This is a genomic window from Shewanella sp. JNE2 (genome assembly GCF_023159115.1).
Taxonomy (GTDB): Bacteria; Pseudomonadota; Gammaproteobacteria; order Enterobacterales; family Shewanellaceae; genus Shewanella; species Shewanella putrefaciens.
Genome location: NZ_CP096169.1, coordinates 403,700 through 461,370, shown reverse-complemented (window position 1 = coordinate 461,370; position 57,671 = coordinate 403,700). Strand labels below are relative to the sequence as shown.

Annotated in this window: 42 protein-coding genes, 2 tRNA genes and 3 rRNA genes (2 of these 47 running past the window's edge); 16 read left to right on the top strand and 31 right to left on the bottom strand. The window is 46.8% G+C overall.

From position 1 onward, the window contains the following. The 5 genes from rrf to MZ182_RS02120 form a co-directional block, all read right to left on the bottom strand. Window positions 1–46, bottom strand: a 5S ribosomal RNA gene (gene rrf / locus MZ182_RS02140); it reaches 70 nt to the left of the window's first position. Window positions 47–267: 221 nt separating this feature from the next. Beyond that, window positions 268–3,160, bottom strand: a 23S ribosomal RNA gene (locus MZ182_RS02135). A 441-nt stretch (window positions 3,161–3,601) separates the two neighbouring features. Then, window positions 3,602–3,677: transfer RNA gene (locus MZ182_RS02130), tRNA-Ala, on the bottom strand. Between the two features lie 137 nt (window positions 3,678–3,814). Further along, window positions 3,815–3,891 (bottom strand) — tRNA-Ile (locus MZ182_RS02125). Window positions 3,892–4,148: 257 nt separating this feature from the next. Then, window positions 4,149–5,691 (bottom strand): 16S ribosomal RNA (locus MZ182_RS02120). The 16S, 23S and 5S rRNA genes sit together here with 2 tRNA genes alongside, the layout of an rRNA operon. A gap of 663 nt (window positions 5,692–6,354) precedes the next feature. On the opposite strand from MZ182_RS02120, the gene MZ182_RS02115 reads away from it, so the two are divergent. Further along, the gene (locus tag MZ182_RS02115; RefSeq protein WP_011790915.1) at window positions 6,355–6,816 is read left to right on the top strand and encodes an RNA-binding protein; all 462 of its coding nucleotides are present in this window, start codon (window positions 6,355–6,357) and stop codon (window positions 6,814–6,816) included. 21 nt (window positions 6,817–6,837) lie between these two features. Here MZ182_RS02115 and murI read toward each other — a convergent pair whose 3' ends face one another. Further along, on the bottom strand, window positions 6,838–7,644 hold the full coding sequence (gene murI / locus MZ182_RS02110; protein ID WP_248068883.1) for a glutamate racemase: 807 nt from the start codon (window positions 7,642–7,644) through the stop codon (window positions 6,838–6,840). Window positions 7,645–7,878: 234 nt separating this feature from the next. Here murI and trmA point away from each other — a divergent pair, with 234 nt between their 5' ends. Next, window positions 7,879–8,976 (top strand): tRNA (uridine(54)-C5)-methyltransferase TrmA, encoded by a 1,098-nt coding sequence (gene trmA / locus MZ182_RS02105; RefSeq protein WP_248068885.1) that lies wholly within the window; start codon window positions 7,879–7,881, stop codon window positions 8,974–8,976. Between the two features lie 67 nt (window positions 8,977–9,043). Here the strand turns inward: trmA and fabR are convergent, their stop codons facing one another. Beyond that, entirely contained in the window at window positions 9,044–9,658 is a 615-nt protein-coding gene (fabR, locus tag MZ182_RS02100; RefSeq protein WP_011790918.1) for an HTH-type transcriptional repressor FabR, read from the bottom strand. 144 nt (window positions 9,659–9,802) lie between these two features. On the opposite strand from fabR, the gene MZ182_RS02095 reads away from it, so the two are divergent. The 3 genes from MZ182_RS02095 to mnmH all read left to right on the top strand — a co-directional run bounded on the left by MZ182_RS02095 (window position 9,803) and on the right by mnmH (window position 13,169). Then, a complete protein-coding gene (locus tag MZ182_RS02095) occupies window positions 9,803–10,909 on the top strand; it encodes an acyl-CoA desaturase (protein ID WP_014609720.1) in 1,107 nt (368 codons plus the stop codon). Between the two features lie 95 nt (window positions 10,910–11,004). After that, on the top strand, window positions 11,005–12,063 hold the full coding sequence (gene selD / locus MZ182_RS02090; protein WP_248068901.1) for a selenide, water dikinase SelD: 1,059 nt from the start codon (window positions 11,005–11,007) through the stop codon (window positions 12,061–12,063). Further along, a complete protein-coding gene (gene mnmH, locus MZ182_RS02085) occupies window positions 12,063–13,169 on the top strand; it encodes a tRNA 2-selenouridine(34) synthase MnmH (RefSeq protein ID WP_248068903.1) in 1,107 nt (368 codons plus the stop codon). The genes selD and mnmH overlap by 1 nt, the downstream gene beginning before the upstream one ends. 74 nt (window positions 13,170–13,243) lie before the next feature. On the opposite strand, the gene MZ182_RS02080 is transcribed toward mnmH, so the two are convergent. The 8 genes from MZ182_RS02080 to MZ182_RS02045 form a co-directional block, all read right to left on the bottom strand. Further along, window positions 13,244–15,106 carry an MFS transporter gene (locus tag MZ182_RS02080; protein WP_248068916.1) on the bottom strand — a complete coding sequence of 621 codons (1,863 nt, stop codon included), beginning with the start codon at window positions 15,104–15,106 and terminating at the stop codon, window positions 13,244–13,246. Next, window positions 15,097–15,708, bottom strand: coding sequence for a TetR/AcrR family transcriptional regulator (locus MZ182_RS02075; RefSeq protein WP_248068919.1), 612 nt, complete (start codon window positions 15,706–15,708; stop codon window positions 15,097–15,099). Before MZ182_RS02075 ends, MZ182_RS02080 begins: the two co-directional genes overlap by 10 nt. Before the next feature lie 316 nt (window positions 15,709–16,024). Further along, window positions 16,025–16,468: a GNAT family N-acetyltransferase gene (locus tag MZ182_RS02070; RefSeq protein WP_248068933.1), complete on the bottom strand. Its 444-nt coding sequence runs from the start codon at window positions 16,466–16,468 to the stop codon at window positions 16,025–16,027. Window positions 16,469–16,475: 7 nt separating this feature from the next. Further along, window positions 16,476–17,288, bottom strand: coding sequence for a 3'(2'),5'-bisphosphate nucleotidase CysQ (gene cysQ / locus MZ182_RS02065; RefSeq protein ID WP_011790925.1), 813 nt, complete (start codon window positions 17,286–17,288; stop codon window positions 16,476–16,478). Between the two features lie 71 nt (window positions 17,289–17,359). Next, the gene (nudE, locus tag MZ182_RS02060; protein WP_011790926.1) at window positions 17,360–17,911 is read right to left on the bottom strand and encodes an ADP compounds hydrolase NudE; all 552 of its coding nucleotides are present in this window, start codon (window positions 17,909–17,911) and stop codon (window positions 17,360–17,362) included. Between the two features lie 237 nt (window positions 17,912–18,148). After that, complete coding sequence (locus tag MZ182_RS02055; RefSeq protein WP_248068936.1) at window positions 18,149–28,315, bottom strand: putative Ig domain-containing protein; 10,167 nt, start codon at window positions 28,313–28,315, stop codon at window positions 18,149–18,151. A 142-nt stretch (window positions 28,316–28,457) separates the two neighbouring features. Further along, complete coding sequence (locus tag MZ182_RS02050; protein ID WP_317246818.1) at window positions 28,458–29,213, bottom strand: hypothetical protein; 756 nt, start codon at window positions 29,211–29,213, stop codon at window positions 28,458–28,460. Continuing rightward, window positions 29,191–29,778, bottom strand: coding sequence for an aspartyl/asparaginyl beta-hydroxylase domain-containing protein (locus tag MZ182_RS02045; RefSeq protein WP_248068939.1), 588 nt, complete (start codon window positions 29,776–29,778; stop codon window positions 29,191–29,193). The genes MZ182_RS02050 and MZ182_RS02045 overlap by 23 nt, the downstream gene beginning before the upstream one ends. Before the next feature lie 106 nt (window positions 29,779–29,884). Between MZ182_RS02045 and yrfG the strand changes: the two genes are divergently transcribed. Further along, window positions 29,885–30,574: a GMP/IMP nucleotidase gene (gene yrfG, locus MZ182_RS02040; RefSeq protein ID WP_014609711.1), complete on the top strand. Its 690-nt coding sequence runs from the start codon at window positions 29,885–29,887 to the stop codon at window positions 30,572–30,574. Window positions 30,575–30,607: 33 nt separating this feature from the next. On the opposite strand, the gene MZ182_RS02035 is transcribed toward yrfG, so the two are convergent. The 12 genes from MZ182_RS02035 to gspC all read right to left on the bottom strand — a co-directional run bounded on the left by MZ182_RS02035 (window position 30,608) and on the right by gspC (window position 42,110). Next, on the bottom strand, window positions 30,608–31,369 hold the full coding sequence (locus MZ182_RS02035; RefSeq protein ID WP_011790934.1) for a type II secretion system protein N: 762 nt from the start codon (window positions 31,367–31,369) through the stop codon (window positions 30,608–30,610). Window positions 31,370–31,379: 10 nt separating this feature from the next. Further along, window positions 31,380–31,856: a type II secretion system protein M gene (locus tag MZ182_RS02030; RefSeq protein WP_011920106.1), complete on the bottom strand. Its 477-nt coding sequence runs from the start codon at window positions 31,854–31,856 to the stop codon at window positions 31,380–31,382. Window position 31,857: 1 nt separating this feature from the next. Beyond that, the gene (gene gspL / locus MZ182_RS02025; RefSeq protein ID WP_248068941.1) at window positions 31,858–33,045 is read right to left on the bottom strand and encodes a type II secretion system protein GspL; all 1,188 of its coding nucleotides are present in this window, start codon (window positions 33,043–33,045) and stop codon (window positions 31,858–31,860) included. A 50-nt stretch (window positions 33,046–33,095) separates the two neighbouring features. After that, on the bottom strand, window positions 33,096–34,100 hold the full coding sequence (gene gspK, locus MZ182_RS02020; protein WP_011790937.1) for a type II secretion system minor pseudopilin GspK: 1,005 nt from the start codon (window positions 34,098–34,100) through the stop codon (window positions 33,096–33,098). Further along, complete coding sequence (gene gspJ / locus MZ182_RS02015) at window positions 34,097–34,855, bottom strand: type II secretion system minor pseudopilin GspJ (protein ID WP_011790938.1); 759 nt, start codon at window positions 34,853–34,855, stop codon at window positions 34,097–34,099. The genes gspK and gspJ overlap by 4 nt, the downstream gene beginning before the upstream one ends. Beyond that, the gene (gspI, locus tag MZ182_RS02010) at window positions 34,836–35,204 is read right to left on the bottom strand and encodes a type II secretion system minor pseudopilin GspI (RefSeq protein ID WP_011790939.1); all 369 of its coding nucleotides are present in this window, start codon (window positions 35,202–35,204) and stop codon (window positions 34,836–34,838) included. Before gspI ends, gspJ begins: the two co-directional genes overlap by 20 nt. Further along, window positions 35,191–35,763: a type II secretion system minor pseudopilin GspH gene (gspH, locus tag MZ182_RS02005; protein WP_011920109.1), complete on the bottom strand. Its 573-nt coding sequence runs from the start codon at window positions 35,761–35,763 to the stop codon at window positions 35,191–35,193. The genes gspI and gspH overlap by 14 nt, the downstream gene beginning before the upstream one ends. Before the next feature lies 1 nt (window position 35,764). After that, on the bottom strand, window positions 35,765–36,199 hold the full coding sequence (gene gspG, locus MZ182_RS02000) for a type II secretion system major pseudopilin GspG (protein ID WP_011790941.1): 435 nt from the start codon (window positions 36,197–36,199) through the stop codon (window positions 35,765–35,767). 63 nt (window positions 36,200–36,262) lie between these two features. Continuing rightward, the gene (gspF, locus tag MZ182_RS01995) at window positions 36,263–37,486 is read right to left on the bottom strand and encodes a type II secretion system inner membrane protein GspF (protein WP_011790942.1); all 1,224 of its coding nucleotides are present in this window, start codon (window positions 37,484–37,486) and stop codon (window positions 36,263–36,265) included. Between the two features lie 3 nt (window positions 37,487–37,489). After that, window positions 37,490–39,055 (bottom strand): type II secretion system ATPase GspE, encoded by a 1,566-nt coding sequence (gspE, locus tag MZ182_RS01990; RefSeq protein WP_011790943.1) that lies wholly within the window; start codon window positions 39,053–39,055, stop codon window positions 37,490–37,492. Further along, window positions 39,048–41,159: a type II secretion system secretin GspD gene (gene gspD, locus MZ182_RS01985; protein ID WP_011920111.1), complete on the bottom strand. Its 2,112-nt coding sequence runs from the start codon at window positions 41,157–41,159 to the stop codon at window positions 39,048–39,050. Before gspD ends, gspE begins: the two co-directional genes overlap by 8 nt. 24 nt (window positions 41,160–41,183) lie before the next feature. Then, window positions 41,184–42,110: a type II secretion system protein GspC gene (gene gspC / locus MZ182_RS01980; RefSeq protein ID WP_011920112.1), complete on the bottom strand. Its 927-nt coding sequence runs from the start codon at window positions 42,108–42,110 to the stop codon at window positions 41,184–41,186. Window positions 42,111–42,362: 252 nt separating this feature from the next. Here gspC and hslR point away from each other — a divergent pair, with 252 nt between their 5' ends. From hslR to MZ182_RS01935, 9 genes are all read left to right on the top strand, one after another. Further along, window positions 42,363–42,761: a ribosome-associated heat shock protein Hsp15 gene (hslR, locus tag MZ182_RS01975; protein WP_248068944.1), complete on the top strand. Its 399-nt coding sequence runs from the start codon at window positions 42,363–42,365 to the stop codon at window positions 42,759–42,761. A gap of 15 nt (window positions 42,762–42,776) precedes the next feature. Beyond that, window positions 42,777–43,637, top strand: a complete 861-nt coding sequence (gene hslO / locus MZ182_RS01970) for an Hsp33 family molecular chaperone HslO (RefSeq protein WP_248068947.1) — start codon at window positions 42,777–42,779, stop codon at window positions 43,635–43,637. Window positions 43,638–43,821: 184 nt separating this feature from the next. After that, on the top strand, window positions 43,822–45,381 hold the full coding sequence (locus tag MZ182_RS01965) for a phosphoenolpyruvate carboxykinase (RefSeq protein ID WP_255211617.1): 1,560 nt from the start codon (window positions 43,822–43,824) through the stop codon (window positions 45,379–45,381). 200 nt (window positions 45,382–45,581) lie between these two features. Continuing rightward, window positions 45,582–46,133, top strand: coding sequence for an SMI1/KNR4 family protein (locus MZ182_RS01960; RefSeq protein WP_011790949.1), 552 nt, complete (start codon window positions 45,582–45,584; stop codon window positions 46,131–46,133). A gap of 11 nt (window positions 46,134–46,144) precedes the next feature. Next, window positions 46,145–46,597, top strand: a complete 453-nt coding sequence (locus MZ182_RS01955; RefSeq protein WP_011790950.1) for a DUF6985 domain-containing protein — start codon at window positions 46,145–46,147, stop codon at window positions 46,595–46,597. Between the two features lie 164 nt (window positions 46,598–46,761). Next, entirely contained in the window at window positions 46,762–47,649 is an 888-nt protein-coding gene (locus tag MZ182_RS01950) for a hypothetical protein (protein WP_248068950.1), read from the top strand. A 252-nt stretch (window positions 47,650–47,901) separates the two neighbouring features. Then, on the top strand, window positions 47,902–49,299 hold the full coding sequence (locus MZ182_RS01945) for an amidohydrolase (RefSeq protein WP_248068953.1): 1,398 nt from the start codon (window positions 47,902–47,904) through the stop codon (window positions 49,297–49,299). A gap of 137 nt (window positions 49,300–49,436) precedes the next feature. After that, window positions 49,437–50,768: a M16 family metallopeptidase gene (locus MZ182_RS01940; RefSeq protein WP_248068956.1), complete on the top strand. Its 1,332-nt coding sequence runs from the start codon at window positions 49,437–49,439 to the stop codon at window positions 50,766–50,768. Further along, window positions 50,765–52,198, top strand: a complete 1,434-nt coding sequence (locus tag MZ182_RS01935) for a M16 family metallopeptidase (protein WP_011787836.1) — start codon at window positions 50,765–50,767, stop codon at window positions 52,196–52,198. Before MZ182_RS01940 ends, MZ182_RS01935 begins: the two co-directional genes overlap by 4 nt. Before the next feature lie 82 nt (window positions 52,199–52,280). On the opposite strand, the gene MZ182_RS01930 is transcribed toward MZ182_RS01935, so the two are convergent. Beyond that, the gene (locus MZ182_RS01930) at window positions 52,281–54,308 is read right to left on the bottom strand and encodes an alpha/beta hydrolase family protein (RefSeq protein ID WP_248068960.1); all 2,028 of its coding nucleotides are present in this window, start codon (window positions 54,306–54,308) and stop codon (window positions 52,281–52,283) included. Between the two features lie 330 nt (window positions 54,309–54,638). Here MZ182_RS01930 and MZ182_RS01925 point away from each other — a divergent pair, with 330 nt between their 5' ends. Continuing rightward, window positions 54,639–55,190 carry a hypothetical protein gene (locus tag MZ182_RS01925; RefSeq protein WP_248068963.1) on the top strand — a complete coding sequence of 184 codons (552 nt, stop codon included), beginning with the start codon at window positions 54,639–54,641 and terminating at the stop codon, window positions 55,188–55,190. A gap of 730 nt (window positions 55,191–55,920) precedes the next feature. On the opposite strand, the gene MZ182_RS01920 is transcribed toward MZ182_RS01925, so the two are convergent. From MZ182_RS01920 to trmL, 3 genes are all read right to left on the bottom strand, one after another. Further along, entirely contained in the window at window positions 55,921–56,352 is a 432-nt protein-coding gene (locus tag MZ182_RS01920) for a hypothetical protein (RefSeq protein ID WP_011787833.1), read from the bottom strand. A 137-nt stretch (window positions 56,353–56,489) separates the two neighbouring features. Then, entirely contained in the window at window positions 56,490–56,987 is a 498-nt protein-coding gene (locus MZ182_RS01915) for an SMI1/KNR4 family protein (protein ID WP_248068965.1), read from the bottom strand. 663 nt (window positions 56,988–57,650) lie between these two features. Continuing rightward, on the bottom strand, window positions 57,651–57,671 hold the 3' end of the coding sequence (gene trmL, locus MZ182_RS01910) for a tRNA (uridine(34)/cytosine(34)/5-carboxymethylaminomethyluridine(34)-2'-O)-methyltransferase TrmL (protein WP_011787831.1). 444 nt of this gene lie beyond the right edge of the window; 21 of the gene's 465 nt are visible here — the last part of the coding sequence; the start codon falls outside the window, past its right edge — the gene reads right to left on this strand; the stop codon is at window positions 57,651–57,653.

The window sequence follows — 57,671 nt, the reverse complement described above, 5'->3', positions numbered from 1 at the left end:
AGTTCGGGATGGGATCAGGTGGTTCCACAATGCTATTGTCACCAAGCATATTCGGTTTAAACAAGGTATCAGGGCGCGCTTTGCGCTTCTAGGAACTAGAACCTAGGACCTGCTGTACCTTATTTAATAATTCGGAAAGCTGATTGTTTTTTGAGTTCAAGTACACGGATGTACTGTGTGTCATAAATGCAGGAGCATTTTATGACCACACTTTATTAAGTGTTTATATTCTGTCTAAGGCTTCTTTGTAAAACCCATCTGGGTTGTATGGTTAAGCCTCTCGAGTCATTAGTACATGTTAGCTCAACGCCTCACAACGCTTACACACCATGCCTATCAACGTCCTAGTCTCGAACGGCTCTTTAGTGGACTTATAGTCCAAGGGATGACTCATCTTGGGGCTCGCTTCCCGCTTAGATGCTTTCAGCGGTTATCGATTCCGAACGTAGCTACCGGGCAATGCCATTGGCATGACAACCCGAACACCAGCGGTTCGTTCACTCCGGTCCTCTCGTACTAGGAGCAACTCCCCTCAATCATCCAACGCCCACGGCAGATAGGGACCGAACTGTCTCACGACGTTCTGAACCCAGCTCGCGTACCACTTTAAATGGCGAACAGCCATACCCTTGGGACCGACTTCAGCCCCAGGATGTGATGAGCCGACATCGAGGTGCCAAACACCGCCGTCGATATGAACTCTTGGGCGGTATCAGCCTGTTATCCCCGGAGTACCTTTTATCCGTTGAGCGATGGCCCTTCCATTCAGAACCACCGGATCACTATGACCTACTTTCGTACCTGCTCGACGTGTATGTCTCGCAGTTAAGCTGGCTTATGCCATTGCACTAACCGTACGATGTCCGACCGTACTTAGCCAACCTTCGTGCTCCTCCGTTACTCTTTGGGAGGAGACCGCCCCAGTCAAACTACCCACCAGGCACTGTCCCTAACCCCGATTAGGGGTCTAGGTTAGAACATCAAAACTACAAGGGTGGTATTTCAAGGACGACTCCATCAGGACTAGCGTCCCAACTTCATAGTCTCCCACCTATCCTACACATGTAGGTTCAATGTTCAGTGCCAAGCTATAGTAAAGGTTCACGGGGTCTTTCCGTCTAGCCGCGGGTATACGGCATCTTCACCGCAATTTCAACTTCACTGAGTCTCGGCTGGAGACAGCGTGGCCATCATTACGCCATTCGTGCAGGTCGGAACTTACCCGACAAGGAATTTCGCTACCTTAGGACCGTTATAGTTACGGCCGCCGTTTACCGGGGCTTCGATCATGAGCTTCTCTTGCGATAACCCAATCAATTAACCTTCCGGCACCGGGCAGGCGTCACACCGTATACTTCCTCTTGCGAGTTTGCACAGTGCTGTGTTTTTGATAAACAGTTGCAGCCACCTGGTATCTGCGACTCCCGTCAGCTTAGAGAGCAAGTCTCATCACCAACAGGAGCGTACCTTCTCCCGAAGTTACGGTACCATTTTGCCTAGTTCCTTCAGCCGAGTTCTCTCAAGCGCCTTGGTATTCTCTACCCGACCACCTGTGTCGGTTTGGGGTACGATTCCCGCTAACCTGAAGCTTAGAAGATTTTCCTGGAAGCATGGCATCAACTACTTCAGTCCCTTAGGACCTCGTCATCAGCTCTCAGTGTATAGCAACCCGGATTTGCCTAAGTCACCCACCTACCACCTTAAACGCGGACTACCAACGCCGCGCTAGCCTAGCCTTCTCCGTCTCTCCATCGCAGTTAGCGGAAGTACAGAAATATTAATCTGTTTCCCATCGATTACGCCTTTCGGCCTCACCTTAGGGGTCGACTCACCCTGCCCCGATTAACGTTGGACAGGAACCCTTGGTCTTTCGGCGAGGGGGTTTTTCACCCCCTTTATCGTTACTCATGTCAGCATTCGCACTTCTGATACCTCCAGCGTGGGTTACCCCTTCACCTTCAACGGCTTACAGAACGCTCCTCTACCGCGCAACCCTAATGGGCTGCACCCGTAGCTTCGGTGGTATGTTTAGCCCCGTTACATCTTCCGCGCAGGCCGACTCGACTAGTGAGCTATTACGCTTTCTTTAAATGATGGCTGCTTCTAAGCCAACATCCTAGCTGTCTAAGCCTTCCCACATCGTTTCCCACTTAACATACACTTTGGGACCTTAGCTGACGGTCTGGGTTGTTTCCCTTTTGACGACGGACGTTAGCACCCGCCGTCTGTCTCCCGAGTAGTACTCATTGGTATTCGGAGTTTGCAAAGGGTTGGTAAGTCGGGATGACCCCCTAGCCTTAACAGTGCTCTACCCCCAATGGTATTCGCTCGAGGCGCTACCTAAATAGCTTTCGAGGAGAACCAGATATCTCCCGGTTTGATTGGCCTTTCACCCCCAGCCACAAGTCATCCGCTAATTTTTCAACATTAGTCGGTTCGGTCCTCCAGTTGATGTTACTCAACCTTCAACCTGCCCATGGCTAGATCACCGGGTTTCGGGTCTACACCTTGCAACTAAACGCGCAGTTAACACTCGGTTTCCCTACGGCTCCGCTATTCGCTTAACCTCGCTACAAAATGTAAGTCGCTGACCCATTATACAAAAGGTACGCAGTCACGGTCTCAAGGACCGCTCCCACTGCTTGTACGTATACGGTTTCAGGTTCTATTTCACTCCCCTCACAGGGGTTCTTTTCGCCTTTCCCTCACGGTACTGGTTCACTATCGGTCAGTCAGGAGTATTTAGCCTTGGAGGATGGTCCCCCCATATTCAAACAGGATGTCACGTGTCCCGCCTTACTCGTTTTCATCTACGGTTAGTTTTCGTGTACGGGGCTATCACCCTGTGCCGCTGGACTTTCCAGACCATTCCACTAACACCCCATAGACTTAAGGGCTAATCCCCGTTCGCTCGCCGCTACTAGGGGAATCTCGGTTGATTTCTTTTCCTAAGGGTACTTAGATGTTTCAGTTCCCCTCGTTCGCCTCATGTAGCTATGTATTCACTACATGATGACCGCTTATGCGGCCGGGTTCCCCCATTCGGACATCGTTAGCTCAAATGCTTGTTACTAGCTCGCCAACGCTTTTCGCAAGTTACTACGTCCTTCATCGCCTCTGACTGCCAAGGCATCCACCGTATACGCTTAGTCGCTTAACCATACAACCCAGATAGGTTTCTTTTTCGCTTGCCACTCCTCTTGTTATGCGGCGTTGCAAGTCTCATTCCTCAATCATGTAGCGCTGCTACACTCATTCGTCATTCAACTTACGGCCTTGCCTAACAAGCGATTGGCTGCGCTTATCTTATCGAAATAAGAAAAAACACATCTCGAATTGTATTGCGACCAGCTTGGTTTTACTTGTCTCACTTCTGACCAAAGAAGTGGACGCGCCTTAGACTTGAATATTCAAGACACTTAATAAAGTGTTTGAGAACTCAATGTTCAATGCTTTCGCATTAAACTTTTTGTAATTAATCACATGACAGACTCATGCCATTAATTACTATCAGCTTTCCAAATTGTTAAAGAGCGGGCTTAAAAAAGCCAAAGATAATTTTTAAGTTTATCTTTGGCATCTCTAACCATAATGCAGTAAATGGTGGAGCTATGCGGGATCGAACCGCAGACCTCCTGCGTGCAAGGCAGGCGCTCTCCCAGCTGAGCTATAGCCCCATTTACATGCAGTGCGAGTAAATAAGATGTTCCAAACCTCTTAAAGGATTGGTTTGCCAATCATTTCTTATCAAGGCGGACAGTGGCGACGTTTAGTTCACTAAACGAGTCACTTTCCAACGCTGAGAAGGAAGGATTGGTGGGTCAGAGTGGACTTGAACCACCGACCTCACCCTTATCAGGGGTGCGCTCTAACCAGCTGAGCTACAGACCCATCTTATTGATAAATCTACAACCATCCAGAACCACCGACCTCACCCTACTCTTTATGAGGGGATTGGGGTGCTAACCAGTTAAGCTACAGACCCATCTTATTGATAAATCTACAACCATCTAGAACCACCGACCTCACCCTACTCTTTATGAGGGGATTGGGGTGCTAACCAGCTGAGCTACAGACCCATCTTTTACTCTTTCTTCTATCAAGCAAATCTGTGTGAACACTCAAAAGCATCGAGTTAGTCGTATAGGTAAGGAGGTGATCCAGCCCCAGGTTCCCCTAGGGCTACCTTGTTACGACTTCACCCCAGTCATGAACCACAAAGTGGTGAGCGCCCCCCCGAAGGTTAAGCTACCCACTTCTTTTGCAGCCCACTCCCATGGTGTGACGGGCGGTGTGTACAAGGCCCGGGAACGTATTCACCGTGGCATTCTGATCCACGATTACTAGCGATTCCGACTTCATGGAGTCGAGTTGCAGACTCCAATCCGGACTACGACGAGCTTTGTGAGATTAGCTCCACCTCGCGGCTTTGCAACCCTCTGTACTCGCCATTGTAGCACGTGTGTAGCCCTACTCGTAAGGGCCATGATGACTTGACGTCGTCCCCACCTTCCTCCGGTTTATCACCGGCAGTCTCCCTAGAGTTCCCACCATTACGTGCTGGCAAATAAGGATAGGGGTTGCGCTCGTTGCGGGACTTAACCCAACATTTCACAACACGAGCTGACGACAGCCATGCAGCACCTGTCTCACGGTTCCCGAAGGCACTAAGCTATCTCTAGCCAATTCCGTGGATGTCAAGAGTAGGTAAGGTTCTTCGCGTTGCATCGAATTAAACCACATGCTCCACCGCTTGTGCGGGCCCCCGTCAATTCATTTGAGTTTTAACCTTGCGGCCGTACTCCCCAGGCGGTCTACTTAATGCGTTAGCTTGAGAGCCCAGTGTTCAAGACACCAAACTCCGAGTAGACATCGTTTACGGCGTGGACTACCAGGGTATCTAATCCTGTTTGCTCCCCACGCTTTCGTGCATGAGCGTCAGTCTTTGTCCAGGGGGCCGCCTTCGCCACCGGTATTCCTCCAGATCTCTACGCATTTCACCGCTACACCTGGAATTCTACCCCCCTCTACAAGACTCTAGTTCGCCAGTTCGAAATGCTATTCCTAGGTTGAGCCCAGGGCTTTCACATCTCGCTTAACAAACCGCCTGCGCACGCTTTACGCCCAGTAATTCCGATTAACGCTCGGACCCTCCGTATTACCGCGGCTGCTGGCACGGAGTTAGCCGGTCCTTCTTCTGTAGGTAACGTCACAGATGAGCCGTATTAAGACTCACCCTTTCCTCCCTACTGAAAGTGCTTTACAACCCGAAGGCCTTCTTCACACACGCGGCATGGCTGCATCAGGGTTTCCCCCATTGTGCAATATTCCCCACTGCTGCCTCCCGTAGGAGTCTGGGCCGTGTCTCAGTCCCAGTGTGGCTGATCATCCTCTCAGAACAGCTAGGGATCGTCGCCTTGGTGAGCCATTACCTCACCAACTAGCTAATCCCACCTAGGTTCATCCAATCGCGGAAGGCCCGAAGGTCCCCTCCTTTCCCCCGTAGGGCGTATGCGGTATTAGCAGTCGTTTCCAACTGTTATCCCCCTCGACTGGGCAGATCCCTAGGCATTACTCACCCGTCCGCCGCTCGCCACCTCAGAAGTAAACTCCCTTGTGCTGCCGCTCGACTTGCATGTGTTAGGCCTGCCGCCAGCGTTCAATCTGAGCCATGATCAAACTCTTCAATTAAAGTTTTGTTGCTTCCGTCTTTCGACTTCAGCGGCTCAATGAATTCTGATTTTTTGTTTCCGCTTTTAAAAAGCGAAATCAAAATTATGTACATATTGCTATGAACACTCATTGTTACATTGATTAATTCTTTGACTGCCAACCCGAAGGCTAAGCAGTTTCGATTAACTCAACACCTGTGAGTGTCCACACAGATTTGCTTGATATATTGTTAAAGAGCGTTGACCATTCGCTTACACACTTCAGTGTTTTCAGCGGGTCAGGGCTGCGTATTCTACGCATTCCCGTTAGTGCGTCAAGTAGTTTTTTCAACTTTCTCAACACTCATCGTTTAGCTTGCTAACCGATGAACTGCATGGCTTTCTTTGCTTAACTTGCGTTTCGCTGTCTGCCCTGTCAGTGGATGCGCATTATAGGCAGCGAAACTTTTTGTGCAAGGGCTTTTTCATGCCAGCTGAACTGTACGTCGATATTTTAGACATCATGTTTAATTTTTGACTATTAATGATTATTCATAAAATTTTAAAATCGCTATTTATCTAATAAATGATAAATCACGCTCAATTTTTCGGCAGAACTCTAGTGTAAAAGTAAATAATTCATTACCATATACTTGCTGTTAACAGTTATTTATCAATTTCCCATTCATCAGAGAGCATTCTTATGCAAAAGTCATTTCTTATTGTCTTGATTGTCGCCATTATTGGCGCAGTAGCACTATCTCAGTTCGCAACGCCATTATCAGCTATTGCTTTTGTCGCTGGCGCTATCATTGCAAGTCTTGTTTTTAAATTTGTTCCAGAGACTTCATCATCTCATGCTTCAGAAGAACAATATGTTGGCCCTACTATGACCTTATATGTAGGTAACCTGCCTTATCGTGTTCATGAGGGTGAAGTAAAAGTATTATTTGGCGAATTTGGTCCAGTTAACTCTGTACGTTTAGTCAGAGATCGTAAGACAGGTCGTCGTAAAGGTTTTGGTTTTGTGGAGATGTCAGAGTCTGGCGCACAAAAGGCCATGGTCAAATTGAACGACTATAATTTCCAAGAAAGAACCTTGAAGGTAAGAGAAGCTAAAACACAGGATTCCGAAGGTACAGAGCGAACTGGTACCGACGAGTAGTCCTAGATATGTAAATTGAACTTAGTTGATTGTGGCAATTCGCTCAATAGCTGAAAAACCACAATCGGCTAATGTTGATGATAATCCTTCGCTTATTTCCGCTTTAGTATAATACGCCGACATACTTGCTTTACTTCCCATCGTTTTATTATCCAGCACCCCGCTTTCCTGTGCTAAGAGTGCTACTACTCGCTTTGCAATCGCTTCACAAGAATCTAATAAGGTGACACCAGCACCAAGCACAAGTTGTAATTCATTACGGATCATGGGGAAATGTGTACAGCCCAAAACAAGTACATCAAGATCGGCTGCAACAACTGGTGCTAATATGCGTGCTAGCCTTTCTATATTTAGAATGCCAGTTGCAACTTTTTGCTCTGCCATCATAACTAATTCTGAGCAACCAAAAAGTTCAACATGGCACCCATCTGCAAACTGGCTGATCAGTTTATGGGTGTAGTGCCGCCTCACGGTACCTGGTGTAGCCAAGAGACCAATACGTTTACTCTTAGACATTAGGGCCGCAGGTTTAATAGCGGGAACAACGCCCACTATTGGTATTGAGAGTTTTTCGCGTAATGCGGGCAATACAAGGGTACTTGCAGTATTACAGGCAACGACGACAATTGCAGCATCAATACGAATCGCGAGTTCTTCAATTAATGTTACACAGCCAGAAATTAATACCTGCTCCTCAAGCTCACCATAGGGTAATCTCGCATTATCGAAAAGATAACAGTACTCTTTTTGGGGAAGAAGTTTACGAATTTCCGCTAGTACAGATAGACCACCAATCCCAGAATCAAACACTAATATAGGTCGCGACAATTGAGTCTCCAGTCCTGGTTACTATGAATAAACTACAAAAAGAGAGTGAAATGTGAGCTTAGTGATCCAATCCGTGTATTCAATCGCAACGACAAACTCAATGCACGGTAAAACATCTCACTAGCGGAGCGGATTTTCCCACAGCTTTGTCCAAACCGCAAAAGCAAGATACTGGACATTCGTGTCACCTAGTATAATATTTGCGCCCCAATTTAAAGCTACGGTGAATCGACAATGAATTTAGCAGCAATGGATCCCCAGACTTATGATGCGCAGTTGGAAGCAAAGCGTATCAAGCTAGAACAAGCCTTTGCCCAATTTGAAACACCGAGTGTTGAAGTTTTTGCCTCAGAGCCAGCTAACTACCGTATGCGCGCGGAATTCCGCATGTGGCATGATGGTGACGACTTATACTATTACATGTTCGATAAAGTATTGAATGAGAAAGTACGTTGCGATCAATACTTACCAGCTAGCGTGCTCATCAATCAAATGATGTCGGCATTGATTGCAGAGTTAAAACCGAATCAGAGTCTAAGGCACAAACTGTTCCAAGTGGATTTTTTGTCGACTCTTAACGGTGAGATATTAGTTTCTCTGCTTTACCATAGACAACTCGATGACCAATGGCTTGCAGAAGCCAACATGCTAAAAACTAAGTTAGGTCATCAATTTAAGGTCAATATTATCGGGCGCGCCCGTAAGCAAAAAATCGACTTAGATAAGGACTTTGTGGTTGAGTCATTACAAGTCAATGATAAAACCTTCTTATATAAGCAGATAGAGAATAGCTTTACCCAACCGAACGCTAAAGTAGCAGTCAAAATGTTGGAGTGGGCAATCGATGTCACTCAAGATAGCCAAGGCGATTTGCTTGAGCTTTACTGTGGCAATGGTAACTTTTCAATTGCATTGGCCCAAAACTTTAATCGCGTACTTGCGACTGAACTTGCGAAACCCTCGGTAGAGGCCGCGCAATACAATATTGAGGCTAATGGCATTAAAAATCTGCAGATTATCCGTATGTCGGCTGAAGACTTTAGTGATGCTATGGCAAAAAAACGCAGTTTTAGGCGTTTAGAAGGGATCGATCTTGATAGCTATGTTTGTAATACTATTTTTGTCGACCCACCACGCGCTGGAATCGATCCTGATACTTTGGCCTTAGTGCAAGGTTACGAGCGGATTTTATATATTTCCTGTAATCCTGACACCTTAAAAGACAATCTGGAACAACTGTACAAAACCCATAGAGTCACACGATTTGCCCTATTTGATCAGTTCCCCTACACCGATCATATGGAAACAGGTGTTTTGCTGGAACGTCGTTAACCATTAACCTCGAACCAATAAAAGCAAAAGGAGCCCGAGGCTCCTTTTGCTTTTAACAAATATCAAACTAACGATGCTCTACCTTGTGTTGTAATGCTTCAGCCCCTTTGGCGACCATGCGCAATTGCATCACAAGTTGGTCGGCGAGTATCTTACGGTCTGCACGTTTCATATCGAGTGCCGATGCACCTGCATTAAATACTAAGGTGACTAAAGCTTCGGCTTGCGCTCTGGCCAATATCGGAGTCCGACCTGCAGTAGCCTCGGTGTAATGTGCTAGTTCTGAAATAAAATGTTCAATTTCACGGGCAACCGCAGCCCGAAAAGCCGCTGACGTACCAGAGCGTTCATGCAGCAGAATGCGGAATACGTTTGGATTAGAATCAAGCACTTCCATAAAAGTATCGACAGAAATACGGATAACGCTGCCACCCGCTTCTGCGCGCTGACGTCCTTTACGCATCATTTGTCTTAACGTTAACCCGCCCTCGTCCACCATAGTGAGGCCGAGTTCGTTCATATCCTTAAAATGACGATAGAAAGATGTCGGGGCGATATTAGCCTCGCGTGCCACTTCCCGTAAACTCAAGCTCGAGAAACTGCGCTCGGCACTTAGCTGATTAAAGGCCGCATCGACTAAGGCTCGACGAGTTTTCTCTTTTTGTTGCGCTCGAATACCCATTCTTAAATCCGCTAACTGAATGTAATAACGCGATAATACCGCTTTTAGACATTAAACACAGCCCTATCGACCTTGACCAAACAATATCGCTACGTTAAATTAGCTTACAGATGTACGCTCAAATGCGAATTTTGGAAACCCATAATGAAAAAACCCCCTATTATCTGGCTTAATGTTAGTTTGTTTGCTGTGACCTTTCTCTGCGCGGTCATTCTTGTTCCATGGCGAGGCATAGTTCACGGCTATGGTGCCAGTGAGTGGATAGCTTTTATTGTCCTCGCCTTTGCAAGCGGGCTGTCAATTACGGCGGGGTATCACAGACTATGGTCCCATAAAGCCTATAAAGCACATCCTACTGTGCGCTTTATTTATGCACTTGGCGGCGCCTTAGCTTTACAAAACAGTGCATTACATTGGGCATCGGATCACCGAGTTCACCATAAGCATGTTGATGATAACGATAAAGACCCCTATTCCGCGAAAATGGGATTCTGGTACAGCCATATCGGTTGGATGCTGCGTGAATACCAAGCACAGCGTTATCACGATTATCAAAATGTGCGCGATTTGCAGAATGACCGTATCGTTATGTGGCAACACAAACACTATTTGGCACTTGTACTGTTAATGAACATTGGTCTGCCTGCATTTTTAGGTTGGCTCAATGGAGATGTTATCTCAATGCTATTAATGGCTGGTTTGCTGCGTTTAGTGGTGGTGCATCACTGCACTTTCTTTATCAACTCTTTGGCCCATGTATGGGGCAGCCAGCCCTATACGGATAAAAATACCGCACGAGATAATGGCTTTCTGGCTATGTTGACCTACGGCGAGGGTTACCATAATTTCCATCATATCTTTGAAAATGACTATCGTAATGGCATTAAATGGTGGCACTACGATCCAACCAAATGGTTGATTAGATCATTGTCTTGGTTTGGATTAGCGAAAGATTTACGCACTAGCCCACAAGAACGTATCGAGAGTGCGCGTTTGCAGATGCAACTGCTACAGACCAAAAATAAAGTAACCCATCTGCCAAATGCCGATGAAATTATTGAAAAAATCCAAGCGGAGTATGAGTTATTAAAGCTGCACTTAATGGATTACTATCAAGCACAAAAAACCTTGCTTGAGGCCAAGCGTAAGCAACTTGTCGATCAGCAACTATTGCAACAAGTTGAAGAGCTAAAGGCACGTTTCTTAGTCCAGCAAAAACATTGGCGCAGCCTGACCGCAACTTATAGCTAAGCCACAATTCTACCCGAAAGTCATACGGCCACCTTGCATGGTGGCCGTATCTGATTATGATGATGCCCTAATCACTTAAATAGGCTGTTGAGATCATGTCAGATTCCCCAGTTACACTCCCAGAATCAATCAAGCTAACAGAATATAGTCATGGCGCAGGTTGTGGCTGCAAAATATCCCCTAAAGTGCTCAGCACTATCTTAGCCTCGCAATTACCTGTATTTACCGATCCAAATCTGCTGGTTGGCAATCAGAGCCGCGACGATGCTGCAGTGTACAAACTCAATGATGACATAGGCATCATTAGCACTACCGATTTTTTTATGCCAATTGTTGACGATCCATTCACCTTCGGTCGTATCGCAGCGACCAATGCGATCAGCGATATTTATGCCATGGGCGGCACGCCTATTATGGCGATTGCAATTTTAGGTTGGCCAATCAATAAACTACCCGCAGAAATCGCACAGCAAGTGGTCGATGGCGGCAGACAAGCCTGCATGGAAGCGGGGATCATGCTAGCCGGTGGTCATAGCATAGACGCACCCGAACCTATTTTTGGTCTCGCGGTTACCGGGCAAATTACCTTAAGTGATTTAAAACAGAATGATACCGCTAAAGCCGGCGATCGTTTATATCTCACTAAACCTATCGGCATTGGTATTTTAACCACAGCGCAAAAACAGAAAAAACTCCGCGATGAAGATAGTCTCATTGCGGTCAATGCCATGTGCCAACTCAATACTATAGGCGCGACCATTGCAAAAATTAGCGGTGTAAATGCCCTGACCGATGTCACAGGTTTTGGACTGGCGGGACACTTACTCGAAATGTGCCAAGGCGCCAACCTCACTGCGAAGCTTAAATTTGATGCAGTGCCATTGTTACCACGCGCCTTAGATTATTTGGCCTTAGGTTGTGTTCCTGGCGGAACTCACCGTAATTACGACAGTTATGGCGAACATCTCCCTGAACTCAGCGAGCATCAAAAAGCGATACTGTGCGATCCGCAAACCAGTGGTGGTCTGTTAGTTGCTGTCTCGGCAGAAGCTGAAGCGGAATTAATCGCCCTACTCGATGCGAACCACATAGCCCCAATCTGCATTGGGTCACTGGAAACACCGACCACTCAAGCGAATGTGGTGTTGTGCTGATGCCAAGCGCTATTATAGCCGCAGAGCAATATCGAGAAATTTTCCTCAACCAACATCCCATAATGGATGTGCGAGCGCCCATAGAGTTTACTCGAGGTGCGTTTCCCAACTCGACCAACTTGCCCTTGATGCTGGATAGTGAAAGGGAAAAGGTCGGGACTTGTTATAAGCAATTTGGTCAGCAAGCCGCGATTGCACTAGGCCACTCACTGGTGAATGGTCCCATCAAGCAACAGAGAATCGAGGCTTGGGCTAGCTATGTTAAAGCCAATCCTAATGCTTACCTTTATTGCTTTCGCGGCGGCCTGCGCTCGCAACTCACTCAGCAATGGCTCAAAGAAGCGGGTATCGAAGTCCCCTATATTCAGGGTGGCTATAAGGCCATGCGCCAATATCTGATTGGCGTGATTGAAGCGGCACCGACTCAACAGCCGTTATTGAGTTTGAGCGGGATGACGGGCTGCGGTAAAACCGATTTTCTACTACAGCGTAAAGAAGCGGTTGATCTTGAAGGAATCGCTAATCACAGAGGCTCTAGTTTTGGAAAGAATATCGACCCACAGCCAACGCAGATTAACTTTGAAAATCAACTCGCCATTGCCTTGCTACAGCACCAAACAAGTGGCACGGCGTGTTTACTGCTCGAAGATGAAAGCTTCCTGATTGGGCGTTCGGCGCTGCCACAGACATTTTACAATGCCATGCAAGCCGCTAATGTTTTAGTGCTAGAAGAGTCGGATGATGCGAGGCTCGAACGCTTACGCTATGAATATGTGCATAAAATGTATAGCGGCTTCTGTGAGCGCCTAGGGCCGGAAGCAGGTTTTGCGGCTTTCAGTGAATATCTATTACAGAGTTTAGTGAGCATTCGCAAACGTCTAGGCGGAAAACAACATCAAGAACTGCAAGATTTGATGCAACAAGCCCTCGATCAGCAAATTAACCAGAATGACACTTCGCTGCACTTAGTCTGGATAAACCTGTTATTGCACAAGTATTACGATCCTATGTATCAATACCAATTACAGAAAAAATCCGAACGTGTTCTTTTTAAAGGCTCACATCAAGCGATGCATGAATGGTTGGATAGTTATCAAACTCGATAAATTACCCACGCATAAATGAGATAACCGCGAACATTAGATCCGCGGCTATCACTTTATTTCATGCCTTAACGAATTTAAGACTTGCCCAGCAGGCTCGCCACTTGGACTCTCAAAGATTCCTTATTCGCAAGCTTACCATCGACGGCATCCGTTAAATCCACCGACACCCTTGACCAAAAACGCTTGGGCATTTTAGCCAAGGCATGTCCGCCCTTGTGGCTAAAGTAAGATCCCCATAATCCGTGCAGCGCCATAGGAATGACTGGCACTGGATCTCTGGCCAAAATCTTATCAATTCCAGGACGAAAATCGCCAAGTTCACCGTCAGGTGTGAGTCGACCCTCAGGGAAAATACATACCAACTCGTCATTGGCGAGCGCTTCATGAATCGCCTCGAAGGCACGATTATAGGTCTCTTCACTTTGCTTAGGTGAACAGATAGGGATCACTCCAGCGTGGCGGAACAAATACTTCAACAGAGGGATTTCACTGATCGATTTATCCATTACAAAGCGAATAGGCCGTGTCGATGCCCCCATAATAATCAATGCATCCACATAACTCACATGGTTACAGACTATGATGCCAGCCCCTTCCTTCGGAATTTTATCGCGACCTGTCACTGTCACTCGATACATCACATGACTGAGTAAGTAACTGATAAATCGTTGTGTAAATTCTGGTACTTGTGAATAAACATAGAGTGCGACCACAGCATTCATCACAGCGAGTAGCAGGAATAACTGTGGAATAGTCCAACCTACAACGCCCAGCAATAGCATAGACAACAGTGCCGAAACTACCATAAACAATGAATTCATAATGTTATTGGCGGCAATCGCCTGAGCACATTCGCCCTTAGCTGACCGAGATTGAATAAACGCATACAGAGGGACGATAAACAAGCCACCGCTAACGCCAATCATAAAGAAATCTAGCATGACCCGATAATGCTGTGACTGAGCGATAAAGGTTTTAAATCCATAAACAACACTTACATCAATCGGTGCAGGAGGAATTGCCCAAAGCAAGTCCACACCAAATACTGTCAGTCCCAAAACCCCAAATGGCAGTAAACCCAACTCAACATGACCAAAGGAAAAGCGCTCACAGATAAAAGAACCAACAGCAATACCGATGGAAAACATTCCCAATAATAGCGAAACAACCGTCGCGCCCGAGTGCAAATATAATTTGGCAAAGTTTGGAAATTGAGTCAGATAGGTCGCGCCTAAAAACCAAAACCAACTGATAGCGAGGATAGCCATCCAGATTGAAGGCGTTTGACGGGCTTTTTTGATGCTACGCCAAGTGCCCGATAACGGCCTGAAACGTATTTTTTCGATGACGCCCTGCGGGGGTAATGCAGGAATCGCTCGGCTCGATAAATATCCTGCAAAGGCTAATACAGCAACAGTAATCGCCGACCAAAGCGTACCGTTTTCATCAGAAACCAAGATCCCCGCACTCAAAGTGCCCACCAGAATCGAGAGAAAAGTGCCCATCTCAACCCAAGCGTTGCCTGTGACTAACTCGTCCTCTTTCAACGCTTGGGGTAACAAGGAATATTTAACCGGACCGAAGTATGCTGACTGGCTACCCGTTAAAAATAACAGTAATAACATCATCATGTAGCTCTCACTCAGAATCGCAATCGCGGCGCTAAACATGATGATGACTTCGAGTAGTTTCAATCGGCGAATGAGTTTAGCCTTATCCATATTATCGGCGACAACACCCGCATGGGCCGAAAAGAGGAAAAATGGCAAAATAAACACCCCAGCCGCCAAGTTCACAAACATATCGACGCTTATGGGTAGGTCTTTCACTTGGCTAAAGGTCACTAATAACAGCAACACATTTTTATAGATGTTGTCATTCAATGCGCCTAAGCACTGAGTCGCAAAATAGGGTAAAAAACGTTTTGTTAGCAGCATGATAGTTCCTTCTGGTAACCCATTCCTTGTAAATAAGCTTGTACGTGACTCTCAAGTAAATCCCGCAGTGATAAGGACGCAGCGAAGAGCTTATTATCGAGAGACAGAGAGGTCAGCCCATGAATTCCCCCCCATAATACCCGGCTCATACTGAGATGCTGCGCCTGCGTAACCTCGGGAAATAGTTGCGCCAATTCACACTCAATCAGAGTAAATAGTCCCGCAATCAATTGCCCTTGCGATTCAGGCAAGGGTTCAGAATCGAGTAATTGCAATTCAAAAACTAATTTGAAAGCCTGACGCTGCTCATGGGCAAATTGACTATACTCCCACGCCATTGCAATGATTTTACCTAAACTATCGGCAGCGCAAACCTCCGCTAATCGAAGGTGTAATGCCCGCAGAGTTGCCTCTGAAACGGCCAGTAATAAATAGTTGTAGCTGCCGAAAATATTGATCAAGGTACTAGGGACATAACCAATTTGGCTGGCCACTTTGCGTAAGCTAAGCCCCGCAACACCTTGATCTATCAGTAACTCAGTTGCCGCTTGTATTGCCATAGCGCGAATTTCATCATGGCTGTGTTCTTTTCGTCTGGCCATAGGTCTCATCCCCTGTTGAATAGCAAGAGACTAACAGCAGTCAAAATAAAAAACAACGTTCAAAATAAGTTTGTTTTACGTACAGAAGAGGGTAAATAATGAAGGATACTATTGAGGATGATAGATAAAGATAGGTACTCGAATTAGATTCCCTCAGCAAGCCGAACGGGATCCGTGGGATTACATCGTCTAAAAGAGCATAAAAAACGGCGCGCTCTGTCAGCATACCGTCCATTATTTTGATTTAAAAATCACTCTTAATTCAAAGGTGATTTTTATTTGAGGATCATCTTTGGTTCAAAGATAAGCGCGCAATTTAAGGCCTGCGATAAGTCATCACCACTCTATCTGCACCAGCGCCAAAATAATCGGCCTCAAAAGTTGAATCAATGAAACCTAAATGCTGATATAAGCCATGGGCAGGGTTACTCGGATCAACGGTTAAACACACCCGCTCAACATGGGCTGGCAACTTAGCTAAACATTGTTGCATCAAACGTTTACCTAAACCCTTACCACGAGCACTTGCACTCACTGCGACAGATAATATCCACATGCAGTTAGGATCGCTACTCTGGGCACAGAGCAAATAGCCTTGTAGCTGATTATCTGCATCCACGGCCACTAAAAATTGCTCTGGCCAGCAATCAAATCCCTGACGGAAGAAAAAATCGGGATAGCTGTGCTCGCCAAAAATGGCCTGTTCGAGCTGATAAACCGCGAATAACTCTGACTTTAATACCGGACGTATAGACTGCATTTAAAAATTATTCACCAATTAAAATTTTATCCCACTCTAAGTTGGGTGCACCAACGACGATGAAGTTAGGGTTTTCTAAGCTCTCACGCTCATTGTAGGTTAACGGTTGCAACTCAGTATCCATCAGCTGACCGCCCGCTTCCTCGACAATAATTTGCGCCGCGCCCGTGTCCCACTCTCCCGTAGGTCCGACGCGTACATAACAATCGGCTCGACCTTCGGCAACAAGACAGCTCTTTAGCGCAGCGCCCCCCATCACCACAAGTTCACAATATTTAGGGTGATTGAACAGTGTCAGTACTGACTGCGGATCCTGGCGGCGGCTCACCGCCAATCGTAAGGATACCTTTTCACGGTGCTCGATTTGGCGGCTACTTATGCGAACTTCCTGTTTATCAGTACGTTTATAAGCCCCTAAACCTGCAATGGCGTAATAACAGACTTGCGTCATAGGTACATAAACCACACCCATCACGGGACGATTGTGTTCCACCAATGCAATAATTACCGAAAAATCACCACTGCCGGCGATAAACTCCCCCGTACCATCGAGTGGATCAACTAACCAATAGCGCTTCCAAGACTCACGCACACTCAACGCAATATCGGCCGCCTCTTCAGATAACACAGGAATATCAGGCGTTAAGGCGGTTAATCGGTCACAAATGATCTTGTTCGCCGCTAAATCTGCGGAAGTGACAGGGGTATTGTCAGACTTCATTTCTCGCTCAAAATTACCTTTGAGATAAATGTCACGGATAGTTATCCCTGCATCGGTCGCAATCGCAATAACTTCGTCGATCAACTCTTCTGGCTTCATAACAACTCCAATCGCAAACCTCGCGAATGTTTTGCAAGCGATCATATTCTGAGCGCTTAAAAGGAAAAAGATTATTTAAGTTGTAGATGTTTCTGCACTAAAAACAACGCGCTTACGCTACGGGATTCGGAGAAATTCACATCATCGAGCAAGGTTTCCCAATCTGTAAGCGTCCAAGGTATAACATCAATTGGCTCAGGCTCATCACCTTCAAGGCGACTCTCATACAGATCTTCTGCAAGAAAAATTTGCATTTTACTGGAGAAATAACCCGGTGCGAGGCTGAGTTCTTTCAATAACGTGAGCTTATTTGCACCATAACCAATTTCTTCTTGTAATTCACGGTTAGCGGCTTCTATGGCTGATTCACCCGGATCTATCAAACCTTTAGGAAAACCTAACTCGTAATTATCTGTCCCGGCAGCATATTCACGTGCCAATAGCATTTTCCCTTGATGAATAGGCACTATCATCACAGCGCCACGATTGCCGCCCTTCATCCGCTCATATTGGCGCTCAACACCATTAGAGAATTTCAGATGCACTTGTTCAATTTGAAATAATCGACTTCTGGCGACAACTTCGGTATGTAATATTTCCGGCTTTTTCTGCCGCTGCGACATAACTGCCTCTGGATAAAGATAGCGATAAACAAATCAAGGTAAGTGACAATCTTACTATCCTATCTTTAATCTACAACCTGAATTTATAACAATACCAAAAGACAAGTCGTCATTTTTTGCCATCCACATCACGAATGACTTATACCCTCTAGTGAACTCCTTCAAAAAAACATTCAATACATCGCGAATTGTGAATAACAAAAAAGGGGCTAAGCCCCTTTTCAATGTTGTTGAAACTTAAAATTGATATCGTAGATTCAGTTGGTAACTAAGGAAGTCATTAGGCTCGATATCTACATATTGATACCCCAAGCCTACAGACCATGACTCAGTAAATTGATAGCTAAAACGCACACCCGCATACCAATCTGTACCATCAAGCGCTGTCGTTAAACGGCTATTACCCATAGTGCTGCTGATATCGGCTTGCCACCTAAACAAGCCTATGGGGACTTCAAATCGCCACGCTTCATGTTGGAGTAAAGTGAAACGTAATCCCAGCGTAACACCGTCGGCCAGTACGGGCGTCACCGCCTTGACCTGCTCATGATATTGCTCAGGGGTGAGACTTGCGCCTTCAATCCGCGCGCTGCCATTACCAAAGTCGGCATAACCTAACTCCACGGCCACCAATGGCGTCCATTGATAACCCACACTGACACCAATCGCCGTATCTGTGGTATCAACGGAAGTCACCGCGCCCGCTCCTGCTTGGGGTTGTAACACTCGCTTGCCGTTATCCACCTGAGCTTGCCCGATAAATCCTTCTGCGTACCAATATCCCTCATTCGCTGCATTCACCGGATTCACCATACCAACAAGCAGTAACACCACACTCAACAGATGCCATGCCCTGCGGCGTATCAAACCACCTGCAAGAAGCAATATTAATGCCCCTAGAGACACACTCCCTCCACCCGATTTATTGTCAATAACCACATCTTGATAGGCCTTAACGGTGACGAATACTTGCCCTGTTGCTTCGCCCCCAAAACCGTCACTAATCCGATAACTCACAGTATCTACTCCATCAAACCCTGTTTTAGGTATATAACGTAGCTTGTTCGATTCGACCGAAACCACGCCTTGCTGTGCTGTCGCACTGATTAAGGTCAGGCTATTACCATCGGGATCACTATCGTTACTTAATACATCGATTAATAAGCTTGTTCGGTCATCAGTCGTAGCACTGTCATTGACTGCAATCGGTACCACATTGCCGTTCACTATCACCGTTAACTCACTGCTTGCGGTGCCGCCCTTACCATCAGTGATGCTATAGATAAGCACATCAGTACCGACAAAATCAGTCGCAGCGGTATAACTCACATGCTGATTGGCTAAGATTGCCACGGTACCAAACTCACTGACGACCTGTGTAACGGTTAACGTATCGCCATCACTATCGGTATCGTTTGCAAGCACATCGACATCAATACTCTGATTCCAAAACAGTGAGACGGAGTCAGGATTTGCAACGGGTAAATGGTTGCCATTAAGCACGACCGCCACACCACCTGGATCGACAATCGTGCGATTAGCCACACCATCATCATCGTTCGGCCCACCATCCTCTATGGTTAACTGCACACACCAATGGCCTTCAGTTAAGCCCGGAGTCCAACGACTATCACCAGGAGGCGGGCAGAAACCTCGCTCACCTTCACTACTGGCGATACTGTTACGCGCATCCATCACAAAATCCTTCCAGCCATGTTGTGCTTGATACTTACGGTATACCGCATTAGCGGGTATAGGTGAGCGCTGTGGTAACACTAGGCTGTAACTCTGCCCTTGTTGTGGCAATCCAGTGGCGATAAAGTCGAAAATACCACCTACATTGGCCGCAATGCTGTCTGTAGCCACTTGATTAGGTTGCAGTTGTACACCACTCAGTCCTTCGATAAGGGCTGTATTCCCTAAGCGTAAACACACGCCTGCTTGCCCTTCTGCCAAGAAATACACGGGTTGTAATTCAGATTCAGGGATCACATTACAATCGCTAATGGCGTCTAAATAATCAGGGATACCATCACGATCTGCGTCACCAAAGCCTTCTTGGTCGTCAGGAATTAAGTCCCCATCAGTGTCAGCCCCCGTGAGAACAGGCAAGGTTGGCCGGACCACAAGATAGACTTTTTCCGTTGTAGAGAGTGCGGGGGAGCCATCATCAGTGACCGTCAAACTCACAGGGTAAATCCCTGGTAATACCGCAGCTGGTGAGAAGAACATGCCCTGGTTATCAGATTGCAAGTCCAATGCCCCACTTTCCCATACCGAGGTTAAACTGTCCTGCATATTGGCATCACTAATGTGCGCATCAATACGTACGTCACCGCCGTTCTGCGCAACAATCAGTTGACGCTCACCCGCTTGGGTGACCTCTAAACTCACTTTAGGTGCAATATTCGCTTCAGTTATCAGGACTTGTGTTTGATTTTTACTGCCCAGATTCAAACTAGGATCTAAGCTAATCAGCACATCTTCGTTCCCTTCAACCTCACCATCTTCTACTGTTCTAAAGGTGATCTGAGCCTCCTGACCGGAAGTCACCTCCACCACACCGCTCACTAAGTCATGGTCACTGCTGCTAGCAGAGCCTGAAACGGTATAGGGTATGGATAGAGGATAATCTGGGGCGACACCGTTCAGGTGCACAGTGACAATGACCTCATTTCCTTCACCCACAATCTGATCTTTACTTAACGAGATTAAGGGATGCACTTTGACTTTCTGGGCCTTAATCGCTTTGTTACCCTCGCTATCGACGGCTTGCCAGTAGGCCAAATAGTTACCCGGCGCAAAAAATAAACTCTGATTGACTAAGGAAACCGGCAATGCCTTACCATTGCGATCGACCGCTTTAGCAAACCCGAGTTTGACGCGGGTAAATAAGCCTGTTGCATTGACCTCAACATCATCGGGTAAGGTGATAACAGGCTGATTATCTGACTCGGCGCCATCAATAAGCACATTGACTTTGGCTGTGGAGCGTCCCTTGTTGCCATCACTGATGGTATAGCGCAGCGCCACTGGGCCGACGTATGCCTCTGGCGCGGTAAAGGTCAGCCCATCGGAAGTGATTTGCACACTGCCGATATCTGCTGCGGCGCCATCAATCGTTAAGGTATCGCCATCCACATCGGTATCGTTCTCGAGCACCGCCAGAGTATAGATATCGTTGACTGAACGTGTCAGCGTGTAAGCATCATCGACGGCTTGTGGATCATCATTCACGGGGGTGACATTAATCGTGATAATCGCAGGCTCTGAGCTCAACTCAGCATCTTTTGCAATAAAACTGAGCTGATCTGCGCCGTTGAAATCTTTCTCCGGTGTGTATAACCATACTGTCCCATGTTGCGCCAATGTACCCGACTCAGGCTGACTGACAACTTCATAGGTCAGGGGATCATTATCCACATCCTCACCCATGAGGGTGATCATCACTGAGCTATCTTCCTCCAGCGTCACGGTTGAACTTATTGCAACCGGTGCATCATTCACATTCGTCACTGTGATGGTAAAACTTTGCTCTGCCGTTAACCCATCGGTGTCCGTAACCCGTAACATCACCGGGTGCATACCCACATCAGCATTGCTCGGTGTGCCACTTAGCACACCAGAGGCAGCATTGAAGCTTAACCAGCTGGGTTTCGTCACCGCGCTCAAGCTAATGACATCACCCGTGTCTGCGTCGCTGGCAACGAAGGTGTAACTGTAGGCCACATCCTGAGTGGCTGTCGTGATAGCAACAGAGCTGATACTCGGTGCATCATTCACATTCGTCACTGTGATGGTAAAACTTTGCTCTGCCGTTAACCCATCGGTGTCCGTAACCCGTAACATCACCGGGTGCATACCCACATCAGCATTGCTCGGTGTGCCACTTAACACACCAGAGGCAGCATTGAAGCTTAACCAGCTGGGTTTCGTCACCGCGCTCAGGGTAATGACATCACCCGTGTCTGCATCGCTGGCAACGAAGGTGTAACTGTAGGCCACATCCTGAGTGGCTGTCGTGATAGCAACAGAGGTGATACTCGGTGCATCATTCACATTCGTCACTGTGATGGTAAAACTTTGCTCTGCCGTTAACCCATCGGTGTCCGTAACCCGTAACATCACCGGGTGCATACCCACATCAGCATTGCTCGGTGTGCCACTTAGCACACCAGAGGCAGCATTGAAGCTTAACCAGCTGGGTTTCGTCACCGCGCTCAAGCTAATGACATCACCCGTGTCTGCGTCGCTGGCAACGAAGGTGTAACTGTAGGCCACATCCTGAGTGGCTGTCGTGATAGCAACAGAGCTGATACTCGGTGCATCGTTGACATTCGTCACTGTGATGGTAAAACTTTGCTCTGCCGTTAACCCATCGGTGTCCGTAACCCGTAACATCACCGGGTGCATACCCACATCAGCATTGCTCGGTGTGCCACTTAACACACCAGAGGCAGCATTGAAGCTTAACCAACTGGGTTTCGTCACCGCGCTCAGGGTAATGACATCGCCCGTGTCTGCATCGCTGGCAACTAAGGTGTAACTGTAGGCCACATCCTGAGTGGCTGTCGTGATAGCAACAGAGCTGATACTCGGTGCATCGTTGACATTCGTCACTGTGATGGTAAAACTTTGCTCTGCCGTTAACCCATCGGTGTCCGTAACCCGTAACATCACCGGGTGCATACCCACATCAGCATTGCTCGGTGTGCCACTTAGCACACCAGAGGCAGCATTGAAGGTTAGCCAACTGGGTTTCGTCACCGCGCTCAAGCTAATGACATCACCCGTGTCTGCGTCGCTGGCAACTAAGGTGTAACTGTAGGCCACATCCTGAGTGGCTGTCGTGATAGCAACAGAGCTGATACTCGGTGCATCGTTGACGTTAACCACCGTTATGCTAAACGCGGGTAGACTCGCACTCAGAGTACCGTCACTGACACTGATAACAATACCATTCGTTATCCCAATATCCGCATTGGTTGGCGTGCCCGTTAACGCGCCAGTTGCTGGCTCAAACGTGGCCCATGTCGGTTTGTTGGTAATACTGAAGGTTAATGTATCGCCAGCCGTGTCCGTTGCCGTTGGGATAAAACTATAGAGTGTGTCCTGATTGATACTCAGCGCAGGCGTACCACTAATGGTGGGTGCGCCATTCGGCACGACCGCATTAGACGCCGACGAGGAGGCTCCTGTACCTACAATATTGGTTGCGCTGACGGTAAAGGTATAGCTCACGCCATTGGTTAAGCCAGAAAGAGTAATGGGGGAGCCAGCACCCGTTGCCGTTGCACCGCCAGGGTTTGCAGTGACGCTATAACCGGTAATCATTGAGCCACCGCTGAAGGCGGGTGCAGTGAACGCTATGGTTGCCTGAGCAATACCAGCGGTCGCAGTACCTATGGTGGGCACACCTGGAACCACTGGATTGACCGTAAATGTTCGGCTCACCTGAGTTGCAGCAAGGTAGCCAGCGTTGCCTGCCTGATCCGCATTAATCGTGCAGCTACCCGCCGCCACAAAGGTCAACAGGCCACCAGAAGTAATGGTACAGACACCGGGCGTAGATGAGGTAAAGGTGGGTATCAGGCCAATTGCATCGGTAGTGGCGATGAGCGTTGGTGTAGTTCCAAAGTTTTGCGCACCTGGCTGGTTGAAGGTAATTGTCTGGATTGTTTTAGGTGTAACGGAATTGGATGCAACCGACGCAGGGCCTGAGCCCGCCACGTTTTCGGCAGTGATAGTAAAGGTATAGCCCTGCCCATTGGTTAAACCCGTTATCACTATAGGTGATGCGGCTCCGTTTACCGGAGGCACATGTGCCGGATTGGTTGTCACTGTATAGCCAGTAATACTTGTACCACCGGTGTTGACTGGCGCAGTAAATGTCACACTCGCTTGGGTGTCACCAGCAACCGCAGTTCCTATCGTTGGCGCACCGGGCACAGCAGGGTTCACGGTGAACGAACGACTCACTTGCCCGGCAGGTAAGTAGGATGAGTCGCCTGTCTGGTCGGCATTGATAGTACAGGTACCTGCCGTCACAAAGGTCAACACACCGCCACTGGTAATTGTACAAACTCCGGTAGTTGATGAGCTAAATGTCGGCGTCAAACCGGAATCGGATGTCGCTGTCAGTGTCGGCGAGGTACCGTAAGTCTGGGCTCCGGGGTTGGCAAAGGTAATAGTTTGTGGTGATGCTGGTGTAATGGAATTTGAGGCTGCTGATGCTGCACTGGTACCCGCAGAGTTAGTGGCGGTTACAGTAAAAGTATAGGCTACGCCATTGGTTAAGCCATTGACCGTAATGGGCGCACCAGCCCCGCTGCCGGTTAAGCCTCCGGGGTTAGATGTTACTGTATAACTGGTAATTGCAGCACCGCCGCTACTGACGGGTGCGGTAAAGGTCACCGATGCTTGGGTATTACCCGCAGTGGCAGTGCCAATAGTAGGCGCACCCGGCACTACCACATTGACAGTAAAGTTCTGGCTGACTGTGGGGGCTGCGTTGGTACTGCTGTTGCCCGCCTGATCGGCATCAATCGTACAGGAGCCAGCGGTCACAAAGGTCAAGACACCGCCGGAGGTGATGGTACAAACACTGGTGGTGGATGAGCTAAAGCTAACAGTTAAGCCGGAACTTGCTGTGGCACTCAGCGTTGGGGAAGATCCAAAGTTTTGCGCGCCTGGGTTAGCAAAGGTAATGGTTTGCTCACCCATTGGTGTCGCCGAGTTGGAAGTACCCGATACGACACTTGTACCAACAGCATTGGTTGCCGTCACAGTAAAGGTATAGGCAGTGCCGTTGGTCAAACCGGTGACCACTATGGGTGATCCAGCACCCGTAAATGGCCCACCCGCCACTGCAGGGTTAGGGATTACCTCGTAACTATCTATGGATTCACCACCGTCATTCACTGGCGCGGTAAAGGCGACAGACACCTGACCATCGCTGGCAGTGGCTGTGCCTATAGTTGGGGCACCGGGTGCACCTGGCACGAGTGTATAGGCCGAACTCGCGGCCTGAATTCCACCATAACCATCATTAGCTGTCACTGTTACCTGCAGGTACTTTCCAGTATCACCACTCGTCAAGGTATAGCTGGCGCTGGTTGCACCACCAATTGCGGTCAGGTTAGTGCCGCTATTGTCGTCAGCACGGTACCACTGGTAGTTGTAAGTACGGCCATCACCATCGGCATCCGTCCAGGCGCCATTGGTGGTTGAAAGGGCATTACCCACGGTCGTGGTGCCACTCACTGTCGGTGCGACACTATTGACGGGGGCTGAGTTAAGAATCTGTGTATACGCCGAGTTGGCAGGTGTGGTTCCACCATTACCATCGTTGGCGGTAACCACAACGCGCAGGTATTTATGGGCATCACTGGAGGTCAGGGTGTAGCTTGCGCTGGTAGCGCCCGCGATAAGAGCCAAATTGGTGCCGCTGTTATCGTCGGCGCGATACCACTGATAGCTGTAGGTACGGCTATCACCATCGGCATCCGTCCAGGTGCCATTCGTGGTTGAAAGGGCATTACCCATAGTAGCAGTACCACTGATACCCGGCGGTGCAGTGTTTACCGGTGCTGAGTTAAGAACCTGCGTATAGGCCGAGTTGGCAGCTGTGATACCGCCGTTGCCATCATTGGCTGTAACCACAACGCGCAGGTATTTATGGGCATCACTGGTGGTCAGGGTGTAGCTGGCGTTGGTTGCACTGCCAATAGCCGCCAGATTGGTACCGCTATTATCGTCGGCGCGGTACCACTGATAGGTGTAGGTAGGGTTATCGCCATCTGCATCTGTCCAACTGCCGGTGCTGCTGGAAAGTGCATTGCCTACGGTGGCTGTGCCGGTAATGACAGGAGCGACAGTATTAACCGGGGTGGCGTTGGGTGACGCATCGCGGAAATTTTCCGCAATAATATTATCGACGCCCATCGCGTAGGTAACATCGGACCCGGTGGTTTCAACCCGGAACGAATCAATACCAACAAAAGCGGGATTGGCAGACACATCAAACGTAACCAGCAGACCGCCACCTGATGCGTTTATGACATTCTGAGTCAGCGTGGCACCTGCCACTGGCGTGCCATTTTTGTAACCCACCAATCGCACCGGTATCTCAGTGTCATCGCTGGTGCCGTTGGCTTGATCGATAATCACATCAACCGACTTTAAATCGAAATATTTATAAGTATGAGGCTTAAGCCGAATAGCTGTTATTGCGGTATTCCCGCCCATCGAACCCCCATACGCCAAATGGGTTTCACCGGTAAACACCTCGACATTAATGACGGCATCAACCAGATTATTGTTGGAGAAAACCGTAAAGTCCCAACCGCTGCCAACGATATTATCCACGGTAAAACCTGCTGCTCCTGCAGCGGACGTAACAGAATAATAATCCGTGGTACCGAAAAAGGTGCTATCTAAAGGAACTGTAAGCACTGCCGCTTCTGTTAGCAGATTCACAAGCGATGGCGACGCCTGCACATTCAACGCTGCATCCCGCGCAACCACGTAAACATCGTAATTGGTGCTTGATGCCAAACCGGAAATTACGCCCGTGTAATCCACACCCGCAGATGCCACGTTAATAGATCCACTTGCCAACGCCGCTGCACCGGAATTATTCTGTCCCGCAACGACTTGCGCCGAACTCGGCGCAGCCGCGCCATCGGCCACTACCACAAAAAATGCCGTTCCAGCCTCGTCCAGACGGACAGTCAATGTGGCACCTGCACTGTTGATATTGCTGAGGGAAGGAGTGCTGTTCTGGAAACTAGGGGCAACATCGGCAGATGCGAGTACTACAGATGCGGTGCGTGAGATACTGGCCATATCGTCGTCAACGATGACTGCGATGCTACGAGTGCCGGATGAATAGGAGCCACTCGTGTTGTTGTATTGCACAAGTGCCAATATGGTTTCGTAGTTAGCCAATGTACTGACACCGGATAATGTCATTGATGTTGTACCGGATCCACTGACGGCAATGCCGTAGCCCGCAGCCGTTGTAATTTGCCCCGCCGTTAATGAAAGTGTTTCATTACCTGCATCCAAAACACCGGAAAGTCCCAGCGTCACACCACTCACCTGAGTGTCGCCATCCGATTGACTGATGTCGATATTGGGCATAAGAGCCACAGCTGAACCTGAAAAGTTCACTGAGCTGTTATTACCGCCAGTGCCTGTATCCAAATCGACAACCGGTGCGGCACTATAAAGCACCTCATACGCACCTATATCAACCCCACCGCCACGTGGGCGATTGAAACCACGAATATCGGTTGATGGACTACCGGCAAGGGTACCCTGATTAATCGCATTCGCTGCGGTAGAAGCGAGGCGATAATCACCGCTCCCTACATTGGCAAAATTTACAGAAGAACCAATCAGATTGGTGACGCTGGTGTAGCCATCACCCGCACCATTGTTAGTATTGGCATCAGAGGCAGCGCCGTCATGAGTGTTTCCAGTGAAAATAGAATTCTGAATAGTTACCGTGCCTGCTCCGCCAGCTGGCCAACCAATGCCAGCTGAGGTAATAGTGCCCGGGTCATTGGTGCTGAAAAAATCGTTGTTGACCACCGTTGAATTGACTATTGAGACGGAACCTCCACTATTATTGGACACAAGAATTGCTGCACCAGCAATGCCGCCTGTGGCTCCATAAGTACCCGAATTATTAGCGATAAGGACATTTTCGAGCACATGATTTCCGGCGGACAACAGCCGCACAATACTCGACATCGCAGTTCCGCCTACGATGCTGCCGCTGTTATTGATAACCTGCGTATTGCGCACGACGAGTGAAGCTGTGGTGGTAGATGAATTGATGGCTGCACCTGCGTTTTCCTGAAAGATGCAGTCCTCAACGGTAATGTTTCCGCCGTTAGCACGAACGGCGCCAGCAGCCAAGTTGCCCGAAAAGTGCCGAAAATCCAGATTTCGTACGGTAAGGTTACCGCCAGCGTTGCTTTGCAATCCAGAGGACTCAGCAGCATCACGCGTACCATTATTGTTCACATCACCACTTAAAATAATGTCCGGCACCCCGTCACCATTGATATCGCCGTCAATGGTGATATTGCTGGTAACAGACAGCGCGGCAGCAGCAGACCAACGAATGGTTTGCCCGGCTAAGCTACTGTGAAAAACAATGGTGTCGCTGCCACTTCCTGCGACGGAGCCATCGACAGAAATGTCTCCATTAGCTGCTTGAATGGCTTCAACCAAAGACACCTGGCCATTTGTAACCGTAGAAGAAGCGTCCAAAGATGTGACTGTAATGGTTGCTGCCGATGCAAAAATACTACCCAACATAAAAGCCAAAGTTGCTGCACACTTAACCGGGATCGCTACGAGACGTAATGCCATGTCGTGAGTAATATTCATATTTTCCTCTATAAAAATTGGGGCACGCTTTGCTCAGTTTAGACACAAAAAAACCAAATAAAAATTAATTCAAAAAACTGACACAACCATCCACACACCAACCTACAATTGCCAAATAAACAAAAAAATGACACAAAATAACTTAACGATTTAACTGGCCATTCATGCCAATCCTGCTGCTGAAGCTCAATATCCGTTTTGTTCTGCTCAAGGAGCCAGTTTTCCAAAGCTGTTCAAACACTTGACGGATTTTGGGTACTTGTCGATTCGCGTCCAGTTGCGGATGGCGAAACAGTTGCAGCATAATTTTTTGCATCAATGCATGGGATTGATACCAAGTTTGGGGTTCTTTTTCATTTGCCCCTAACTGCTGCCAAATTAAGGCGCGAGTCGCAGCGCATTGCTCTACCGATAACACTTGCGGGATCACTAAGTAACCTTCGCGGTGCCAAAAGTCGAGTTGGGCATCGCTTAACACTATATTAGGGGGTAAGACCCCAGGCGTAACCGTTCGCGCAATACCTAAAGATAGATCTCCTAGGCGTTGATTTATAACGCCAATATCTTCCGCCGTGAGCTTAGTGGCCTGCAGTATCAGCTTGATAAATGTCTGTAGATCGTCATTTTGGTATAGGGCCTTTAGCCCCGGCTCTAGACCAATACCACAGAGATCCAGTAAGGCTTTATCCAAAAGCCATTCATGGGCAAGTTGAGGGAGAGACTCGCCGCCTTTCTGTAACTGCACTTTTTGCCATAGGCGCAGTAAATGATAAATACCACCGCCCCCTAAATCCTCACTCGAGACTAAAACGGATTTCTGCAACAGGGTGTTAGCAAATGTGGCTAACGCTTCCACACTTAAAGATGATCCTGCTTCACACTCTAATTTCTGCTGCATTCACTAAATCCTTTAGCCAAGTATTCACTTCGCAATCAATCACTAAATTGATGCGTGCTTCCTGCCCTTTATTTTCAACCCAATGAACTTGATCGGCATTGATATACCAAAGCTCTCCCGCCTGCATTGGAACGCGCTTATCATCCACATAAAAATTTAACTGTGCATTCGTTTGCAGCGGCAAGTGCAATCTCGCCTCGCCATACTCAAGAGAAAGCCCTTTATCGCTATGGGGTTTAATTTCAGCCCCAGCATGCAAACGCATTAAACGTACCGATTTAACAGGACAACCTAAGGACTGAATAAAGCTTAAGAGCGCAGGACTAGACTCAAGACAAGGCAAATTACGCCAATCTTCGGCCGATGATATAGAGAAGGCTTGCAAGATAGGATGGGTCCCTTGATACTCAGCGGCACAGCGCAGGACAAGAACATCCCAACCGCCCTGATAATCACGTTGATTAACATGGGGCAACCAGTCTTGTTGCAACAATGCATTAAGTTCTACTAGTATCTGGTGGGTATTTGAAATATGAGCAAGCAAAGCAAAAGAGTCGATATCCATATCTAACGGCTGTGTTTTTAGGTCAATCAACCAAGCCTAGCACAACGGCATAATCATACAAGTTAGCAACACTTTAACCCATGATTTAAAACAAATGGAATATCCCATGCTTAACTGGAACACTATAGACACAGTGCTACTCGACATGGATGGCACATTATTAGATTTACACTTTGATAATCATTTCTGGCTGAGTTTAGTACCACAGGAATTGAGTCAGCAGCGAGGTATTAGCACGGATGACGCGCAACAATTAGTCGTGAGTGCCTATGGAAAAGTGGCAGGAACACTCGATTGGTATTGCCTCGATTATTGGCAAGCAACACTTCAGCTCGACATTATGGGCTTGCATCGTACTTTGGTGGATCGCATTCAACTACGCCAAGATAGTATGCCCTTTTTAGATGCCTTAGCCTCTGCGGGTAAAAAACGTATTCTTGTTACCAATGCGCACCCCAAAAGTCTTGCTTTAAAGCTTGAGCATACAGAACTTGGCTCAGGGCTAGATGGGATGATTTCAAGCCACGAAACAGGTTATCCCAAGGAACATCCACAATTTTGGCAAACCTTGTTTGAAAAATTTGTCCTCGATCCTAGCCGTTGCCTCTTTATCGATGACAGTGAGCCGATACTCAATGCAGCAAGGTTAGCAGGCGTGGGTCATCAACTGGGGATAGCCAACCCCGATAGCCAAAAACCGCTAAAAATCTTTCACGACTTCCCAGCTATTACTGACTATCACTTATTACTTGATGATTTAAAACAACAAAAAGATAATAAAAACAAAGGCACCTGAGTGCCTTTATCCTCTTTAAGCCGAATACTGTAACTACAGCCCCGGAATACGCCCCTGATACACCACAGGGAAATAACCGTCAGTACCACGTTTGCCCAGTATTCCCAATGATTCACGCATATCCTTAGGCTGCTCAGCGGTTTCTTTAATTTTAGCGGTAACACTCACCATGTTGTCCTCCACTAATTGCAAAGTGCCCACAATGCCCAACTGATTTTTAGTTTCATCGGTCATTAACTGAGCTTTACCTTCAACGCAGCTTAACCCTAGCTCAATATTGCCTAATGGATATTCACCAAACTGGTTTTTCACATGGGTTTGATTTAGAAACAGTTTACCTGATAACTGCTCACACCAAGGCTTACCCTGCTCAAGCGTTTCGACTAATAGGCTGACTTCACCCGTTATTTCAGTTCTAAACGGCAACTTAGCATTACCAATAAGAAAACTGTCTGGCGCCTCAAAACGTAATCCTTTGGCACTTAAGCCACCTAAAGACCAAGTGACCAGCCCTTTAGAACTGACTGGCGTCGCGCGACTACCTATCTGAAAATCAACCTTAACTTTTCCTAAAAATAACGCCCAAGGACTCAGCTCCCAGCGTATTTGCTCAAGTTGGCGTTGCGGCACACTTAAGGTTTCAATACTGCCAGACCAAATACTGCCATTCACCCCCGAAATACTGATGTTCGCAGGTAATGGCGCTAATGCTATCGCAATCTTAGCGGGAAATAGAACGACTAAAAATACTAAATAAATCAGTACACCTATGATGACTTTTTTTATCAAGCTCACAACGACACCTCTATTGCGCTAATTGGATACGTCTTACTTTGACATAGCCTGGCGTACCAGCCTCAGCCAAATCAACACTTTCGAGGGATAAACCTTTTTTCTGAACCAACTCACTCAAATAACCTAATAAGGCATCAAAAGGCACATCGTCCATCCACACTTGGATCTTATCACCTTGGGGTTGCATGCGCGTGATCACTAAGCCATAGCTACCCGCTGTTTGGTTAACCACTGAGCTTAAACTGTCAGACATTGCAGGTTTAGCACCGCTTTGCTTCAGTCCAGCAATTTTATTTGCCGTTTGCTTTACATAGTTCAAAGTTTGTTGCTGGGCAGTGAGGTTACGTAATGCATCGGCTTCAGCATTCGCAATCGGTGTCCAAATACCCCAATAGAACACTCCTATCACCAAGAATACGGCACAAAAACCCACTAACTGTTGCTCGCGTAACGCCAGCCCCTGCCACCAAGTTCGCAAATTATTCATCTTATTTGCTCCTCAAGGTTAAGGTGCTAGTCACTTGATCTTCAGCGCTATTCATCGTGCCACCATCGAGTTGGAAACGACGTCCAACAATTTCTTTAAATTTCTCAATCTGTGCGTAATTTTTAGCGGTAACCTGCATACGGATCTCGTTACGAGCACTTTCAAATCTTAACGTATTGGGTTTAAGCTCAGGGACTTGCTTAAAGGCATCCTGTAAACCAGCCAACATTGCAAAAAACTCGGCGCCACTCCCCTGCCCCTGCAAGGCTCGTAACTGACTTTCCATTTGCGAACGTAGATTCACAATCCGAGTATTACCCGGCACAACCTGTTGGTAAATCGACTCGCTCTGCGCTTTCAGATCGGCAATCTGACTATTGACTTGATGGATCGTCAGCCCTTTATTCACAAGGGCAAGCACACAGGCGACCCCGAGTATAATGAGGGAATTTTTCCATAAAATTAAGTACTTACTGTATTCGCGCTTAGGCGTATAAACACCACTGAGTAAGTTAATAGGCGCATTTAAAATACCACGGGCAAGCACCAACATTGGTAAATCTAAAGGTTGCTGTTTAAGCTCAACACCTTCAAGCTCGAAATCGGTATAACTGGCTACTGAAATATCTTCATCCTTAGTGACCAGTTGTTTCATCGCAAGTGGCAGCCAAGAAAGTGGCAAACTTTGGCCTGTACCAGAGCCTGTTCTTAGCAGTAATTCGTTGCCAAAACGCATCGCTGCCCATTGGCATTCCTGCAATGGCAAAGCCAAACAGTCGGGAACGATACGTTTAACTTTTAACCCTGCCTCTGTTAAACAATTCAGCCAAGTTTGCATTTGTTCATGGGCAACGGCGACCACACTTAAGGCATCACCATTACGTGGTCCAACGGTAAAATGTATAGCGTCAACATCATCGGCTAGCATTTCCTCTAACATAAAAGGCAGTGCTTTCAAGGCTTGACGTTGGCCTTTTTCAGGCAAATTAACACTGGTTAGGGTCATTGCTGATGCGGGCACAAGCACATCAATAGGACGATTACCCGCACGTTCAGTTAGGGTCGCTAAACCTTGAGCATTTGCAAGTTCGCCAGAGGCGATAATTTCTTGTTCTTGCTCAGACCATACCAACCAAGAGCAAGCCTGCTCCGTGTTTCTGCCTAAGCGAATAAATAGCCGTTCACTCACAGTTTTTCTCCACCAGCTTCAACCTAAAAAAGAATTGAGCTTGATTGCTATTATTTTTGTCCACCAAACTGACGGGTGAGCACTTCCATTTTGTTACCGCTGCCTTTTCTGAGCACACTCTCCATCCTAAAGATGGCATTGTCGACCTTAGCGCCAGAGGCGAGAAGGAAATACTGACTGTCGATAACAAAACTCGACTTCATTGCATCCTCCCATTTGATCGACCGCATGGAAGAGGTTTCATAAAAATCATCTATTTTGGCAAAACCATCGCTAGGGCGTTGATTAATGACACTCTCTGCCTCACCAACTGAAATTTGCCCCTCAACCATGGCCGCAAGCAATGCAGCTTGCTCCACCTCTAAGGTGTTTACATTGAGCAATTGCCTATCATTTCCCGGAATAACACAAATATAGGGTAATAATTTCAAATAAATATCTTGGGTATATCCCATTACTGCCCGCAATTCACTACGGTGATTCATCAGGGTATTTGCGGCACGATACGGCACATTTCGCGCTTCATACTCTGCATCTTCGGCGCCAAAGGGGCTGGTTGTTGTATCTTCATCGATATAATCTTTTAGGGTTTGTGTCAGACGATCCGCCGAAAAATCATCCATCCCCAAACTCACTAACAACGCTTTATATTGTCTTGCCGCCAAGGGTAACTTAGGTTGCCCATTTTCGACTTCTTTCGTTGTGGCAGACAAAGCATTTAAATTAAAGCAGGAACGCATATCGGTGATCTTGCCAGCAATTTCACCATATTCCGCCGGGAATACGACATCACTCATGGCCCAATACTGCTGCCGATGCACCTTTCCTTCGGAATCCTCTAAATCTTGTTTTAGAATTTTTTTCGCCAACTCTTCTGCCGAAATCGTATACCAATAGGCTTGGTCGTACTGGGCTAAGTTCAATGTTCGGCGCATTGATAACTGATTACGACTGGTAATATTCGTGGCAATAATCACCACCAGCGCCACAATCAAAAGCACAACAATCAGTGCGACACCACGCTGTTTAGAGTGAAGCTGAATACGGTTTTTCATTCTCGACCCTCGTCTTCGGGATCGTCATTAGGATCCACTTCGCCAGAGCCATCACCGCTACCAGTATCTTCATTCTCTTTATTGTCGTCTTTTGGATCATCCTTATCTTTGTTGTCATCGTCCTTAGATTTTTCAGGTGCTAAGGCCCCTAATGGCAACAAGAACTTACGCTGAATTTTACCTAAACCTTCAATATCCACTTCCATCGCGATGGCTTTAGGCAGCTTAGTCGCTTCGACTTTTCGCTCCCATTTATCTTCCATAAAAAAGGAATATTCTACCGACAACACGTTATCGATGATCACAGTCTTAATCGGCTCAGCACCAAACTCAGGCTCTGGGTAGGGAAAATACCAGCGTTCCAATCGCCCTTCTTGCACCACATAAGCGACGGACTGCAAACTGCCTCTTGGCAATAAGCCATCGGGATTTAACCAACCTAAACGGTAAAAGACGAGTGCCTCAGATTCTGAGTCTAAAAGCTCATTACCCGTTTGGAATACCGTAGTACCACGTCCACCCTCGAGTAACCTTGGTGTTCTCGCGACCATTTGGTTTAAATCACGCTCAATCGCACCAAAGCCTTGCTGCAATGCCTTTAGCCGAGTCGAAAAGTTTTTAGTCACTTCATCGTTGGTCAATACCGTACTTAACACTGCATTGGCCGCTACACCTATCATGGCAAAAATCGCAATAGCGATTAACATTTCAAGCAGCGTAAAGCCTGTGTGAGCTTTAGTTAGTTTTAAGGACATAACTGCTCACTTGTGCTGCAATACGCTGATAACGCTCATCTTCACTGACGCTGATGCGGATCATTCTAAAATTATCATCCGTCGTTTTTACGACTTCTCGGCGCCAATACCAGTCCTTTCCTGCCAGTTCAACTCGGCCTTCTTTTTTACCTAATTCAGGAAACTGAGGTTCAAGCCTGACATCGACCATCTGATTGTCAGCAACCCATTGCGCCAGAGTGCGCGACTCCAGAATGGGCATATTTGCCATTTGTTCACCCAAACTCTTGGTGATTGAAACCGCGGCAACAGAAAATACCGCCAGCGCAACAATCACTTCAAGCAAGGTCATGCCCTTAACGTATTTCATCTGGCCGTCCTAGAGTTAAACGCCCAAGCGCATCACCCACCACCAGTACATCAATCTGTCCCTTATCGGTTTTTGCGATAAAACTCAGTTCAAAAGCACTCATTTCACCACTGGGGAATAGCATAATCTGAGGCTCTGGATGTTTCTTTTTATCCTCGGTTTTAGCTTCAATAAATGGCTCATCAAACCAAGATTTTTCCTCTTCATCTTCTTGCACTAAAGGTAAACCATCGAGCACCAAGTTTAACGACACCCCAGTCTCCATCTGTTTTTCAGACAGCATTCTGTCTTTTTCTAGAGGATTCCATTTACCATCTTTATAAAAAACAAACTGATAACTGGTTTTTTCAATCACAATACCAATAAATTGACCGCTTAAAACCGTTTCATCGAGCACTAATTCTGTCGCGGCCATAAACTGCTGCGCCGTTCTTTCAAGGGCCTGCTGTGGCCCCGAGTTACCAATAGACATAGTCACTGCAGCAGCGGTGAGTCCCATCAGCAAAATCACCAGCATCACCTCCATTAAGGTGAAACCAGTTTGGCGCAGCTTTAGCATTTTATTGGAAATTCTGTAAATTCCAGTTACCGATATCATCTTCGGTACCTGGTTGACCATCTGGGCCTGCGCTGAAAATATCGAGCTTGCTGTTTTCGCCTGGGCTTAACAGTAAGTAATTATTACGCCATGGATCCTGTGGTAAGCGTTTGACATAGCCTTCTTCACGATAATTGCGCGGCTCTGGTGAAATGGTTGGCTTTTGCACTAAGGCTTCTAAACCCTGTTCAGTCGTTGGATAAACGCCATTATCTAGCTTATACATGTCTAGCGCATTCTCGAGCGCCACTATGTCTGATACGGCTTTTTGTTGGTCGGCTTTATCTTTGTTACCCATTAAATTAGGCACGACCATAGAGGCCAGAATACCAAGAATAACAATCACTACCATCACTTCGAGTAAGGTAAAACCTTTTTGTCTGTTGTTTATTTGCATCAACTACTTCTCCTAAAAAAACCTACGCCAATTGGCTTGGCTATAAATCCATAAATTCAACAATCAGCTACTAATCAAGTTGTTCAATGCTAATATCGGCTGCAAAATCGCCATAACGATAAAGAGCACAATACCCGCCATACTCACCACCAACATAGGTTCAAATACGCCAAGGGCAATATTGACGTTACCTTCAAACTCCCTATCTTGGTTATCCGCAGCCCGTTCTAGCATCTGTTCGAGCTGACCACTTTTCTCGCCCGAGGCAATCATATATAACATCATTGCCGGAAACAGCTTAGTGTTAGTCAACGCAGCACCAAGGCTGGTTCCCTCTCGCACACGTGCTGTTGCATCATCAACGGCGGCACGTACTCGCATATTTTGCAGTACTTCGCTCGCAATACGCATACCATCAAGCAAGGGGACAGAACTGGCAGAAAGAATACTTAAGGTACGCGCAAAACGCGCCGTATTAAGGCCTTTACTGACACGACCAATCACGGGCATTTTCAGTAAAAAACTATCGTACTTCATTCTAAATGCTGGCGACTTAAGCATCCGTTGAAACACGACTGCCAACAATACTATCGCCAACACCACAAAGAGGCCGTAGTTTTGGACAAAATCAGACGCTGAGATCAAAAAACGAGTGGTAGCGGGTAACTCTGCGCCCATATGTTCAAATTGACCAACAACCTTAGGTACCACAGCCGCGAGCAATACTGAAATCACACCAATCGCGACCACAGTCAGCACTATCGGATAAATCATTGCCTGTTGCAGTTTTGACTTAAGCTGTTGGCGGCGCTCGGTGTAATCGGCAAGACGATTTAAGACCACTTCTAGGTGCCCTGACTTTTCCCCCGAGGCCACCATAGCGCGGTATAAGTCATCGAAAATATGCGGAAACTCAGCAAGGGAGTCGGCAAAGCTATAACCTTCGACGACCCGTGAACGCACCGCCATAATCATACTCGCGAGACGATCCTTCTCGCATTGTTGACCGACGGCTTTAAGGGATTCTTCAATAGGTAACCCCGCCGCCACTAACGTCGCGATTTGGCGAGTAATAAGGGCAAGTTCAGCGACTGAAATCCCACGTTTGAAAACAGAAAACCCACTGCTTTTGGCTTTGGCTTCTTTTTCGGTAACGGGAAGAATTTCCAGCGGCATCATACGCTGTTCCCGCAGTTGGCTACGGGCATGTCTGGCGGTATCGGCCTCTATCACGCCTTTAAGCTGCTTACCCTTGGCATCCAGTGCTTTATATTCAAATGCTGGCATTGCTTACTCCTCGCGGGTCACCCTTAGCACTTCTTCAAGTGTAGTGATGCCCATGAGCACCTTACTCATGCCATCATGGCGAATACTGGGTACGAACTGGCGAATGTATTTTTCAATCGCCAACTCACCTCGACCACCATGGATAAGCTCGCGCACATTATCATCCACCAGCAGTAGTTCGTGGATCCCCGTACGACCGCGATAACCGCTTTCGCCACAAGCCTTACAGCCATTGGCACGGAAGATGTGTCGGTTATCATCTGCGGCAATGCCCAGTAATTCACGTTCACGTTCATCGGGAACATGCTCAATCTTACATTTAGGGCACAGAGTTCGGATCAAACGCTGAGCTAACACACCAAGTAAACTCGATGAGACGAGGAAAGGCTCGACACCCATATCTTGCAAACGGGTAATAGCGCCAGAGGCGGTGTTAGTATGCAGGGTTGAAATCACCATATGACCCGTGAGTGACGCCTGTACCGCAATTTGGGCGGTTTCGAGATCGCGGATCTCACCAATCATCACCACGTCTGGATCTTGACGTAAAATCGCCCTTAGACCACGGGCAAAAGTCATATCTGCCTTAGTGTTAACTTGGGTCTGGCCTATGCCTTCTAACTCATATTCGATAGGATCTTCAACAGTGAGAATGTTGGTGTCTTTGGAGTTAATCTCAGTTAAACCTGCGTACAGCGTGGTACTTTTACCTGAACCAGTAGGACCCGTCACTAAGATAATACCGTGTGGACGACGGATAAGCTCTTCAAATTTAACGCGAATACCGTCTGTCATCCCCAGTTGTTTTAAATCAAGATTACCCGCATTTTTATCAAGTAAACGCAGCACGACACGCTCACCATGGCTCGATGGCATGGTCGACACCCGTACATCAACGGCACGTCCCGCAATACGCAATGAGATACGACCATCTTGTGGTACACGCTTTTCAGCAATATCGAGGCGCGCCATCACCTTAATCCGCGACACTAACAGTGACGACAGTTTACGGTTGGGTTTAAGCACTTCTTTAAGCACACCATCAACACGAAAACGTACGATTAACTGCTTCTCATAGGTTTCGATATGAATATCTGAGGCTTCTTCTTTAATCGCTTCGGATAACAAAGCATTAATTAGTTTGATGATAGGCGCGTCATCATCACCTTCAAGCAAATCTTCGGTCTGAGGTAACTCTTCAGCAAGAGTGAATAAATCCATCTCGTTGCCAATATCTTCCATCAGTTGCTGTGCCTCGGAGGAATTAGCCTGATAGACCTGAGTCAATTTGGCCTCAAATCTACCCGCCTCAAGTTGCACTAAGGGCAAATCAACTCCCGAATAACGCCGTGCTTCAAGCATGGCGGCAAGTGGCGTTTTAGCGGTATGGAACAGACTTAATTCGTCTGTATCACCATAGGCCAAAATCACCTCGTGACGGTGGGCAAAGGCAAAGGGTAAGCGCTCTTTGCTATTGGAGCGAAAGACCTCATCACCTTCGGTATCTAAGCCTAGTTCATTAGACGCTAGGCTTAAGTCATCGACTTGGGATAATTGAATTTCACTCATTGGTTTTATCTTTATTTTTGTTTTCATCCAGCGTTTTGAGCGTTGAATCCGTTTTACGCATCTGGGTGTCTAGGCCTCTGCCATCTTTGTAACGCTCTAAAATATCGTTCACTTCCGGCGGTAGATACTCAGATTGATTCCATTCATCCAATACAGGGACTTGAGTATCCGGCATTAAGTTAACGCCACGCTTTTGCTGCTCAAGTTGTAAAGCTCTGAAATAGTTGTATTTACGCCCAGCAATCCCTTCCATTGTCATACCATCACGAATAATGGTTGGCTTGATAAAGATCATCAGGTTTTTCTTCGTCTTTTTACTGGAGGAAGATTTGAATAAATGCCCAAGCACGGGTATATCACCAAGGAAAGGTACTTTTTGCACACTTTCCTGCACTTCTTCGTTAATCAACCCCCCGAGTACCACAATTTGCCCAGAGTCAGCCATAACAGTGGTGGTTAGACGGCGAGTCGCAAAGGAAATATCCACCCCCGTGTTACCGTTAACGCCTGACACTTCTTGTTCAATCGCCAGCTTAACCGCATTGCCCTCGTTGATTTGTGGCACCACTTTCAACTTAACCCCAACCTCTTTACGTTCAACGGTTTGGAATGGGTTGCTGTTATTTGAACTGGCGGTAGATCCTGTCAAAATAGGCACTTCATCACCCACGATGAATGAGGCTTCTTGGTTATCTAAGGTGGTAATCGAAGGTGTTGCCAATACGTTAGAATTAGTATCACTCGACACGGCTTGAATTAAGGCACCAAAGTCCCCCATGGCCACACCCCAAGCCATACCATTGACCTTACCTAAAGCTTGGGCCAGTAAGGTGACATCACCTTGAGTGTCAGGGTTTTTACCTATAACCTCACCCGTGCTGGGGTTCGTAATATAAGTACCTTCTTTATCCTGTGCTTGCCAAATCCCTGCGCCAATCTCACCTATGGTTGGGCCTAAGTTATTAAACTGAGTACCACCACCTGCTTTAGCAGCCCATTGCACGCCAAAACCGACATTATCGCCCTCAGCAACTTCGACGATAATGGCTTCGACCAATACTTGAGCACGGCGAATATCGAGCTGGTTAATCACGCTCTCAATAGTACGCATTTGATCCGGCTCAGCGCTGATCACTAAAGCGTTTGTATCTGTGTGAGCCATAATGTTGATTTCATTACGACGTTTCGCACCCGCCTGCGCACTTGGATCTTTTTCACCTTCCAGTTTTTGGGCAAAACCCGTTAACACTTCAACCAAATCTTCCGCTTTGGCGTAGCGTAAATAACGTACCTTAGTGTTTCCTGTGCTGGCTTGTTCCGCATCGAGACGATGAATGAGCTCAACCACCCGCTGACGGCTCTTTTCATCACCACTAACGATGACAGCGTTAATACGCTCATCGGCCACCACTTTGGGTGCTTGACCGGGTAACTGCGCTTGGTTTGCGCTTGCACGGTAAAGGGTATCGATAATTCGCACCATTTCACCCGCTGATGCGTACTCTAGCGGCACCACTTGTACCGATGTATCCCCTTGTTTATCAACACGGCGGATAATTTCCACCAGCTTGTTAACCACAGAGGCTCGGCCCGTCAGCATAAGTACGTTGGAAGGATCGTAGTTGACGACGTTGCCACCACCGGCGTTATCATTTAGTTGGCGTAACAGGGGAGCGAGTTGCTTAGCCTCAGTGTTATACAAGGCCACAATACGGGTAACCATTTCATCGCCAATGCCGGGATCATTATCGTTCGCGACACGGATTGCCCCCGTCTGGGCGCTTTTGTCTTTAACAACCTTAATCACGCCATTTTCCATCTCGACAATGGCATAACCATAAACTTGCAACACGTTAAGGAAGAACTGGTAATACTGTTCGTCATTCAGCAGGTCATAACTGCGTACGTTAATTTTGCCACGGATCGTTGGGTCAACAATGATGGTCTTATTCAAATTTTTACCAACAATGTTGATAAACTCTTGAATATCAGTGCCCTTGAAGTTGGCCGCATACTGTTCTGACCAAACAAATTGGGAGGTAAACATGGCAGCGCCCGCCACAACTCCAGCAATCAGTTTGCGTCGAATCCTTTTATTATTCATTATTTTACTTTCCTCTAACGCGTGTTATTGCGGCAAACTAAACATGATTTCAACCAACTGCCCTTCCCGCTCAACCATAATGGAAACTTCAGTTAATTCAGGTAATTGGCTCATCATTTCTAACGCCTGAGTCATCACAGTCAGGTCGTACCCATTTATCGATTTCGCTAAGTCATTCGCTTTAAACCCTGCCTGCCTAAACAAATTAACATCTTTACCGGGATTTAGACGATAACCCACAACCGCGTCCCCTTGTCTTACGGGTGAGATGGCAATGTAATCGGTGATTTTGCTGGGGTCGGCTAATAACTCATTACGCGACTCGGCCAGTTCTTGGGAGATTTCAGCATTTTGGCGTTGATCAACACGGCTGACAGTTTGCTCTACTTTGCTTGTTTTGGCTTGCTGTAACTGCTGATTAACTGCGCTTTGGCTTGTATACACTAGCCCGTCAAGCATTAATGTTTCGTAACGCCCCGCGTTAGTGATGATGATACGGTCGGCATACACTTCCTTGAGTGAAGCAGAAGTGCCTTTAATCTTGTCCCCAAGGCTGTAGGTTTCTTGAATGCCACTGGACTCAATAATCGCGAGCCCTTTTTGATCTGCCGTTGAAGCAACCACCCCCGTCAATAGGATAGATAGGCTTGTTTTAGGGGCATCGGTGATGGCTTCTACCACTTCAACCTTAGGTCTTTCGGACTGAGCGTCAGCTTTACCAAACAGTCCAAGTTGCTGTAAACCCGTAAGGTCGATTTGGCCCGCACCACTGCCTACCGTGGTGGCCGTCGGTGACCACGCACTGGGTGATGAGCGAGTAGGTACGAGCTTCCAAGTAATTTGTGCCGCTAATAACAAACTGACAATAAACCCAAACCAGAACGTAACCTGACTTAAGGGCTTATGAGGAATGCTGGCAGCTTTTGCGATAACTTTATCTAATAAATCCATATTTATGTGGACCCTCGATACAGGTCTCTGTTCTGATTATATAAATTGATGATGCCAGCCACATGCTAACCTAGGCCGCATTTGGCAACAACCCCATAACAGTATTGTCATTGGCGAAAATCGCCCATTTATGCTAACTTTGCCCGCCTAAAAAGGGTGTGAAGCGCGCCACCCTTTAACATAATAGAAATGCAGCTCTCGCATTTTATTGTTCAACATGTGAACTCATCGATCTTTTGCCTTGGAGACACTATGACGCAAAGTTTTGGCGACAATACCAGCGTTCGGCTCGACAAATGGCTGTGGGCCGCACGTTTCTTTAAAACCCGCGCCATCGCCAAGGAAATGATCAATGGCGGCAAAGTACATTACAACGGTGCGCGCACCAAATCTAGTAAGAATGCAGAGATAGGTGCCGTCCTTAAGATACGTCAGGGATATGACGATAAAGAGATCGTGATAAAAAAATTATCCGAATTGCGCCAAAGTACATCAATCGCACAAGAATTGTACGAAGAAACAGCTAACAGTGTGGCAAAACGCGCAGTAAACGCAGAAGCCAGGCGATTGAACATACTCAATAATCCTGCGCCAGACCATAAACCAGATAAAAAGCAACGACGTCAGCTCATTCGCTTTAAAGAATTCTAATAGTGAGACTCAATAATGAACCAAGATATTTTACACCGTTACCTGTTTGACAATGCCGATGTGCGTGGTGAGTTGGTGCAATTACAAGAGAGCTACCAACAAGTGCTCGACGCCCAAGCGTACCCGCCTGTATTACAAATTTTACTCGGTGAGTTAATGGCGGCGACCTCACTGTTAACGGCAACCTTAAAGTTCAGCGGTGATATCAGCGTGCAGTTACAGGGTAATGGCCCCGTATCACTGGCGGTGATTAACGGCAATAACCTGCAACAACTGCGCGGTGTTGCGCGTTGGAATGGCGAATTAACCGATAACGCCAGCCTTGCTGACTTATTTGGTCAAGGTTATATGGTGATCACCCTAACACCGGATGAGGGTGAACGCTACCAAGGTGTCGTGGCATTAGACAAGCCCACGCTGGCCGCCTGTGTTGAGGAATACTTCAATCAATCTGAACAGTTACCAACAGCATTATGGTTATTTGCTAATGGACAACAGGCTGCAGGTATGTTCCTGCAAATTCTGCCAAGCCAAGAAGATCACCATCAAGACTTCGAGCATTTAAGCCAGTTAACCTCAACCATTAAGGCCGAAGAATTATTCACTTTAGATGCTGAAAACGTATTACACCGCTTATATCATCAGGAAGAAGTCCGCCTATTCGATCCTATTGAAGTTAGCTTTAAATGCACCTGTTCACGTGAGCGAAGTGCTGCAGCGATTAAGACTCTAGAGCAGGCTGAAGTTGAAGCCATTCTGGCCGAAGAAGGTAAGATTGAAATGGGCTGCGAGTATTGCAATGCCAATTACGTGTTTGATGGCATAGATATCACAATAATATTTGCCAATGGTCAGAACTCGAATATACCTCAATAATCAATAAATTAATTAAAAAAATGGGCACAGTCAGGTGCCCATTTTTTATTCCACCATGATCCAGTTCACACTTTGTACTCTGCTTAGGCTACAATCGGCATCACTTTGTCCCTAGCACGGCCTAGGCGATAAATAGCAAATAAATCGGCAGACGATCGATCATAAAAATAACCTTACAAATACAATAAATGGAGACCTCGCTATGGCGGATGGATTACACCGCGTTCATTACAACCCCTCAACAGCACAACTTGTCGAATTTGCCCTGCTACGCGGCGAAGGTGAATTGACAGCCAATGGCGCATTAGTTGCAAAAACTGGCGCTCGCAGCGGTCGCTCACCCGGCGATCGTTTTATCGTCAAAGAGCCCAGTTCAGAGGCCGATATTGAATGGGGCCCTGTCAACCAAGCTTTCGAACCCGGTGCTTTTGAAGGTTTATGGGCACGGGTTGAGGCATATCTTGCCGATAAAGAACTGTTTGTATCTGATCTCGAAGTCGGTGCCGACACTGAACATTACCAACCAGTACGCGTTACTACGCAATACGCTTGGCATCAACTGTTCGCCCGCAATCTATTCATCATTCCTGAAGAATTTAATCGTAAAGACAAACCAGTATGGCAGATCATCAATGCCCCAGACTTTGTTTGCGATCCCGCGCGTGATGGCACTAACTCAGATGCAGCCGTGATTTTAAACTTCGCCGAACGTAAAGTGCTGCTTGCAGGCCTGAAATACGCTGGCGAAATGAAAAAATCTATGTTCTCAGTACAGAACTTCCTACTGCCAGCCCAAGGCGTGCTCCCAATGCACTGCTCAGCCAACGTAGGTAAAGATGGCGACACTACGCTATTTTTCGGTTTATCTGGCACAGGTAAAACCACATTATCTGCCGATCCAAAACGCTTCCTGATCGGTGACGATGAACACGGCTGGGCACCGGGCGGCGTATTTAATATCGAAGGCGGTTGCTACGCCAAGTGTATCGATTTAAGCCAGAAGAATGAGCCCGTGATTTGGGATGCGATTCGTTTCGGCACTGTGCTTGAAAACGTGGTCATGGACGAACACCGCGTCCCTAACTACAAAGACAGCAGCCTAACGGAAAACACTCGCGCAGCCTATCCGCTGGAGCACATCGCCCAACGTAAAGAAGACAACTGCGGCGCCGAGCCACATGCCGTCGTATTCTTAACCTGCGACGTATCTGGCGTATTGCCACCGGTTTCTATCCTGACTAAAGAACAAGCGGCATACCACTTCTTATCTGGCTATACCGCCAAAGTGGGTTCGACTGAAATCGGCTCAACCTCAGCGATTCAATCGACCTTCTCAACGTGCTTCGGCGCACCTTTCTTCCCACGCCCTGCTGGCGTGTACGCTGAACTGTTAATGAAACGCATTGAGTCATTCGGTAGCCAAGTCTACTTAGTCAACACTGGCTGGACTGGCGGTCCACATGGTGTGGGTAAACGTTTTGACATCCCCACCACTCGCGCCATAGTCGATGCAATTGTCAGCGGTGAATTGAAAGATGTTGAAACCATCCACTTAGACACCTTGAACCTCGCCGTTCCTGTTGCAGTGACAGGCGTAGACAGCAATTTACTCAACCCAATCAACACTTGGGGCGATAAAGCGCTATATGCCGAATATGCCCAGAAGCTGGCCGAAGCTTTCACTAAAAACTTCGCTAAGTATCAAGTGTCAGACGCAATCCGACACGCAGGCCCAAAAGCATAAACGCCTAAGCATTTAATTTAAAGCCTGTAAAAAAATGGCACTGACTCAATATTGATCGGTGCCATTTTTATAGGGCTGACGCAAACCATGGCATTTATGTGATTAATTCGATTAAATAAGTTCCCTAAGTGCATATGCTAGCGGTATAAAGAAAACGGATTTACACTGCGGCCAGATTCCAAGATGGAGGAATACATACAATGGACGTTAAGACCTATCTACAAGCATTGAGTGCTCTCTACGCCAGCCTAAATCAAACATTAGAACTGCATGATGGCTTATCAAACTCGGCCTTAGATGAAGCCGAAAAACAATTAGGTTTTACACTTATCTCCCCGTTAAGGGAGCTTTGGGGATATGCCAATGGCGGCAATGAGTGGAGCACAGTATTTGCCCGGAAAGATTACTTTTGTCGGTATGATTTTTTGTCATTAGCCTCATCGCTTAAATTTCGTGATCGAATGAAAAAACAGGCTCAGTACTACGCTGATTACCAAGAGCCAGAAGTGCGGGATCCCAAAATCCAATCGGGATGGTATCAAGAAGGATGGCTGCCCTTTGCCCAATTTGGGGGCGGTACATTACTCTTGATTGCAGATCATTCGCCCTCGGCATTAGGCCAAATTGGACAAGTGATAGCATACACCCATGACCCCGATATGATGGACTTTATCTGCCCAGATCTAAGCCAATTTTTTGCACAATCCTTGGCGCAAATTGCGCTATATCCAGATGAGTTAATTGAGGATTAAGGATAACGAAAATGAACGACCCATTACTCAACAAACCTAGTGAACTGATTATTGAAGGTGAGCTTCAGTGCAACGATAAGTTACGCATAAAAATGCTCGAAGACGTTTCTTTGATGACACAAGAGACGAAGCATAAAATCCTAAATGCTATGCTCAAAATGCATAAGTACTTTGAAGATTATTGCGGTGACTTAGAGATTTCTTTAAATACCATCAATGAAATAGCCGCAAATACCCAGCCTTTGTACATTATATTGGATGACACCAGCACAATGGAGACTCGGGCAATTCGTTATCATTACACCTGCAACTGGGAAACCGATCATGGCGTAGAAGTGTTGATACTCAATGGTAATCAAGTGATTTTTGTGGGCAACTGCGGTTATACCTATGGTGTGTTACTTTCCTCAATTGATAGCGATTTATGCCTACAAAATGAAGAGCTTAATTTTCTTATTGCATAAAATTAAAACTATGCCTGCTGTTGGAAGTTTTAAAACAACCTTTCTCCAATGGACTTGATTAGGGCGTGTTGACGTTTCGAGATTAAATTTTGTTCGCTCTGGTAAGCTCGTGATCGCGAAATGAGGAGTGACCTTAACGGTGACAACGATAAGTGAGATACAAGATGAAAAACTACCCTAAAAAAGACAGAGACCAAGCATTCAGTGTATTGCAGAGACTGGCAGAAAATGACGAGCAGTTAACCGAGCCTCAAGCAGTCAAACTCGCTATCCTAGCGCAGGGTTTAAAAGAGAGTGATGATCTCACCGCTAATGACTTAATTCATCGCATCAGCTATATAGAAAATGAATTAACCCAGTTCGCCATAATCCAGCGGGTGGCCTTTAACAACCTCGGCGAGTTTATAAACAGCCTGACGTTAGCGGGGCGCTTTGGTTGTTTCACGAGATTGGTGCGAGGTGGGGATTACTCGGGGACTGACAGCCTACATATTTGGCCGCTGCTGGCGGCACTCGCCATTCATGATTTACCCACTATCGCCGCCTATAAAAAGCAATTTGTGCCACCCTTTTTAACGGGTCATAAGGTGACAGTCTTGGCCTGCAATGCGGTATATGCCATTTTAGGTGCCACACCCGTTACAGATAATTTACGACATAAACTCACAAGCCTAAAAGATTCGAAATACAGTATGGCGATGCTGCATAGCCTCGCGGCCATCATCAATCAGGACATGGGCTCGTTTATCGACAATATCGCCATTATGGTCAAGTCTAATCGCTCGCAGCAAGAATATTCGCCACTGGAAAAATGTTACTGTGTTAATGCCCATGGTTTAGTCAATTTATGGCGGTTCCATACAACCAATGCGCCATTACCTCCCCTTGATTTCCCCCTACCATGGCAGAATGAATTACACGCGTTTTTTACCACGGGTCACGAGTCCATTAATATATCTTTCAATCCCTTAGCTGAGCAAAACTTAAATGTTCTGCCAATTGACCCAAATACGCTGACGCTAATCCATTCATTAACAGACACACAAAGTTAACTACGATTAATCCAAACACAATTAACCATTTAAAATTATGCAATTCTCTAAATAACTAAACTTCAGTTACCTAAAAGCTGGATTCCCGTTCACAAGGGTTGCGGGAATGACGGCTTAATATGACCTCTAATGAAACATCATTAGGATTTGGCTCTTTAGCTGTGTTATTTACCTTTATCATTAAATCTATTAACAATTCCTCAGTGTCCGTGTAGTTTAGATAGCTTATAAAAACAACAATAGGCTATCGCTATGACTTTACCCTCTGTATCACTTGCTGCATCAACATCATTTGAATTTAAGCCTCCAATAAATAAATCCCGTTTTTCCAAGACCTTACTCGCTTCGGCCTTAGCCTTGAGTTTTATGGGGGCGAGTTTCACTTCGGCACAAGCGGCGACCCATGCGATGCCGGATGCGGCTAAGTTGGCAGCGGGTGTGGAGCAAAAGGTGATCAACTGGCGCCGTGATTTGCATCAACACCCTGAGTTGTCTAACCGTGAGTTTCGCACCAGCAAGATTATTGAAAAACATCTGAAATCCCTAGGTTTAGAAGTGCAAACGGGTGTGGCGCATACGGGCGTGGTGGCAATCTTAAAGGGTGGAAAGCTGAAGGGCGGCAAGCCTGGGCCGCTGATTGCGATTCGGGCGGATATGGATGCACTCCCTGTGACTGAAGTGGTCGATGTGCCTTTTGCCTCTAAGGCGACTGACACTTATCGCGATCAAAAGGTGGGGGTGATGCATGCCTGTGGGCACGATACCCATGTGGCTATGTTGATGGGCGTGGCTGAAAACCTCGTGAAAGTGAAAGACAGCCTAGCGGGGGATGTGATGTTTATCTTCCAACCCGCCGAAGAAGGTGCGCCAGAGGGTGAAGAGGGCGGCGCGGAATTGATGCTCAAAGAAGGGTTATTTGCTCAGCGCAAACCCGAGCAAGTATTTGGTATGCATGTCACCTCGAGCATGCCGAGTGGCATGATTGGCCTACGCAGTGGCCCAGCAATGGCGAGTGAAGACTCTTTTACTATCAAAGTGAAAGGCAGCCAAACCCACGGTTCACGACCTTGGAATGGGGTTGATCCTATCGTCGCTGCGGCGCAAATTATCACTAACGTGCAAACCATAGTGAGCCGTCAGGTGGATATCACTAAAGCGCCGGCGGTGGTGAGTTTTGGTGCGGTCAATGGTGGCATTCGCTCTAACATTATTCCCGATGAAGTCGAGCTGATTGGCACTATTCGTACCTTCGACCAACCTATGCGCGCCGATATTAAACTGCGTTTAGCGCAAATGGCCGAGCTGTCGGCGAAAACCTTAGGGGCGACTGCGACCACTGAGATCCACCAAGGTTATCCTGTGGTGGTCAACAATCCCGAATTAGTCGCCAGTATGCGGCCCGTGCTGGCGAGCGTGGTGGGCGATAAGATGCTGATTGAACCCGGGTTAATCACAGGTGCCGAAGACTTTGCTTACTACGCCTTAGAAACGCCGGGGATGTTTTTCTTCCTCGGGGTGACGCCAAAGGGAACGGACCCTGAAACGGCGGCCAGCAATCATTCACCGGCATTTTATGTGGATGAAAGTGCGCTAAAAGTGGGTGTTGAAGCCATGACCAAAGTGGCGTTAACGGCGCTCAAAGCCCAATAAGTGGCTAACGTATTATTCCGTAAGCACTGCGGTATAACTTGAGCTTACAAAAAATCGGCGCGGGATACGCTTGCTGCGCTTGATTTGTTAAACAATTTACCTTCATATGTGATTTTTTACAGCAAGGAGCGAACAAGATGAAGCGCACGCTATCGGCTCTGGTGTTGGCTATGGGACTTTTGAATCCCCTAAGCCAAGCACAGGCCACCACGGCAGAAGACATTAAGAGTTTCACGCTAGATAACGGCATGAAAATCATGGTGCTAGAAGATGCCTCAATTCCCAATGCCAACATGTATTTGTTTTGGAAGGTAGGTTCACGTAACGAAGTGCCCGGCATTACCGGTATTTCGCACTTTTTCGAACACATGATGTTCAACGGTTCGAAAAAGTACGGCCCAAAAATGTTCGACCGCACTATGGAAGCTGCCGGTGGCGCGAACAATGCGTATACCACTGAAGATATGACGGTTTATACCGATTGGTTCCCCGCCAATGCACTCGAAACTATGTTCGATCTCGAGGCTGACCGTATCGCTAACTTAGATATCAATCCCGAAATGGTAGAAAGCGAGCGTGGTGTAGTGCAGTCAGAGCGTTCTACTGGCTTAGAGAACTCTAACTGGAATGCCCTTGAAGGCGAAATCAAAGGCGTGGCATTTTTAGCCCACCCTTATTCTTGGTCGGTGATCGGTCACGAGTCGGATATCGCCGCTTGGTCGCTGGAAGATTTAGTCCAGTACCATAAAACCTATTATGCGCCGAACAATGCCGTGGTCGTGATTGCCGGTGATGTAAAGCTTGCCCAAGTAAAAGCCTTGGCAGACAAGTATTTTGCGCCTATTCCGGCACAAACGCCGCCTAAAGCGATTCGGACCGTAGAGCCTGAACAAAAGGGCGAGCGTCGCACCTTTGTGCAAAAGGCATCGGTTAGCACACCAAATGTGATGTTGGCGTACCATATTCCGGCGGCAACCCACGCGGATTTTTATGCGCTGGACTTATTAAGCTCGATTTTAAGCCAAGGTAATAGCTCGCGTTTATATCAATCATTGGTGGATAAACAAGTGGCCTTAGAAGCGCAAACCTATATGCCGATGTCGGTCGATCCTAACCTCTTCTATGTAATGGGCGTGGCGACACCTGAAGTGAATGCCTCAACCTTAGAGCGCGCGCTGATCGAGCAAATCAATAGCATTGCGAGCCAAGGTGTTACCCAGCAAGAATTGGATAAAGTTAAAAATATCAAGTTGATGGATTTTTATCGCTCAATGGAAACCATTAATGGCAAGGCCAATACCATAGGCACCTATGAGATGTATTTTGGTAGTTACGACAAGCTATTTAATGCGCCAAAAGCCTATAACAAGGTGACACCAGCAGATATTCAGCGTGTTGCCCAAACCTACTTACGTAAATCGAATCGCACTGTGGCTGTGCTGGCAGCATCCGAGGAGTCTGATCAATGAAATCATTTGGAAAACCCTCTACGTTAATGGCGGCTTTAGCTTTAGGAACAAGTTTGGCCTTAGCAGGCTGTGCGGCGATATCAGCCCCAAAACTCGTTGATACTGGCAGCTTTGCCATGCCAAGTTACGATAAGTTTGTGTTAGATAATGGCCTTACTGTGTATTTAATGCCCCAGCGCGAAGTGCCCTTAATTACCTTAAATGCCGTGGTGCGCGCAGGTGCCGTCAATGACACCACTGCAGGCGTGGCACAAATGACGGCAGAAGGTTTATTGTTAGGTGCAGCGGGTAAATCTAAGGCCGATATCGAGCAGCAAGTGGATTTTCTTGGTGCCAGTTTAGGCGCTGATGCAGATAAAGAAGGCAGTTATCTGAGTGCTGACTTTATGGCGAAGGATATTGACCTCATGCTGGGCCTATTTAGCGCCGCCATATTAACCCCTGATTTTGATGCGGCCGAATTTGATAAACTCAAACAACGCGCCATTGCCGGGCTGCAGCAAGATAAAGAAAGCCCACGGGCGGTGATTGGTCGCTACTTCGATAAACTCGTATTTGGCGATCATCCCTATGGTAATGCGGCTTCAGGTAACAGTGATTCGCTAGAGCAAATCACTGTATCGCAGCTACGCGCTTTCCATAAGAGTTACTATCAGCCTGCCAATACCGCGATAACCGTTGTGGGTGACTTTGATGTGACTGCTATGAAAGCCAAACTGACACAAACATTCGGCCAATGGAAAGACAGCGAAAAACTGGTACAGCCTAATTTAAACCAAGGTTTGCCTCAGTTAACCGAGGCCAAAGTTTTGTTGGTGGATAAACCCGATGCAATCGAAACCACCTTTTTGATCGGCGGTTTAGGCATTAGCCGTAATAACCCTGACTATGTGGGTTTAACGGTAGTAAACACGATTTTAGGCGGCCGCTTTACCTCTTGGCTGAATGATGAGCTAAGGGTAAACGCAGGCTTAACCTATGGTGCACGCTCAGGTTTTACACCGTATACCGACTCAGGCGTGTTTACTATCAGCACTTTCACTAAGACAGAGACGACTCAAGAAGCGATAGATTTAGCCTTAAAAACCTATGCACGTTTATGGGAAAAAGGTATAGATCAGGCGACGTTAGATTCAGCAAAAGCCTATGTGAAGGGGCAGTTCCCACCTAAGTTTGAAACCTCAGGCCAGTTGGCTGGGTTATTGTCTGGCATGTATTTGTACGGCTTCGATGACAAGTTTATCAATGAGTTCCAAGCTAAGGTGGACGGTTTAACCTTAGAAGAAACCCAAAGACTCGTGAAAGCTTACTTCCCACAGAAGGACTTACAATTTGTACTAATTGGTAACGCGAGCAAGATTGCGCCTGTTGCAGCTAAATATGGCAAAGTGCAAACTGTCGATATTAACGCCACAGGATTTGGTCAATAAGTTATCGTTGCTCGGTTTGATTCAATAAAGAAAAGGTCTGCATAGTGCAGACCTTTTGCTTTTCTGTGCTAGGTTCTAGATTCTATTGTCCACCCGGCTTGGCGTAGTGGGTCATCCAATCTTTGACTTGGTTATACCAATAGATAGAGTTATTAGGCTTCATCACCCAATGGTTTTCATCGGGGAAGTAAATCATCCGCGATTCCACATTGCGAGTTTGCAGGGTGCGGAACAGCTCAAACCCTTGCCCTACTGGTACACGGTAGTCGAGCTGACCGTGGCTAACCAACGTTGGAGTGTTAAAGTTAGCCGCAAAATAATGTGGCGAAATCGCTTTATATAACTCAGGATTATCCCAGTAATTACCAAAGCGCGTGCTGTGCACCGCAAAGTCGGCCGCCATTTGTGAATACATGTCATAAACCGCGGCATGGATCAGTAGGGCTTTAAAGGGATGTGGTTGACCTAAAATAATCGAGGTCAGATATCCACCGTAACTTGCGCCACCCGCGACCATACGATCGCTATCAATCCAGCTTTGCTGTTTAAACCAGTCAGCAGCTTTGAGCACATCTTCGAGGGATTTATTCTTCCAATCTGGGTTAATTGCATCGGCAAAGTCTTGTCCAAAGCCGCTAGAACCATGGAAGTTTGGCCACGCAGTAACATATCCCCAAGAGGCGAAGGTTTGCGCGTTCCAACGGTAATGGAAACCATCGGAGATGGCGTTATGTGGCCCGCCGTGAACCAACATAAAGAGGGGGTATTTTTTACTGCGATCGAACCCTGGTGGATAATGTACCCACATTTGAATATCTTGATTTTGATATCCCTTGTAAGTCACTGACTCATAAGTGCCTAAATCAACGTCTTTAAGAATATCGTCATTAAAGCTCTCTAGGCGTACCGTCTTGCCATTGCGGGGATTAATGCTGACCAAGCGCGCTGGGTGCAAGAAACTCTCGTTGGTGGCAACCAATTCACCATCTTTGCCTATGGCAGGTTGACCAAAGTCAGTCGCCTCTGTAATGGCTTTGACTTTACCGTTTTTGGCATCGATATGATAAATGCGACTCGTCGCAGCATCATCAATAGCGGCATAAAAACCTTTGCTATCGGGTGTCCAATTAAATTGGCTGACTGAACGATCCCACTCAGGCGTTAGCGTATTGAGTTTGCGGCTATCAATATCCAGTAGCATCAACCTTGCGGTATCGGCATAAAATCCGGGGATTTTTTGGCGGGTAAAGGCCAGCGTTTTGCCATTAGGACTAAAGTTTGGATTAACATCTGCGGCTTGATTTTCTGGCGTAATATTTTCAGCTTTACCGCTACCAATCGTGGCGAGGAAAATATCCAGTTTAGGATCAACACGATTGTCTGAGCCATAAGCACTGAAAGCAATCAAGCGTTCATTAGGCGAAATATCATAACTTGAACTGCTTTGGCTCGAACGCGGTAACTCATATCCAAGCGGTTGAGTGACGGCTTCAACTTCGCCGCCCAAAGCGGGGATCCTAAAGACATGGGCTTGACGACGTTCATCCAGCCAATGATCAAACTGGGCATAGGGCAACGCATTCCACTGGCGCGCGGATACCTTATCGTCCTTGTCGGTTTTTAGTTGGGTTTTCATCTCATCCCATTTTTGATTTGGGAAGATATTGCTGATGAAATACAGATGCTTGCCAACCCACTTAATACCATTAACGCCAGTAGGAATATCGGTTAAGCGTTGCGCTTCACCAGGACCATCCATAGGCAACAGATAAATTTGGCCTGCATCGTCTTCATTTCGCTCACTGACAAAGGCTAATGTCTTGCCATCAGGTGAAAACACTGGCTCACGAACCTTTAGCCCCTTCGCTGTGATGGCACGATTATTTTTCCCTTCGCCATCAAAACGCCACAACTGGGTCGAACCTTTATCTTCTTTTAAATCATATTCTGTCACTGGCGCAATAATATGTTCACCAGAGGGGGATACCACAGGGCTACCAATACGCTTAAGTTGCCAAAGCAACTCCACCGAGAGTGGCTTGCCCTGCTCCGCCAATGCTGAGCCAAATGGCATCAACAGACAGAGCAATAAAATTCCTGCCTTCTTCACTGTGAGTCTCCTTAATATATACCTACGCTATCTGGAGAGACGCATGCCAGCATCTTCAGATTGTTTGGGTATAAATATCGTTATAATGATTATATTTGGTTGTACAAACCCGAGAGTATAGAAACTCAGCATGAAAGCAAACTGAGTAATGATGAGCAATAAACGTGCTTTGTGTAACCATCTGTAAATTTGGCTCGTCAACCTCGACTGCCATTGTGATAATTTGTCCGCGAGTAGCACTTCAGCATCAACCAACATAAAGACGGCTAAGCATTTGTTTATGATTAAATTTAACGCTAATCTAATCCGACATTGCAGATAGGTGAAAATATGCAGAATAAAATAAACCTATTAAAACGGTATTGTCTGTGGGGCATTACGCTCAGCGTAGTAACGCCTTTTTCGGCCGTAGCGACTAAAATCAGCTTTAATGAATTTTGCGCTCAATTTGTTGGTCAGTGGACTGGCGATGCGGCTAAAGTGGGTGAAATACCACGAAAAGTCACCACAACAGGTTTATGCTCCCACGATCAGCGGCAGTTGATCCTATCCGTCAGTGTCGGAACAAGGGCCCCTTACAGTGAAACGTGGTGGTTTAGAGAGCAAGGCGAACAAGTACTTCTGACATACTACGATGGTATATCACAGGAAAAACAGCAAGTTTTTAGTTTATATCGTAAAAATGGGGATTATTCCTTACTGGGGGAAGGCGTAGTAAATGCCCGTTCTGCATTGATCCAGTTGTACTTTCAAACCCAGCCCTCCTCTAGCCAACATAATGCTTGGCAATGGACACAGAATATTCAATATTTAGATGATGATGTTGATCGCTATCAGCTTTTTCGTGGGATAGAGATGACGCCTGTGACGCCATCCCAATAAGTGTACTCACTCATACACGAACTGGCAGTTTTGATTATGTAGTACGACTTAATCGTACAATCTCTACTTGACACCACACAACTCACTTCGGGACAAAAAAGCGTTAGATTTTATGCACTAAAGGTGGGTAATAGCATTAGGTAAGTTATGGCGACCAGATTCGTTTACACTGACCCCGTGTATTCGTTGACTGATATCTACTAACGCAGACTTGCCATGGTGTTCACTCACCGACATGCAGCAAGTACTTCACAAAAGGTGTCCATCCCATCATCCGTGGATGCAGGGCCGCCCCATCTGATGTGAAAGGATTCACAAATGCCGCGATGGCATGGACGCCAAAGAGCGGCCATGGTGCGGACGGTCGTCTCGCCAATCACCATGGCTCACCTATTTAATATCGGTGTAACCTGTTTGCTTTAAAGTAGATATGTGACTCGTTTGTGGACATAAATGAGCTAGATTGTTAATCCTAATTTGAGGTTTTCGGATAAGAATTTCTATGTCTTAACCTACGCTCTAGCCCATTCCTGTGAGCAACGCGAGCTATTTGAACCACTAGTTAGTAGCTTTCATAGATTTGATTCGTGACGGCAACTCAAAAAGAGTAATGAGTAATGTTTCCGCATGCGTTTTAGAAGGTCACTGGTGCAACAATGCTTGATTTGGTATAGCTATTGATCATCGAGTTATTTCTGTCTTAACTTATATTTTATTGTCTTCATTGCTTTTATAGGATAACCAATTCCCCAGTTTGGGTTATACCACATGGCCACACACCGGTATGATATAATGCTAAGATTGCTACCCACTTTCCTGGCTGATTAGAAAGGACCTCTTTGGCTGCATGTCTACAAGCGAACAGCGCGCTACCTTTCATTGCCTCTGTGTAGTTATGAGGGCCATCGACAAGTTTAGGATGAGTCTTCCCAACGCTTCGCAACGATTTCAACGCGGCTTTATAAACCACTTTCTCAGCCTCTTTGTCGTAGAGCTGTTCGTCTGGTTTAGTTGGATATGTTCCTTCGAAAGGATCGGATTGATCTCTGCTGCTCGGCAACCAATCCCATTCAATTTGTAATTGAGAAATCGCTAAGATGTGCTCAGCTTGGCTTAGCCAGTCAGTATTCTCTATTTGTTCAATCAATGCTTCGATGTTCATTAGCAGTTACGCCTGAGTCGATTCTTGGTTTGTCCTAACGCCGCCAACAACTGCCGGAGTGAATTAAAAACTTTTTTACGTCTTTTTGCAAAAAAGGCAGTTTACGGAGGTCAGATTGACTGGCCTTGTTAAACATTTTAGAACTTGAGTGAATAACCACTGGAAACCCACTCATTGAAATTTGCCGCCAACAATACCATAGACTCTTTAGTTAAATCGCCGAAAGGTACCCTATAAACTGGCCAGTCTTCTGAGCTTATATTATGTGTGGTATCGAAGACAATTGACTCTCCCCCACCATCTGAACCAATAGCAACCAACCCAGGCAAGTATTGCTCGTAGCAATAGGCTTCTGTTAATTCGGAAATCTCTTTAGCGCTCCAGAGCACAACTGAGTCATCTGGTTCTTGCACGCCAATCGGAGTTTCAGCCCCATTAGTTTCAAGCAAGAACTTCTTATACTCACTAGGAAGATCTGTTCCTAACCATTTCTCAAGAGCCTGAATTTCTTCAGCACTTGCTGGATTTTCCGGATATTCGAATTTATCTCGATATTTGCTCATGATGCGTAACATCTTCGTAATTATGCGCTGTTTGCAGGGCATAAATCGCTTGTTGGACTTGGCAACTGCCACATACAGGTCAATTGGTACAAATGATGCTATAGGAATTTGCATTTTTGCGGTAGCGGTTTTTTATACTGTTTCATGGTTAATCACTTGATATTGTTTTAGCTTTCTCATTCTTTTACGCTCACGTCTGACTCATTATTTACCTTGATTGACAGCATTTTGGCCTCGTATTCAGGCTAACACTCATACCACATTTTCTCATCTGCTAATGTAATTGCGGTTGGATAATACTGATTAGACCAGAGCCCTGTAGCATTACTAAAATTGAGTCAACATACTGATGTTGAAGTGAGCTAGATGCCACTTTGCTAACAAGGAATGGGCAATACCTTTTTAGCTAAACGAACAGTTAAGGGGGTAGTTAAGATTGCTACTGTTGCAACAGTGACCGTTGGCGGCATGGCCGCTCTTTCACATCATGTGATCGCGACATTCGCACTTCCATATGCAGCAGATGCCGCCGCCGAGCCTCAGGGATACTTATTTTGAAAGAAATGGGCGGCGTGTCACTGGGGAAACAGTGGCAATGCACATAACACAATATACGATTCAGCTGTCTTGCTTTGGGGTCGAATGGAATTAAAGTAACCTGTCGGATCTAATCGCATCGTGATTTGAATATTGACAGGTTAACTCTAGATTAATCCAAATAAGTATCCCTAAGCATTAAATTGCACCTTCAAAACC

Coding starts and splice junctions, on each gene's coding strand:
- MZ182_RS02115 (WP_011790915.1), top strand. CDS start 6,355: ATGCAAAAGTCATTTCTTATTGTCTTGATTGTCGCCATTATTGGCGCA.
- trmA (WP_248068885.1), top strand. CDS start 7,879: ATGAATTTAGCAGCAATGGATCCCCAGACTTATGATGCGCAGTTGGAA.
- fabR (WP_011790918.1), bottom strand. CDS start 9,658: ATGGGTATTCGAGCGCAACAAAAAGAGAAAACTCGTCGAGCCTTAGTC.
- MZ182_RS02095 (WP_014609720.1), top strand. CDS start 9,803: ATGAAAAAACCCCCTATTATCTGGCTTAATGTTAGTTTGTTTGCTGTG.
- selD (WP_248068901.1), top strand. CDS start 11,005: ATGTCAGATTCCCCAGTTACACTCCCAGAATCAATCAAGCTAACAGAA.
- mnmH (WP_248068903.1), top strand. CDS start 12,063: ATGCCAAGCGCTATTATAGCCGCAGAGCAATATCGAGAAATTTTCCTC.
- MZ182_RS02080 (WP_248068916.1), bottom strand. CDS start 15,106: ATGCTGCTAACAAAACGTTTTTTACCCTATTTTGCGACTCAGTGCTTA.
- MZ182_RS02075 (WP_248068919.1), bottom strand. CDS start 15,708: ATGGCCAGACGAAAAGAACACAGCCATGATGAAATTCGCGCTATGGCA.
- MZ182_RS02070 (WP_248068933.1), bottom strand. CDS start 16,468: ATGCAGTCTATACGTCCGGTATTAAAGTCAGAGTTATTCGCGGTTTAT.
- cysQ (WP_011790925.1), bottom strand. CDS start 17,288: ATGAAGCCAGAAGAGTTGATCGACGAAGTTATTGCGATTGCGACCGAT.
- nudE (WP_011790926.1), bottom strand. CDS start 17,911: ATGTCGCAGCGGCAGAAAAAGCCGGAAATATTACATACCGAAGTTGTC.
- MZ182_RS02055 (WP_248068936.1), bottom strand. CDS start 28,315: ATGAATATTACTCACGACATGGCATTACGTCTCGTAGCGATCCCGGTT.
- MZ182_RS02050 (WP_317246818.1), bottom strand. CDS start 29,213: ATGCAGCAGAAATTAGAGTGTGAAGCAGGATCATCTTTAAGTGTGGAA.
- MZ182_RS02045 (WP_248068939.1), bottom strand. CDS start 29,778: ATGGATATCGACTCTTTTGCTTTGCTTGCTCATATTTCAAATACCCAC.
- yrfG (WP_014609711.1), top strand. CDS start 29,885: ATGCTTAACTGGAACACTATAGACACAGTGCTACTCGACATGGATGGC.
- MZ182_RS02030 (WP_011920106.1), bottom strand. CDS start 31,856: ATGAATAATTTGCGAACTTGGTGGCAGGGGCTGGCGTTACGCGAGCAA.
- gspK (WP_011790937.1), bottom strand. CDS start 34,100: ATGAAAAACCGTATTCAGCTTCACTCTAAACAGCGTGGTGTCGCACTG.
- gspJ (WP_011790938.1), bottom strand. CDS start 34,855: ATGTCCTTAAAACTAACTAAAGCTCACACAGGCTTTACGCTGCTTGAA.
- gspI (WP_011790939.1), bottom strand. CDS start 35,204: ATGAAATACGTTAAGGGCATGACCTTGCTTGAAGTGATTGTTGCGCTG.
- gspH (WP_011920109.1), bottom strand. CDS start 35,763: ATGCTAAAGCTGCGCCAAACTGGTTTCACCTTAATGGAGGTGATGCTG.
- gspG (WP_011790941.1), bottom strand. CDS start 36,199: ATGCAAATAAACAACAGACAAAAAGGTTTTACCTTACTCGAAGTGATG.
- gspF (WP_011790942.1), bottom strand. CDS start 37,486: ATGCCAGCATTTGAATATAAAGCACTGGATGCCAAGGGTAAGCAGCTT.
- gspE (WP_011790943.1), bottom strand. CDS start 39,055: ATGAGTGAAATTCAATTATCCCAAGTCGATGACTTAAGCCTAGCGTCT.
- gspD (WP_011920111.1), bottom strand. CDS start 41,159: ATGAATAATAAAAGGATTCGACGCAAACTGATTGCTGGAGTTGTGGCG.
- gspC (WP_011920112.1), bottom strand. CDS start 42,110: ATGGATTTATTAGATAAAGTTATCGCAAAAGCTGCCAGCATTCCTCAT.
- hslR (WP_248068944.1), top strand. CDS start 42,363: ATGACGCAAAGTTTTGGCGACAATACCAGCGTTCGGCTCGACAAATGG.
- hslO (WP_248068947.1), top strand. CDS start 42,777: ATGAACCAAGATATTTTACACCGTTACCTGTTTGACAATGCCGATGTG.
- MZ182_RS01960 (WP_011790949.1), top strand. CDS start 45,582: ATGGACGTTAAGACCTATCTACAAGCATTGAGTGCTCTCTACGCCAGC.
- MZ182_RS01955 (WP_011790950.1), top strand. CDS start 46,145: ATGAACGACCCATTACTCAACAAACCTAGTGAACTGATTATTGAAGGT.
- MZ182_RS01950 (WP_248068950.1), top strand. CDS start 46,762: ATGAAAAACTACCCTAAAAAAGACAGAGACCAAGCATTCAGTGTATTG.
- MZ182_RS01945 (WP_248068953.1), top strand. CDS start 47,902: ATGACTTTACCCTCTGTATCACTTGCTGCATCAACATCATTTGAATTT.
- MZ182_RS01940 (WP_248068956.1), top strand. CDS start 49,437: ATGAAGCGCACGCTATCGGCTCTGGTGTTGGCTATGGGACTTTTGAAT.
- MZ182_RS01935 (WP_011787836.1), top strand. CDS start 50,765: ATGAAATCATTTGGAAAACCCTCTACGTTAATGGCGGCTTTAGCTTTA.
- MZ182_RS01925 (WP_248068963.1), top strand. CDS start 54,639: ATGCAGAATAAAATAAACCTATTAAAACGGTATTGTCTGTGGGGCATT.
- MZ182_RS01920 (WP_011787833.1), bottom strand. CDS start 56,352: ATGAACATCGAAGCATTGATTGAACAAATAGAGAATACTGACTGGCTA.